Source organism: Streptomyces sp. NPDC036813, from assembly GCF_055609245.1.
The window spans coordinates 1-57,671 of record NZ_JBVJPV010000022.1; the positions used below are offsets into that span (position 1 = coordinate 1).

Below are 57,671 nucleotides of genomic sequence, written 5' to 3' on the forward strand. Positions count from 1 at the left end.
CGACGACAACACCAGGCCCGCACCAGCCACTACAAACGGCGCGGACACAGCCCCTGACCTGGCCATCAGTCACAGCAAGCACCGTTGCAGTACTAACAGTCCCGCATATGCGCAGCGTAAGCGCTCAGTCGCGCTGTGCGAGCGACGCCCGGAACGCCAGGCACTCCTCGTACACCGGCAGGATGCCCGCCTCGCGCGCCTGCTGAAGCGTCGGGCCCTGGGCGTCCTTCGCGGACAGCTCGGGCTCGCCGTCGACCGGCCACTCGATGCCGATCGCCGGGTCGAGCGGGTGGACGGTCCGCTCGCGCTGCGGGGCGTAGCCCTCGGAGCACAGGTAGGTGACGGTCGCGTCGTCGGTCAGGGCGCAGAAGCCGTGGCCGAGGCCCTCGGAGAGGTAGACGGCCTTGCGGTCGGTGTCGTCGAGGCGCACGGCCTCCCACTGCCCGAAGGTGGGCGAGCCGACCCGGACGTCGACGATGACGTCGAGCACCGCACCGCGCACACAGGTGACGTACTTGGCCTGGCCGGGCGGCACGTCGGCGAAGTGGATGCCTCGCACCACGCCGGCGGCGGAGACGGAGAGGTTGCCCTGCTTCAGGTCGAGCGGGTGGCCGACGGCCTCGGCCATGCGCTCGGCCTTGTACCACTCCAGGAACAGACCGCGGGCGTCACCGTGCTGCTGCGGGACGAACTCCCACGCGCCCTCGATACCAAGGGGGTTGACCTTCATGACTTAAAGTCCCCTTCCTCTCTCAGACGCGCCCGGACTCGTGGGCCAGCAGGTCCAGCAGGTAGTTGCCGTAGCCGCTCTTGGTCAGCGGTTCGGCGAGCTCGCGCAGCCGGGCGTCGTCGATGAACCCGGCGCGCCAGGCGGCCTCCTCCAGGCAGCCGATCTTCATGCCCTGCCGCTCCTCGACCACGCGCACGTACTCGGAGGCCTGGACGAGGGACTGGAAGGTGCCGGTGTCCAGCCAGACCGTGCCGCGGTCGAGCACCGACACCTGCAGCTCGCCGCGCTCCAGGTAGTAGCCGTTGACGTCGGTGATCTCCAGCTCGCCGCGGGCGCTGGGCTTGAGGCCCTTGGCGATCTCGACGACCCGGCTGTCGTAGAAGTACAGACCGGGCACGGCGTAGCGGGACTTCGGGTTCTGCGGCTTCTCCTCGATGGAGCGGGCGCGGCCGTCCTCGTCGAAGTCGACGACGCCGTAGGCGGTCGGGTCGGAGACGGCGTGCGCGAAGACGACGCCGCCCTCGGGCTCGCGGTACTTGGCGAGCTGCCGGCCGAGGCCGACGCCGTGGAAGATGTTGTCGCCGAGGATGAGCGCGACCGGCTCGTCACCGATGAAGTCCTCGCCGATGACGAAGGCCTCGGCGATGCCGTTGGGCTCGTCCTGCGTGGCGAACTCGATGTTCAGACCCCAGTCGGAGCCGTCGCCGAGCAGCCGCTCGAACTGGGGGCGCTCGTCGGGACCGGTGATGACCAGGATGTCCCGCAGCCCGGCCATGACCAGGGTGGACAGCGGGTAATAGATCATCGGCTTGTCGAAGACCGGCATCAGCTGCTTCGACACCGCACGGGTGATCGGCCACAGACGGGAGCCGGTACCACCGGCGAGCACAATTCCACGCATGGGCACGCAGCCTACGGCAGGCAGATGACCGCCCCGGACATCCACTGGGTGAGACGGGGGTGAGAACTGCCACGGAAACGGCGGCCGAACCGGGACCCAACCGGCACCGAACGGGGGCCCACGCGGCTGCGCCTAGGATAGTGGGCCTTATGAAGATTCTCGTCACCGGCGGCGCCGGATTCATCGGTTCACAGTTCGTGCGCGCCCTGCTTCTCGGAGAGCTGCCCTCCGGCGAGGGTGCCCAGGTCACCGTGCTGGACAACCTGACCTATTCCGGGAACGAGGCGAATCTCGCCCCGGTGGCCGACAAGTCCGGCTACACGTTCGTGCGCGGCGACATCCGCGACTTCGCGACGGTGGACGACGTGATGCGCGGCCAGGACGCGGTGGTGCACTTCGCCGCCGAGTCGCACGTGGACCGCTCGATCCTGGACTCCTCGCCGTTCGTCACCACGAACGTGCTGGGTACGCAGGTGCTGCTGGACGCCGCGAAGCGCCACGGCGTGGGCCGGTTCGTGCACGTCTCCACGGACGAGGTGTACGGCTCGATCACCGAGGGCTCGTGGACCGAGGACTGGCCGCTGGCGCCGAACTCCCCGTACTCGGCCTCCAAGGCCGGCTCGGACCTGCTGGCGCTGTCGTACCACCGCACGCACGGCATGGACGTGGTCGTCACCCGCTGCTCCAACAACTACGGGCAGTACCACTTCCCCGAGAAGATGATCCCGCTGTTCACCACGAACCTGCTGGACGGCAAGAAGGTCCCGCTGTACGGCGAGGGCCTGAACGTGCGCGACTGGCTGCACGTGTCCGACCACTGCCGGGGCATCGAGATGGTCCTGCGCGGCGGCCGCGCCGGTGAGGTCTACCACATCGGCGGCGGCACCGAGGTGACCAACAAGGAGCTGACCGGCATGCTGCTTCAGGCCTGCGGCGTCGGCTGGGACATGGTCGAGCACGTCGAGGACCGCAAGGGTCACGACCTGCGCTACTCCCTGTCGATCGCCAAGATCCAGGAGGAACTGGGCTACAAGCCGCTCGTCACCTTCGAGCAGGGCCTGGCCGACACCGTCCAGTGGTACCGCGACAACCGCGCCTGGTGGGAGCCGCTCAAGGCGAAGGCGGCGCTGTCGGCATGACCCGAGTGCTGATCACCGGCGCGGCCGGCATGCTGGGCCGCGATCTGACCCATGTCCTCGGCGGCCGCGGACTGCACGTGAACGCGGTGACCCGCCACGGGCTGGACATCACCGACACCGACGCGGTGCGCGCGGCCGTCGCCGGGCACGACGTGGTGGTGAACGCCGCCGCGTGGACCGACGTGGACGGCGCCGAGGCCGAGGAGGCCGCCGCCACCCGTGTCAACGGGGAGGGCCCGCGGGTGCTCGCCGAGGCGTGCGCCGACAGCGGTGCCGTGCTGATCCAGATCTCCACCGACTACGTCTTCCCCGGTGACGCGAGCGAGCCGTACCGGCACGACGCCCCCACCGCGCCCGTCAACGCCTACGGCCGCAGCAAGCTGGCCGGTGAGCGGGCGGTGACCGAGCTGCTGCCCGAGCGCGGCTATGTGGTGCGCACGGCGTGGCTGTACGGCGCGCACGGGCGCAACTTCGTCGCGACCATGCTGAACCTGGCCGCGCAGCGGGACACCGTGGACGTGGTCGACGACCAGCGCGGGCAGCCCACCTGGACCGTCGCGCTCGCCCGGCAGATCGCGGACCTGGCCGAGGCGGCCCTGGCCGGGCGGGCCCCGGCGGGCGTCTACCACGGCACCGCCTCCGGCACGGGCACCTGGTTCGACCTGGCCCGGGCCGCGTTCGAGCTGACCGGTCTGGACCCGGAGCGGGTGCGCCCGACGACGTCGGAGAAGTTCGTCCGGCCGGCCCGCCGCCCCTCCTACAGCGTGCTCGCGCACGAGCGGTGGGCCGAGGCTGGCGTGGAAGTGCAGCCGCACTGGCGTGAGCAGTTGGCCGAGGCGCTGAAGGTGATCGCCTCCGAGGAGCGGACGCGCGCGTGAGTCTCCTCGACCGCATCACCACGGCACTGCCGCAGGGCACCGCGTTCGTCGGCGCCGGCACCGCGGTGCTCGGTGTGGCCAGTTACGTCCATCTCGCGGCGGCGGGCCACACGCTCGCCGTCGACGACATGGCGAGCTTCTCGGTGCTGTGGACGGTGGTCTTCTCCATCGGCCTCGGGCTGTTCTTCCCGGTCGAGCAGGAGATCACCCGGATCGTCGCCGCCCGCGCGGTGCACGGCGACGGGGTGCTGCCGGTGCTGCGGCGCGGCGCGGTTCTCTCCGCGAGCCTGCTGGCGCTGGTGCTGGTGCCGCTCGTGGCGTTCGCCGGGTGGATCGCCGACCTGTTCTTCCACGGCGACACGAGCCTCGTGTACTCCCTGGCCGGTGCCTTCGCGGCGCTGGCCGTGGCGTATGTGACGCGTGGCATCCTCGCCGGTCTCGGCCGGTTCCAGGCCTACGGCATGCAGCTGGGCCTGGACGGTGTGCTGCGGATCGTGCTGTCGGGCGGGCTCGCGGTGGCCGGTGTGACGTCGCCGTTCGCGTTCGCGGCCGTGCTGACGGTGGCCCCGCTGCTGGCCGTACTGGCGACGATCAAGCCGGTGTTCCAGGGGGCGCGGCCGGGGTCGCAGGCGCACTGGCGGGAGCTGATCGAGCACCTCGGGCTGCTGGTCGGCTCGACGCTGCTGGCGCAGCTGCTCGTCAACATCGCGGTGATCAGCACCAAGTTGATCTCGACGAACGACGACGCGCTGGTCGCGGCGCTGCTGTCGGCGCTGGTGCTGGCCCGGGTGCCGCTGTTCGTGTTCGGCGCCTTCCAGGTGTCGCTGCTCGCGGGACTGTCCTCGGCGGCCGCCGAGGGGGACACGCAGGGTTACCGTCGGCTGCTGCTGCGGGCCGCGTCGGTCACGGCCGGCCTGGGCGTCGCGGGCGGACTGGGCGCGGTGGCGCTCGGACCTGCGATCCTGCCCACGGTGTTCGGCGCCCCGGACGTGCTCGGCGCGGCGGACTTCGCCTGGCTGTCGGCCGGTACGACCCTGTACATGCTGGCCATGGTGCTGGGTCAGGCTCTGCTGACCAGTAACGGTGCGCGACTTCAGCTGTTGTCCTGGGTGGTGGGCACGTTGGTGCTGATCGCGGTCACGCTGAGCCCGCTGGACCTGCGCACGAGGGTCGAAGTGGCGTACACCGCAGGGTCACTGACGGTGGCCACCTGCATGTCACTCGCCATTCGCGCTCGTGTAAGCTACCGCCCGGTGCGCTCATAGGGTGACCGCCATTCCATCACTCTTCGTAACCGGGCCCCCGCATGAGCCGGGGTCCGGTCGGGTGGGTCCCTCAGCAGCCGCTCCCCCTGGTACACACCCCTGGAAGAGTAGACAGGCCCTTTCCATGAGTCGTCCGATACACCGGAGTGCGGTATGCAGTTGTGGATGCTGACTTCGGTCACCGGAGTCGTCCTCGTCGCGTGCATCGTCGAGCTCCTGCGCCGTCGCAAGCTCAAGGAGAAGTACGCCTTCCTCTGGGTGATCACCGGTCTGGTGATCATCCCGCTCGGGTTCTTCCCCCGGGGTGTGGACGCGGTGTCCGAGGTCCTCGGAGTGCGTTCCGGGGTCAGCCTGGTGCTGTTCATGGGCGTCGCCTTCCTCTTCGTCGTCTCGCTCCAGCTCAGCTGGGAAGTCGGACATCTGGAGGAGGAGGGGCGCACCCTCTCCGAAGAGGTGGCGTTGCTCCGCATCGACGTGCAGGACCTGCGGGCCCGGCTGGCCGAGCTGGAGACCCCCGCCGCATCCGCAGAACAGGGGGACGGGAAGTGATCGACGGCAAGCGTGTGCTGATCATCATGCCGGCGTGGAACGAGGCGGACGGCGTCGCCGACGTCATCAAGGAGGTCCACGCCACCCTTCCGGGTGCGGACGTCCTCGTGGTCGACGACGGTTCCGCCGACGAGACCGCCGCGGTCGCCCGTGCCGCCGGCGCGACGGTGATGAAGCTGCCGTACAACCTCGGGGTGGGCGGCGCGATGCGCGCCGGGTACAAGTACGCCCACGACCGCGACTACGACATCGCCATCCAGGTCGACGCCGACGGTCAGCACGACCCGCGCAACGTGCCGGAGCTGCTCGCCCGGCTGGAGAGCGGCGCCGATCTCGTCATGGGCGCCCGGTTCGCCGGCACCGGCGAGTACGAGGCCCGCGGCCCGCGCCGGTGGGCGATGCTGGTGCTCGCGTTCTGGCTGTCGCGCATGGCGCGCACCAAGCTCACCGACGTCACCTCCGGCTTCCGGGCCTGCGACCGCGACCTGATCGACGTGTTCGCCCGCTGGTACCCCGTGGAGTACCTCGGTGACACCGTGGAGTCCACCATCGCCGTGATCCGGGCCGGGTACCGCGTCGAGCAGGTCCCCGTCGCGATGCGCCCGCGCACGACCGGCACCCCCAGCCAGTCGCCCCTGAAGGCCACCCTGTACCTCGGCCGCATCGGCATGATCCTGCTGCTCGCGTTCAGCCGCCGCTCGGTGCTGCGGCCCGCCCGGAACGGGAAGTGACGCGCGTGCAGACCCTCGACATCATGCTGCCGCACTACGGCGACACCGCCCTGATGCAGGCAGCGGTGCAGAGCGTGCTGGACCAGACCGACAAGGACTGGCGGCTCACGGTCGTCGACGACGGCCGCGAACCGGGCGTCCCGGAGTGGTTCGCCTCCCTCGGCGACGAGCGGGTGCGCTACATGCGCAACGAGCAGAACCTCGGCATCACCCGCAACTTCCGCAAGTGCGTGGAGCTCGTGGAGTCGACGCACTTCACCATGCTCGGCAGCGACGACCTGCTGCTCCCGACGTATGTCGAGACGCTGCGGGCCGCGATCGAGGCCGTGCCGGACGCGGCGATCTACCAGCCCGGCGTCGAGGTCATCGACGAGCACGGCAACCCCTCCACCTCGCTCGGCGACGAGGTCAAGCGGCGCCTGTACGCGCCGAAGCACAACGGCCGCCGCCTGGTGCTGTCGGGCGAGCCGCTGGCCGCCAACCTGCTCGGCGGGAACTGGCTCTACTTCCCGTCGATCTGCTGGCGTGCCGACGCCGTCAAGGCGGTCAACTTCCGCGAGGACCTCTCCGTCATCCAGGACCTGGCCCTGATCATCGAGCTGATCCGGCGCGGCGAGAAGCTGGTCGTGGAACCGGCACCCGCCTTCCGCTACCGGCGCCACTCCGGCAGCCTGTCCTCGGCGGAGGCCCTCACCGGCGCCCGGTTCGGGGAGGCCGTGCGGTTCTTCAACGAGGTGGCCGACGACCTGGAGCGTCACGGCTGGCCCAAGGCCGCCCGGTCCGCGCGCCGTCACCTGTCGATGCGGCTGCACGCGCTGACCCTGCTGCCGGGTGCCCTGCGTCACCGTCAGTCCGACGCCACGCGCCGTCTGCTCAGGTACGCCCTGACCCGGTCCGAGTGACACCCCGCAGGGGCGGGCGAGCTCGTATCCCCCACCCCCGCCCCGCGGAACCGCGCCCCGCCTCCCCCCTCCGAAAGCGCAAAGTCCACATGATTCCCACGCAAGCCCAAGAGAGCGCCACACCCCGGTTCAGCATCATCGTTCCGGCGTACGGGGTCGAGGCGTATCTGCGCGACTGTCTCGACTCGGTGCTCGGCCAGTCCTTCACGGACTTCGAGGTCATCGCGGTCAACGACGCCTCACCCGACGCGTGCGGCGAGATCATGGACGAGTACGCGGGGCTCGACCCTCGTGTGGTGGCGGTGCAGCTCGAGCAGAACGTGGGGCTCGGCCGGGCGCGCAACGTGGGCATGGCCCGCGCCCGGGGCACCTACCTGCTCTTCCTGGACAGCGACGACACGCTGCTGCCGGGCTCCCTTCAGGCCATCGCGCGGCGCCTGGAGGAGACCGGCGACCCCGAGCTGCTGGTCTTCGACTACGAGCGCACCTACTGGGACGGCCGGGTCTCCCCGAACGCCAAGCGGTCGCTGCTCTCCGACGGCCCTCGCGGCACGTTCCGGCTGGACGACCACCCCGACCTGCTGCTGCTGCTGCAGGTCGCCTGGAACAAGGCCTACCGCCGCGACTTCGTGGAGCGCTGGGGCTTCGAGTACCCGAAGGGCTACTACGAGGACACCCCGTGGACCTATCCGGTGATGGTGGCCGCCGAGACCATGGCCCTGCTGGACCGGGTCTGCGTGCACTACCGCCAGCGGCGCCAGGGCTCCATCCTGTCCTCCTCCAGCCGTAAGCACTTCGACGTCTTCGACCAGTACGACCTGGTCTTCTCCTTCCTCGACGCCCACCCGCAGTTCGACCACTGGCGCGGCCCGCTGTACGACCGCATGGCCTTCCACCTGGGCGTCATCGAGCGGATGCCGGGCCGGCTGCCCGCCGACGCGCGTGCCGAGTTCCGGGCCCGCCGGCTCGAAGCCGAGCAGGCCCGCCGCCCGGCCGGGTACCACGAGCCGAAGGCCACCTCCGGGAAGCCTGCCAGGCGCCGCGTCGCCGACCGGCTCCCGGCCAGGCTGCGCCCCGTCGCCCGCCGCGCCTACCGCGCCGCCCGCCGGGCGAAGAAGCCGGTGCGTTCGGTGGTGCTGCGCGCGTACTACCGCGGTCAGCGGATGCTGCCGGTGCGCAAGGACACGGCCGTCTTCGCCGCGTACTGGAACGCCGACTACGCCTGCAACCCGGCGGCCATCCACGAGAAGCTGCTGGAACTGGCCCCGCACGTGAAGACGACCTGGGTGCTCAAGCCGGACGCGCGCAACAAGCCGCCGGCCGGCACCACCGTGGTGCGTCCGGGCTCGTGGGGCTTCTGGAAGGCGATGGCCCGCAGCAAATATTTGGTCAACAACGTCAATTTTCCGACCCTGGTGGTCAAGCGTCCGGGTCAGGTCTTCGTGCAGACCCACCACGGCACGCCGCTCAAGCGGATGGGCGTCGACCTCGTCGAGTACCCGATCGGCCAGGCCGACCTCGACATGGAGACGCTGATCCAGCGGATAGACCGCTGGGACTACAGCATCTCCTCCAACAGCTTCACCACCGCGATCTGGAACCGGGCCTACCCGGCCGGGTACACCTCCCTCGACTACGGCTACCCGCGCAACGACGTGCTGGTCAACGCCACGGACGAGGACCGGGCCCGGGCCCGCGAGAAGCTCGGTCTCGCCCCGGACAAGAAGGTCGTGCTGTACGCGCCGACCCACCGTGACTACCAGGCGGCGCCCCGGCCGCTGCTCGACCTGGAGCACTTCGCCGAGCGGCTCGGTGACGGCTTCACGGTGCTCTCGCGCGTCCACTACTTCAACCTCGGCACGGGCCCCGGCGCCACGGACGGCTCCCCGGTCGTCGACGTGAGCGGGCACCCGTCGGTGGAGGAGCTGTACCTCGCGGCGGACTGTCTGCTCACCGACTACTCCTCGTTGATGTTCGACTACGCGCTGCTGGACCGGCCGATCGTCGTCTTTGCCAATGACTGGGAGGTGTACCGGGCCACCCGGGGCACCTACTTCGACATTCACGTAGAGTCGCCCGGCCACGTGGTGGAAACCGAAGGGGACCTCCTGGACGTCTTCCTCTCGGGGCGCTGGTGCGACGACACCTCTGCCAAGGCACGCACGGAGTTCCGCAGGCGGTTCTGCGAGTTCGACGACGGCCGGGCGGCGGAGCGTGTGGTACGCAGGGTCTTCATGAACCAGGAGGACGTACCGCCGGTGACACTTCCGGCGGAGCGTCCGAGCCGTCTCACGCGGGGCTAGAGCTACCGTGTCCGGCGGGTCCGGTCGCCGCCGGACACATACGTAACCTGAGAAAGGCGCAGTACCGCAGATGCCTCCCCGTCTGTCACTAGTCGTTCCCGTGTACAACGTGGAACTCTTCCTCGACGAGTGCCTGCAGTCGATCGCGGACCAGACGTTCACCGACTGGGAGGCAATCGTCGTGGACGACGGCTCCACGGACGGCAGCCTCGCGATCGCCAGGAAATGGGCGGCGAAGGACGACCGGATCCGGGTCGTCGCGCAGGAGAACCAGGGACTCGGCCCCGCACGCAACACCGGTGTGGCCCACCTCACCGAGGGCACCGAGTTCCTCGCGTTCGTGGACAGCGACGACATCGTGCTGCCCGACGCCTACGAGCGGTGCATCGCCAGCCTCGAGGCGTCCGGCTCGGACTTCGTCAGCGGCAACGTCAACCTGCTCAAGGCCGGCGAGATCCTGATCTCCCCGCTGCACGAGAAGCGGCTGCGCACCGACCGCACGCGGACCCACATCAGCCGCGACAAGAACCTCGTCTACGACCGCACCGCGTGGAACAAGGTCTTCCGCCGCTCGTTCTGGGACAAGCACGCCTTCGAGTTCCCCGGGATCCTCTACGAGGACGCCCCGGTCACGCTGCCCGCGCACTTCCTGGCCTCCGCCGTCGACGTACTGGGTGAGCCGATCTACCTGTGGCGCCAGCGCACCGGCGGCGCCCCGTCGATCACCCAGCGCCGCACCGAGCCGGTCAACGTCCGCGACCGCATCCGCTCCTGCGACCGGGTCAGCCGCTTCCTCGCCTCCCAGCCCGGCGAGGAGTACGTCACCCACAAGCGCTGGTACGACGAGATCTTCATCACCGACGAACTGCCGCTGTTCATGGGCGTGCTCGACGAGGCCGGCGACGAGTTCCGCGAGCTGTTCATGAGCGGCGCCGCCGACTTCCTCGGCCGCGTCGACGAGGCGGTCATGCCCCGCCTGCCGGTCGCGCTGCGGCTGAAGTGCCATCTGATCCGCGAGGGCCGCCTCGAGGAGCTGATGGAGCTGCTCGCCTACGAGCGGGAGACCGGCCGGGCCGTCCCCGTGGTCCGGCAGGGCCTGCGCCACCTCGCCGACTATCCCGTCCTCGACCAGGGCAAGCGGCCCGTGCCGCGCTCGGTGCTGCGCGTCGACAACGACTTCTCCGCCCGCGCCCGCGCCGAGGCGCTGATCTGGCGCGACGGCCGGCTGCACCTCGAGGGCCACGCCTACATCCGCAACCTCGCCGCCGAGCGGCCGCAGCGCACCACCCTGCGCGTGCTGATGCTGCGCGAGGTCGGCAGCCGCCGCACGGTGCTGGTCCGCCCGGACCAGGCGCGCGCGCTGCGCGCCACGCAGACCTCCGGCCAGTCGCTGCACAACTACGACTGGTCCGGCTTCACCGCGGACCTGAACCCGGCCAAGCTCAAGGCACGAGGCGGCTGGCGCGACGGCGTGTGGCGGCTCACCGTCACCACCGTCCAGCAGGGCATCGTGCGCCGGACCCGGCTGAAGGCCGGCGAGACCGGCAGCGCGCAGAGCCCGTCCCCGTTCTGGGTCGACAAGGACGTGCGGGTCGTGCCGTACGTCGCCGACGAGCACCTGTACCTGCGGGTGGAGCGGGTGCGGGCGCGGCTGACCGGTCACCGGGCCGAGGACGGGGTGCTGGTGCTGACCGGCACACTCGGCCACGACGCGGCCACCGGCGACGCGCCGCTCACCCTGCGCCTGACCCACGGGTCCACCGAGGCCACGCTCGACCTGCCGGTGGAGCGTGGCAGCGGCGGCACGTTCTCCGTGCGGGTGCCGCTCGCCGACCTGGACGTCGAGGGCCGGGACAGCGACAACCTGCACGTCTCCGACAAGTGGACGGCCGAGCTGGGCGTCGGCGGCAAGCGCCGCTTCCCCGTCGCCGTGGACGCCGCCGAGGGCGACCTCGGCCGGCAGACGTCCGTCGACGGCCGGCCCACCGCCGCCTGGGGCGGCCGCGTGATCGCCGTCACCAGCGACGGCTCCGGCCGTCTGGTGCTGCGCACCCAGCCCGTGCAGCCCATGGCCGGCGAGGTCTCCGTCACCGCCGAGGGCCGTATCGCCCTCACCGCCGCGCTGCCGGCACACGTCGACGAGCCGGTCGAGATCGTCGTACGGCACAGCCGGCACGCCGAGGAACACACCTACCCGGCGACCGTCGCCGACGGTGTGCTGAGCGCCGAGTTCCTGCCCGTGCCGGACAGCATCGCCCAGGTGCCGCTGCGCCAGGGCCGCTGGTACCTGTTCGCCCGCACCGCCGACTCCCGCGTGGAGGTACCGGTGCGTGCCGTGCCGTCCGCGCTGGACGCCCTGCCCGTCGACTTCACCGTGCGCGGCCGGGACTACACGCTCACCCACCGCTTCTTCGACCGGCTGCTGATCGAGGCCGCCTCCGACCTCGGCCCGGCCGAGGTCGGCTGGTACCGCCAGCGCGAGCTGCGCACCAAGGTGTACGCGCAGGCCCGTATCGCGCCGCTGAAGGACACCGTCCTGTACGCCTCGTTCTCCGGGCGCCAGTTCTCCGACTCGCCGCGCGCCGTCTACGAGCAGCTGGTGCGCCGGGGCGACGAGCTGGAGCACGTGTGGGTGGTCGAGGACCTCCGCGCCGAGATCCCCGAGGGCGTGAAGGTCATCCGCCGCTGGAGCCGCGAGTGGTACGAGGCTCTCGGCCGCAGCCGGTACATCGTCACCAACACGCACCTGCCGCACTGGATCCGCCGCCGCGAGGGCCAGGTCATCGTGCAGACCTGGCACGGCACGCCGCTCAAGCGGATCGGCCACGACATCGACAGCGTCCAGTTCGCCGACCGCAAGTACCTGCAGAAGGTCGCCGAGGAGGCGCCGAGCTGGTCCTTCCTGGTCTCCCCCAACCGTTTCTCCACGCCGATCATGCGGCGGGCGTTCCAGTTCGAGGGCGAGATCCTGGAGTCCGGCTACCCGCGCAACGACGTGCTGCTCTCCGAGGAGACCGAGGAGCTGGCCAAGAGCGTGCGCGAGCGGATCGGCCTGCCGGCCGACAAGAAGGTCGTGCTGTACGCGCCGACCTGGCGCGACGACCAGTTCTACCGGGCCGGCAACTACAAGTTCGACATGCGGCTGGACGTGAGGAAGGCCGCCGAGCGCCTGGGCGACGACCATGTCCTGCTCGTGCGCAAGCACTCGAACATCGTCGACGCCGTGCCCGGCGCCGGTGACGGCTTCGTCTTCGACGTCTCCAGCTACCCGGACATCGCCGAGCTGTTCCTGATCACCGACGTGCTGGTCACGGACTACTCGTCGCTCATGTTCGACTTCGCGAACACGGGCCGTCCGATGCTGTTCTTCACGTACGACCTCGAGTACTACCGCGACCAGCTGCGGGGCTTCTACTTCGATTTCGAGGACAAGGCCCCCGGTCCCCTGCTGCAGACGTCGGACGAACTGATCGACGCGCTCGCCGACATCGACCGGATCAGCGCTTCCTACACGGGGGCCTACCGGGAGTTCAAGGACGTCTTCTGCGACCTCGACGACGGCCACGCCGGCGAGCGGGTCATCCACCGGATGCTGGAACTCGCGCACCCCGAACCTTCGTCCACCGATTCCGCGGAGCGTTGAGCGTGCCCACGATCCCCAGAGCCGTCAGGCAGCGCCTGGAACGCATTCCGGCCCGGCGCCGGATGCCCCTGGCCGTCTACGCCGTCACCCAGGTCATCTTCCTGCTGTGGTGGGCGGCCTTCTACCCCGGCGGGATGAGCTACGACTCCATCGCCTACGTCTGGCACGTCACCACCGGGCACTGGATGTCCAACCACTCGGTGGCCTACGACGGACTGGTCTGGCTCTCCCTCCAGGTCACCGGTGACCTGGCCCTGCTGACGTTCGTGCAGAGCGTCGCCATGGCCGCGGCGCTGGCCTATGTGGCGATGACGCTGCGCCAGTTCGGCGTGCCCGGCAAGTGGAGCGCGACGGCGGCGATCGTGGTGGCGGCGCTGCCGTCGATCGGCTCGTTCACGATCTTCGTGTGGAAGGACGTGCCGTTCGTCATCGGTTCGGTGGTGGCCTTCGGCGCGGCCGGACGGCTCGTGGTGCGCCGGATGCGCGGCAGGCAGGCGGTGCGCGACAAGGCGTTCCGCAACGACGTCGCGATGCTGTTCGTCGGTTTCCTGGCGATGGGCCTGTTCCGCAACAACGGTCTGCTCGTCGCCGTCCTCGCCGCGCCGGTGCTGCTGTTCGTCCTGCCGAAGATGCGCCGGGCGATGCTGGTCGCCACGGTGATCCCGGCGGTGATCGCGGGCGTGCTGCAGGTGGCGATCTACCCCGCGCTGGGCGTGATCACCCCGACCAAGGACCAGGTGTACGCGATGAACTACGCGGACATCGCGGTCGTCTACGGCAAGGCGCCGTGGACCTTCTCCAAGTCGGACAAGGCGCTGATGGCCAAGGTGGCGCCGCTGTCCCACTGGGGCGGCAAGGCGGCCAACTGCTACAACGCCGACTGGGCGATGCAGAAGCCGATGAACCGCAAGAAGGCCGCCGAGTACAACGACCAGCTGATGGACCTGTGGATGCGGGTTCTTCAGCGCACCCCGGACCAGATGATCGGGGCGCGGCTGTGCCGCTCGCACATCGCCTGGTCTCCGTTCCCGGGGCCGGCCGACAAGATGGGCCAGACGCTGATCAGCCCGCCGTCGGTGCCGAAGAACCTGTTCGGCTGGGCCGACTGGAACCAGGACATCAAGCACAGCGAGTACCGGCCGATCCTGAAGATCCGCCCGCTCAGCGACACGCTGCACAAGCTGGCGTTCTTCTCGTGGAAGGCCAGCAAGACCCCGCAGTTGCAGTGGCTGCTGTGGCGGGGCGCGACCTGGTGCTACGTCGCCTACGCGATCTTCCTGACGTTCGCGCGCCGGCAGCGCTCCTGGGCGCCGCTGGCCATGATGTCGGTCCCGCTGGCGCTTCAGCTGACGGTGGTGGCGGCCAACCCGGCGCCGCTCGCCCGGTACATGTTCGCGCCGCTGTTCCTCGGCATCCTGACGCTGCCGCTGATCGCAGCGAAGCCGCGCTTCGGCCGGGTGGGCGGACAGAGCCCGCAGTCGTCCGGTCCGTCCGAGGAGGCGAAGGACCCGTCGCCGGCGGACCGTGATCCGGAGCCGGTGGCGTAAGACACCCGTTCATCGAGAAGGGCCCGCCCGCACCATCCCTCCGGGGAGGTGCGGGCGGGCCCTTCTCGATGTGCCGTACAACCGATCCCGCCGACCGCAGGTCTGACGGAGGTACGCCTGTGGTTGACGGAAGGACGAGAATGCCGGCTCTTCGCACGGTGCGGTGCGTGGTCGTCGCGGCCGCGCTGCTGCTGGGCGGCGCGGGCCCCGCGAGTGCTTCGCCGGACACCGACCAGCCCGCCTACGACGTGGTGGTGGCGCAGGAGGACTACGTCACCGCCGACGTGGGCGCGACCCTGACGATACGGCCCGAGGTCTACCCGGAGCGGCCGGACGGTTCCCGTGGCCACCTGGCGGAGGGAGACCCGGTCGGCCGGCGGATGACGCTCGACTACGCCCTGCCGCGCAGCGCCACGCCGATGACGGTCGGCAAGGGCTGCCGGAAGAAGGCCACCGCGTGGAGGACGTTCGTCAGCTGCCCGACGGTGCGCCCGGTGACCGTCCGGATCGGCGGTGCCCTCGTCGCCGAAGAGGTCGGCGTGAGCGTCAGCAAGGCGGGCAGGGAGACGCCGGTCGGCAGGACCCGTTTCCTCCTGACCGCTCCGGTCCCGCAGGAGGAGGGCGAGACCCGGGGCAGCCGGGATGGCCGGCAGAAGGCCGGGGCGGTCCTGCTCGGCGTCGCCGGCGGTTTCGTGCTGCTCGCGCTGGTCCTGGGCCGTACGGGCACGCGCCGGGCCCTGTGGGTGTCGTGCGCCGTGGTGGGCCTGCTGTGCGCCGGGCCGGGGCTCTGGAGCATGACGCGGGGGCCGCTGGCCGGCGCCAAGAGCTACGTGCGGTACGCGTCCGGCCCACCCGTCCTCAAGATCCCCGACACGCTGTGGGACGACGGCTGGATCCGCCGGGAGAGCCGTCCGGACGGCGTTCCGCATGTCGCCACGGCACCGGATCCCGGCCATGAACACGTGACGGAGGTCTCCGGTTTCTTCGCGCCGTACGACGACGGGCCGACGGGGACTCCGGGCCAGTGGCTCACCGTCGACGGCGCCTACGGCCGCATCGAGGACCCTCGGCGGGCCCGTGACCACATGCTGCGCACGGCCGCCGAGGCGCCCGGCGTGACGGTGGCCGGGAAGCCCCGGCTGTTCCTCCTGAAGCCGGAGGAGGGCGTGCGGCGGGAGCCGGTGCTGCTCAAGTGCCAGGTGCTGGTCGCCCGGGAACAGCATGTCCGGCAGTGCGCCTGGGCCGACAGGGGTGTCCGCGCTCTGCTGTCCACGTCCGGTGGTTCCGTGTTCCGCGACTCCCCCGACCCGCTGCTGGGAACCGCCTACGACGCCCTGAGCCTGCGGCAGTACGTGCAGCTGGGCGGCGGTTTCTGACCGCCGCCCGGGCCGCACCCACAGCGGTCTGCGGCCTAGAACGGGTCGAAGTCGTCGAACTCGCGCTCCGCCTCGTCCCGTTCGGCCTGGCGGTCGCGGCGGCGCTGCGCCGCGGGGCGCGGGGCCTCGAAGCGGTGGTCCTCGCCACGCCGGCCGAGCATCTCGGCGCCCGCCATCGCGGTCGGTTCCCAGTCGAAGACGACCGCGTTGTCCTCGGGGCCGATGGCGACGCCGTCGCCGGAGCGGGCGCCCGCCTTCATCAACTCCTCTTCCACACCGAGGCGGTTGAGCCGGTCGGCGAGGTAGCCGACGGCCTCGTCGTTGTTGAAGTCGGTCTGGCGCACCCAGCGTTCGGGCTTCTCGCCACGTACCCGGAACAGCGGCTCGCCGGCGGCGTCCTCACGGGTGACGGTGAACCCGGTGTCGTCGACGGCCTTGGGCCGGATGACGATACGGGTCGCCTCCTCCTTGGGCTTGGCGGCCCGCGCCTGCGCCACCAGGTCGGCCAGCGCGAACGACAGCTCCTTCAGGCCCATGTGAGCGACCGCGGACACCTCGAACACGCGGTAACCGCGGGCCTCCAGATCGGGGCGGACCATCTCGGCGAGGTCCTTGCCGTCGGGCACGTCGATCTTGTTCAGGACGACGATGCGGGGCCGGTTGTCGAGGCCGCCGTACTGGCGCAGCTCCTCCTCGATGATGTCGAGGTCGGAGACGGGGTCACGTTCGGACTCCAGGGTCGCCGTGTCCAGCACGTGCACGAGCACGCTGCACCGCTCGACGTGGCGCAGGAACTCCAGGCCCAGACCCTTGCCCTGGCTGGCGCCGGGGATGAGGCCGGGCACGTCGGCGATGGTGTAGACGGTCGAACCGGCGGTGACGACACCGAGGTTCGGCACGAGCGTGGTGAACGGGTAGTCCGCGATCTTCGGCTTGGCTGCGGACAGCACCGAGATCAGCGAGGACTTGCCTGCGCTCGGGTAACCGACCAGTGCCACGTCGGCGACGGTCTTCAGCTCCAGCACGATGTCGCGCAGGTCGCCGGGCTCGCCGAGCAGCGCGAAGCCGGGCGCCTTGCGGCGGGCGGAGGCCAGCGCCGCGTTGCCGAGGCCGCCGCGGCCTCCCTGGGCGGCGACGAAGGAGGTGCCGTGGCCGACGAGGTCGGCGAGGACGTTGCCGGCCTTGTCCAGCACGACGGTGCCGTCCGGGACCGGCAGGATCAGGTCCTGGCCGTCCTTGCCGGAGCGGTTGCCGCCCTCACCGGGCTTGCCGCTGGTGGCCTTGCGGTGCGGGGAGTGGTGGTAGTCCAGCAGCGTGGTCACGGACTGGTCGACGGTGAGGATGACGTCGCCGCCACGCCCGCCGTTGCCGCCGTCCGGACCGCCGAGCGGCTTGAACTTCTCGCGGTGGACGGAGGCACAGCCGTGACCTCCGCTACCCGCGGCGACATGCAGTTCGACGCGGTCCACGAAGGTGGTCATGGTGGGATGCCTCCAGAAACGTACGAGAGATTCTCGTGGTACGAGATGTCTTCGGTGTAACACGCGAAAGGCGGACCCGCCTTCCCGACCGGGAAGTGAGGTCCGCCTCGCGAAAGCTTCCGATCAGCCGTCTCAGGCGACCGGAACGATGTTCACGACCTTGCGGCCACGGAAGGTGCCGAACTGCACCGAGCCGGCCTGCAGCGCGAACAGCGTGTCGTCGCCGCCACGGCCGACGCCCGCACCCGGGTGGAAGTGGGTGCCGCGCTGGCGGACCAGGATCTCACCCGCGTTGACGACCTGACCGCCGAAGCGCTTCACGCCGAGCCGCTGGGCATTGGAGTCGCGACCGTTCCGGGTGGACGATGCGCCCTTCTTGTGTGCCATTTCTCCTCAGTCCCTTACTTCGCGGCCGTGGGGATCGACGTGACCTTGATCGCCGTGTACTGCTGGCGGTGGCCCTGACGACGGCGGTAGCCGGTCTTGTTCTTGTAGCGCAGAATGTCGATCTTCTGGCCCTTGTGGTGGTCCACGACCTCGGCCTGGACCTTGATGCCGGCCAGCACCCACGGGTCGCTGGTCACGGCGTCGCCGTCGACAACGAGCAGGGTCGAGAGCTCGACCGTGTCGCCAACCTTGGCAGTGGAAATCTTGTCAACCTCAACGATGTCGCCGACAGCAACCTTGTGCTGGCGACCACCGCTGCGCACGATGGCGTACACGCGGATCTCACTCTCTCGCTCGGGGAACGGCACCCCCGCAGGCCAGCCGCCCGACATGACGCGGACGACCTCTCCCGGCCAGCCGTGTGCCCGGGAGGAAGAGGTTTACGGGGATGTGGCATGTGCATTGGACACGCCGACGGTCTAGGTTACGGGGCCCGGCCCGCAAGGGTCAAACCGGGCCCCGTGTGACCTGATCGGTCAGGACTCGTCGGTGGAGGCCGAGACGGACGGGGCCGTCTGCTGCGCCGCCGACGTCTTCTTGGCGGTCGTCTTCTTGGCCGCCGCCTTCTTCGTCGTCGTCTTCTTGGCCGCCGTCTTCTTCGCGGCCGTCTTGGTGGCCGTCGTCTTCTTGGTGGCGGCCTTCTTCGCCGTGGCCTTCTTGGCCGCCTTGCGGGCGGTCTTCCTGGCCGGGGCGGCCTCGGACTCCTCGGCGGCCTGCGCCGCGTCGGCGGCCTCGGTCGCCTCGGCCGGGGCCTGCGCCTCGGCCGACGGCAGGACCACGACGGCCGTCTCCGCCGGTGCGGTCGGCGCGGTGGCCTTGCGCACGGCCCGGCGCCGCGGACGGGCCGGAGCGGCGGCCTCGGCGGGAGCCTCGGCAGCCTCGGCGACCGGGGCCTGCGCCTCGGCGGGAGCCTCGGCCTGCTGGGGCGCGGCGGGCGCGGTCTCCGGGACCGTCACCACGGCCGCCTCGGCCCCGGAGGGCGAACCGGCCGACGCGGACACCCGGCGGGTGGCCCGGCGGCGGGTACGGCCCTGGGGTGCGGCCGGCTCGGCGGCCGGAGCCTCGGGCGCCGCGACGACGGCGTCCTCGACGGCCGCGGGCTCGGCCAGCGCCTCGGCGGCCGGCTCCGGCTGCACGGGACGCTCGGCCTCCTGCTCGGCGGTCACCGTCTGCGCGGTCGGCTCCTGTGCCTCGACGGCCTCGGCCTGCGCGGCCTTGCGCCGCCGGCCCTTCGGCTCCGGCTTCGTGGCCTCGGCCTTCACCGGCTCAACCGCGGGGGCCTCCGCCTTCGCGGACTCCGCCTTCGGCGCGCCCGCCGGAGCGGACGCCCGCCGGCTCGCCCGGCGCCGGCCGCGGCCACCGCGGGACGCGGCCGCCTCGGCCTCGGCAATGCTGCTGTACAGCTCCTCGTCGGGGGCGAAGGCCGGCTCGGGCAGCGCGACCGGCTCGGCGGCCTCGGCGGCCACCTCGGCCTCGCTCTCGGCCTCCTCCTCGGCGGTCGGCGCGGTCTGCACCGCCGTCTCCATGACCTCGTGCTCGTGCTCGTGCGGCTGGTCGGCCGCACCGGCCCGCGCGCGCTTCTTGCGCTTGCCGCCGCCACCGGTGGTGCCGGGCTGGTCGAGGTGGACGATGACACCGCGGCCGTTGCAGTGGACGCAGGTCTCGGAGAAGGACTCCAGCAGACCCTGGCCGACCCGCTTGCGGGTCATCTGCACCAGGCCCAGCGAGGTCACCTCGGCGACCTGGTGCTTGGTGCGGTCACGGCCCAGGCACTCCAGCAGGCGGCGCAGCACCAGGTCCCGGTTGGACTCCAGCACCATGTCGATGAAGTCGATCACGATGATGCCGCCGAGGTCGCGCAGCCGCAGCTGGCGCACGATCTCCTCGGCCGCCTCCAGGTTGTTCCTGGTGACCGTCTCCTCGAGGTTGCCGCCCTGGCCGGTGAACTTGCCGGTGTTGACGTCGACGACGACCATCGCCTCGGTCCGGTCGATCACCAGCGAACCGCCGCTGGGCAGCCAGACCTTGCGGTCCAGGGCCTTGGCGAGCTGCTCGTCGATCCGGTACGTGGCGAAGACGTCGACCTCGCTGGTCCAGCGCTGCAGCCGGTCCGCCAGGTCCGGCGCGACGTGCGCGACGTACCCGTGGATGGTCTGCCACGCCTCGTCACCGCTGACGACGACCTTGGAGAAGTCCTCGTTGAAGATGTCCCGCACGACCCGGACGGTCATGTCCGGCTCGCCGTACAGCAGCGTCGGAGCGTTGCCGCCGTTCTTGGACTTCTTCTGGATGTCCTCCCACTGCGCCTGCAGCCGCTCGACGTCCCGGCGCAGCTCGTCCTCGCTCGCGCCCTCGGCGGCGGTGCGCACGATGACGCCCGCGTCCTCGGGGACGATCTTCTTGAGGATGGTCTTCAGCCGGGCCCGCTCGGTGTCGGGCAGCTTGCGGCTGATGCCGGTCATCGAGCCCTCGGGCACGTACACGAGGTAGCGGCCCGGCAGCGAGACCTGGCTGGTCAGGCGGGCGCCCTTGTGGCCGATCGGGTCCTTGGTGACCTGGACCAGGACCGACTGGCCGGACTTCAGCGCGGACTCGATACGGCGCGGCCCGTTGGCCATGCCGAGCGCCTCGAAGTTGACCTCACCGGCGTACAGCACGGCGTTGCGGCCCTTGCCGATGTCGATGAAGGCGGCCTCCATCGACGGCAGGACGTTCTGCACCTTGCCGAGGTAGACGTTGCCGACGTACGAGGTCGACTGCTCCTTGTTGACGTAGTGCTCGACGAGCACGCCGTCCTCGAGCACGCCGATCTGCGTGCGGTCGCCGTGCTGGCGGACGACCATGACACGCTCGACGGCCTCGCGGCGGGCCAGGAACTCCGCCTCGGTGATGATCGGCACGCGGCGGCGGCCCTGCTCGCGGCCCTCACGGCGGCGCTGCTTCTTGGCCTCCAGACGCGTGGAGCCCTTGATGGACTGCACCTCGTCGGACGGCTCGGAACCCTTCTCGCGCGCCGGCCGCGGCTCGCGCACCTTGACGACGGTGCGCTCCGGGTCGTCGGCGGACGGCTCGTTGTCCACCGCCGTCTCACCGGCGCGACGGCGACGGCGACGGCGGCGACGGCTGCCCGCGGTGGACCCGCCGGCCTGGTCGTCGGCGTCTTCCTCGGCCTCTTCGTCGTCTTCCTCGACCTGCTCGGCGGTGTCCTCGGCGTCCTGCGCGGCCTGCTCGGCGGCGAGCTCCTCGCCGTCGGCCTCGGCGCCCTCCGCGTCACCGGACTCACCGCGGCGACGACGACGGCCGCCACGACGGCGACGGCGACGGGACCCCGTCTCCTCGCTGTCCTCGCCCTCGGCGGCGTCCTCGGCCTGGTCGTCGGCCTCGTCCGCCTCCTCGTCGGCAGCGGGGGTCTCGGCCTCGACGGCGCTCTCGGCGGACCGCTCCGGCTCCTCGGCCGCGCCCCGGCGCCGGCGGCGGCGGCGCGAGGCGGCCGGCTCCTCCGCCGGCTCCTCGGCCTCCACGGCCTGGGCGGCCTGGGCGGGGCGGCCCTCGGCGGCCGCCTCGGCGGCGGCGCGCTCCGGGGTCTGGAACTTCGGCTCGGTGAACACAGGCGCCTGGAAGACGGCGACCGCGGGGCGCGCGGGCCGACGCGGCGAGTCGGACTCGTCGGCGGCGGACTGCGCGGGCGCGGCGAAGCCGGTCGCGGCACCGCGCTCCACGCGGCGGCGACCCCGGCGCGGGGCACCGTCCTCGGCCTGCTCGGAGACCTTGGCTGCGGGGGCCGTCTCGGCGGCGGCCTTCTCCTGCGCAGTGGCCTGGGCCCGCTCCTGCGCCTCGGCGGTGGGCTCGCCCACGCCGGCCACGGCGGCGGTCTCGGTGTCGACACCGGCGCCCACAGGGGTCTCGGCGGTCACGGGCGTCTCCGCGGCGGCCGGCGCTCCGGCGGGCGCGGAGGCCCGACGGGCGACCCGGCGGCGGCCACGGCCCTTGGGGGCGGCCTCCTCGGCGAGGGCCTCGGACGCGGGGGCCTCGGCGGCTTCGGCGACCTCGGCCTGGGCCTCGGCGGCACCAGCCGCCACGACCGTCTCGGCAGCCTCGGGAGCACCGGCGGGCGCGGACACCCGGCGGGTCACCCGACGCCGCGAGCGGCGGGCGGGTGCGGCCTCTTCCTCGGCGGCCTGTGCGGCGGGGGCCTCGGCGGTCTCGGTGACGGTCTCGGCACCGCCGGCGGCCGGTACCACGGTCTCGGCGGCCTCGGCGGACGCCGGAGCACCTGCGGGCGCGGAAGCACGGCGCGTGGCGCGACGGCGGCTCCGGCCCTGGGGCGCGGGCTCCTCGGCGGGGGCCTCCACCGCAGGGGTCTCGACCGCAGCGGCCTCCCCTTCGGTGACGGCGGCCTCACCGGCACCGGAAGCCACGACCGTCTCAGCGGCCTCGGCAGACGCCGGAGCACCGGCGGGCGCGGAGGCCCGGCGGGTCGCACGGCGCCGCGTACGGCGGGCCGGCGCGGCCTCCTCCTCGGCCTGCGGGGCCGGCGCCTCGGCGACGGCGGCCTCCTCCTCGGCCTCGGTGTTCACCACGGCGGCTGCGGCCTCGGCCGCCTCTTCGTCCGCCTCGGCGCTCGCGGCGGCCGGTATGGCCGGCTCGACCGTCTCGGCGGGGGCGTCGGAGGTGGTGTGGGCCGGCGGACCGGCCGGGCGGGAAGCGGCACGGCGCCGACGACGCGGCGGCAGGGTGTCGCTCGGAGTGTTGTTGTCTTCGGAACCCTGGGTGGGTTCGGTCGGCTCGAGCATGCGGGCGTATCTCCCGTCAGGCTCCCGGGCGCCGCGCCTGGTCCGGGGCCGATCGTGAAGATCGGCCACCGTTGACGTCCGCGGCTCGCGCGATGCGCGGTGCCGCCGTCCGGGGCGCGGGCGCCACACGGGAGCTTTCTGTGTCCTGTCTCGCCGGTTCCGTACACCTTGTCGCGTACGGCCTGGCGAAAGTCTTCTGGTCGGTGCGCTGCCCGACCCAGGTGGCTCCCGAGTACAAGGGCGGCGCTTACGACGTCCGTCCCTACGCGGAACCTTCCGGCGTCGGCGCCGTCGCGGCGGCAGCCGGAGCGGCCGTTTCGAGGGCCGCCGCTGCCTCGCGGTCGGGCGCGAGCGGGTCGGTCACCGTGCCGGTCTCTTCATCGAACAGCCCCTGCGCCAGCCTGGTCACCGCTGCGGGGACCGGCGGCGCCAGGTCGGCCACGGCGCGGAGACCGGACAGGACGTCGTCGGGTCGTACGGCAGGCGTCACGTGCCGAACAACCAGCCGCAGTATCGCACAGGGCTGGTCGCTCGGCCTATCAGCCGGCGCACTGTGCGTTTCAGTTGTCTCCAGGCTCACGACGGCCGGACGGGCGTCGAAGGTGCGCATGCCGTTCTTGGTCAGGCGCTGGACCTCCACCGCCCCGGCCGCGTTGAAGGCCTCCACCGCGCGCCGCGCGTCGGCCGGGTCGACGCCGCCCAGCCGCAGCTCCCAGACGGAAGCCGTGAGCCGGTCGGCGAGCCCGGACGTGTGCGCCTCGACCGCCTCGATCACGTCGAGCCCTGCGGGCAGCGACTCGTCGAGGAGGACGCGCAGCTGCTCCGGGTCACGCGGCGCTGTGAGCGCGATCTCCAGGTACTCCGCCTCGCTGCCCGTGCCGGTGGGTGCGGCATTGGCGTACGACACCTTCGGGTGCGGCGTGAACCCCGCCGAGTACGCCATGGGTACGTCGGCGCGGCGCAGCGCGCGCTCGAAGGCGCGCTGGAAGTCGCGGTGGCTGGTGAACCTCAGGCGGCCGCGCTTGGTGTAGCGCAGTCGGATGCGCTGCACCGCGGGTGCGGGCGGCGGGCCTTCGGGCTGTCGCTTGCCCAGTGTCCTAGTCCTTTGTGAGAGCGGTCGTACGTCTATCAAGAGTACGTGTCTCGGCGCCGTGAGGTTCCCGCCGGGCCACCGCCTCCCTCTCCCGGGGCTCACCGAACAGCATCCGCCGGAAGTCCGCCCGTGCCTGCCGCGCCGACTCCCGCGCCGAGGCGAGCGCCTCCCGTACGGCCCGCCCGACGCCACGTGCGGCCTTGGCGGCGGGCCCGAGGACGGCGTCGCGCACGACGTGGCCGACCGGGGTGAGCACGCCGCGGTAGACCCACCGCAGCGGCTCGACGACGGTCCACCGCAGAACGGTGCCGAGGAAGCGCCCCACCGCGAGGGAGATCCGCCCGGCGATCCGCCAGGCGTGCCCGAGCGCCGCTCCCACCTCGCGGGCGACGACGGCGAGGACCCGTCCCACGGGCACGAGGACCCACCGCCACAGGGCGAGCGCGGGCAGCACGAACAGCACCCGGGTGGCCCAGTACAGGGCGAGACCGATGCCGCTGACGGCCATCCCGAGCGCCCACGCTGCACCCCGGGCGCACCAGGCGACGGCCCGCCCCACCGGAGCGAGCACCCAGGTCCACAGCCACAGGGCCGGTACGACGACCAGGTGGCGCACGAGCCAGGCAAGCACCGCGTACGTCCCGGCGCCCAGTGCCCCGAGGACGAACCCGATGCCGCGCAGCACCCACAGCAGGCCGTGTCCGGCCGGCGTCAGCACGCGCGCGTACAGCCACGCGAGGCCCGCGCCGATGCCCAGCGCCAGCCAGGCGATCCCGCCGCCGACCGCTCGTGCCGCCCATGCCAGAGCGTGCCCGAGGGGGGTCAGCACCCGGCGGTACAGCCATACCGCCGGCACGACGAGCAGGATGCGCCCGAGCCGGGCGAGCGCCGTGCCGAAGGGGACGAGGACGTACCGCCACAGCGCCACGAGCGGCCACACGAACAGGGCCTTCCCGAGCCACAGCAGGGCCCGCCCGAGGGGCCGCAGCACCGTGTCCCGCAGCACCCGCCCGGCGACGGCCGCCGCGTCCCACAGCATCCGTACCGGCACGACGAGGACCAGTACGACGATCCGCACGGGCAGGCGAACGGCGACGACGAGACAGCCGTCCGGCTGCCGGGGCGGAGGCTTCTGCGGTTCCGGGAGCGGAGGCTTCTGCGGTTCCATGTACGACAGGACGCAGCGGCCGCCGCCCCCGGATTCACCGTACGGGTTGCGATGCCGTCACGACTGCCGGCGGCCCGCTCCGGCCGGCCGCTCCTGCTGGGTGCGGGGGCGGGGAGTGCGGCCCCGGGCGAGGAGGCACGCCGCCACCGCGACGCCGGCGCCGATGTACAGCAGCGCCCGGTAGTCCAGGGCGTGGACGACGAATCCGCCGACGGCGCCGGCCAGGGACAGGCCCACGAACAGGGCGCTGTTGTTCCACGACAGCACGGCGGTCGCCCGTTCGGGGAACAGGTCGACCAGATGGCGCTGCTGGGCGGGGAAGAAGGCGTAGGCGGCCAGGGCGAACAGGCCCAGCGCGCAGGCCAGCGTCCAGGTGACCGGGAACAGCAGAGCCACGGCGGCTTCCAGGACCGCCGTCAGCGCCAGCGCCGACCGGGTGATCCGTACCGCGTCGCCCCGGTCCGCCAGCCGGCCGCCCAGCTGGCCGCCGGCGACGGCGCCGATGCCGTAGACGACCAGCAGCCAGGTGACGGCGGTGGCCCTGCCGTCGGCGTGCAGCGCGATGGCCAGGAACGTGTACAGGGTGTACACGGCGAAGGCCCACAGGGCCGTCACCGCGACGGCGGACAGCGCGACGCCCGCACCGGACGGCCCGGCCCGCCGGGGCGCACCGGTCGCGGCGGCGGGCGCCGGAGCCGGGGCCGGCCGGGCGCGCCAGACGAACGCGTGCGGGAAGGCCAGCAGGAACGTGCCCGCCGCCAGGATCACGAAGGCGGCCTGCCAGCCCACGTACCGCCCCAGCAACGAGCCGGCCGGCGCGCCCACCCACAGCGCGGTCAGCAGGCCCGATCCGACCACGGCCAGCACCTGTGCTCGGGCCTGGGGCCGCGCACGGGTGCTGACCAGGGCGTACACGGTGGGACCGGTCGCGGCGGCCGCGATGCCGGCGACCACCCGGGCGACCAGCAGCACGCCGAAGTCCGGAGCCAGCGCGGTGGCGACGTTGGCCGCGGAGAACAGCACCAACGCCACCACCAGGACCGTGGCGCGGTCCCGGCGGTCGGAGATCCAGCCGGCGAAGGGCGACGCCACCACGTAGGCGACCGAGAAGGCCGTGACGAGCAGACCGGTGCTCGCCGCGGAGATGGCGAACGACGCGGCGATACGCGGCAGCAGCGGCGCCACCACGAAGAGATCCGTTCCGACCAGGAACTGCGTCAGCCAGGCGAGGACGACCGGCCCGGCGGACAGGCCGGGCACCGTGTCCGCCACCGGCTCGCCGCGGGGCGGGTGCATGATCCGACGCTAGATCCTGCGCCGGGGGCCGGCCAGCCGGGGCGCGGACGGCGAAGAGCCCCCTCTCCCGCGCGGGACAGGGGGCTCTTCGGGTGGTCCGTCAGTGCGTGTGACCGCTCGTCGCGGGCGCCGGGGCGGCGTTCTTGACCGTCAGCGGCAGCAGCTTCTTGCCCGTCGGGCCGATCTGGATCTGGGTGTCCATCGCCGGGCAGACGCCGCAGTCGAAGCACGGGGTCCAGCGGCAGTCCTCGACCTCGGTCTCGTCGAGGGCGTCCTGCCAGTCCTCCCACAGCCAGTCCTTGTCGAGGCCCGAGTCGAGGTGGTCCCAGGGCAGGACCTCCTCGTAGGTGCGCTCGCGGGTGGTGTACCAGTCGACGTCGACGCCGAAGGGAGCCAGCGCCTTGTCGGCGCAGCTCATCCAGCGGTCGTAGGAGAAGTGCTCACGCCAGCCGTCGAAGCGGCCGCCGTCCTCGTAGACCGCGCGGATGACGGCCCCGATGCGGCGGTCGCCGCGCGAGAGCAGGCCCTCGACGATGCCGGGCTTGCCGTCGTGGTAGCGGAAGCCGATGGAGCGGCCGTACTTCTTGTCGCCGCGGATCTTGTCCCGCAGCTTCTCCAGGCGCGCGTCGGTCTCCTCGGCGGAGAGCTGCGGCGCCCACTGGAAGGGGGTGTGGGGCTTGGGCACGAAGCCGCCGATGGACACCGTGCAGCGGATGTCGTTGGACCGCGACACCTCACGGCCCTTGGCGATGACGCGCGTCGCCATGTCGGCGATCTGCAGGACGTCCTCGTCGGTCTCCGTCGGCAGGCCGCACATGAAGTACAGCTTCACCTGACGCCAGCCGTTGCCGTAGGCGGTGGCGACCGTGCGGATCAGGTCCTCCTCCGAGACCATCTTGTTGATGACCTTGCGCATGCGCTCGGAGCCGCCCTCGGGAGCGAAGGTCAGACCGGAGCGACGGCCGTTGCGGGTCAGCTCGTTGGCCAGGTCGACGTTGAAGGCGTCGACGCGGGTTGAGGGGAGGGAGAGGCCGATCTTGTCGTCCTCGTAGCGGTCCGCGAGGCCCTTGGCGATGTCGCCGATCTCGCTGTGGTCGGCGGAGGACAGCGACAGCAGGCCGACCTCCTCGAAGCCGGTTGCCTTCAGGCCCTTCTCGACCATGTCGCCGATGCCCGTGATGGAACGCTCGCGCACCGGGCGGGTGATCATGCCGGCCTGGCAGAAGCGGCAGCCGCGGGTGCAGCCGCGGAAGATCTCCACCGACATCCGCTCGTGCACCGTCTCGGCCAGCGGGACCAGCGGCTGCTTGGGGTAGGGCCACTCGTCCAGGTCCATGACGGTGTGCTTGGACACCCGCCACGGCACGCCGGAGCGGTTCGGCACGACCCGGGCGATCCGGCCGTCCGGCAGGTACTCGACGTCGTAGAACTGCGGGATGTACACCCCGCCCGTCTTGGCCAGGCGCAGCAGCAGTTCCTCGCGGCCGCCGGGGCGGCCCTCGGCCTTCCACTCCTTGACGATCCGCGTGATGTCGAGGACGGCCTGCTCGCCGTCGCCGATGACGGCCGCGTCGATGAAGTCGGCGATCGGCTCCGGGTTGAACGCGGCGTGTCCGCCGGCCACGACGACCGGGTCGTCCAGACCGCGGTCCTTCGCCTCCAGCGGGATGCCGGCGAGGTCCAGCGCGGTGAGCATGTTCGTGTAGCCCAGCTCCGTGGAGAAGCTGAGCCCGAACACGTCGAACGCCTTCACCGGGCGGTGGCTGTCCACCGTGAACTGCGGGACGCCGCGCTCACGCATCAGCGCCTCCAGGTCCGGCCACACGCTGTAGGTGCGCTCGGCGAGGACGCCCTCCTGCTCGTTGAGGACCTCGTAGAGGATCATGACGCCCTGGTTGGGCAGGCCGACCTCGTACGCGTCCGGGTACATCAACGCCCAGCGGACATCGCAGCTGTCCCAGGGCTTGACGGTGGAGTTCAGTTCGCCGCCCACGTACTGGATCGGCTTCTGCACATGCGGGAGCAGGGCTTCGAGCTGCGGGAACACCGACTCGACGGACATCGGGGGAACCTTTGTGAGCTGACAGGGGTGACCATTCAGCGTAACCCGGTCGGCGGCCTCCTCCGTACGCTCACAGACTCGTCCCTCCTTCGATCTCCTTCCACAGGCCGGGCAGCTCCCGCTCCGCGGCCGCGGCGCGTGCCTCCTCCCTGCCGTACAGCAGCCCGTAGGTGAAGGCGCTCTCCCCCGCCGCGTGGGCGACCGCGGACAGTTCGCGCAGGGTGTGGCGGGCCATGACGCTGTCCTGGTGGTCGCCGAGCAGGCTGGTGAGGGACTTCATCGACTTGGCCAGCGACCGGGCGGGGCTGCCGAGGGCGGGTGTGGCGGCCTCGGCGGCGTACCGGGTGCGCTTGGCCTTCTTGCGGGCCTCGTGCAGGGCGACGTCGCGCTCGTGCCCCGGCGGCAGGTCGAGGGCCTGCGCGACCAGCCGGGAGACCTTGGCGAGGTCCTTGTGCACGGCGGCGGCGAGCACCGCGTCCGGCTTCTTGGCGGCCTTCTTGCGCAGCGGCGGGTCGGCGAGCACGGCGTCGAGGGTGTCGAGCAGGGCGAGCGCGCGGGCGGAGTCCAGTACGGCGACGAGGTGGCCGCGGGTGTGGCCGTGCCGCGCGCTCGCCCAGGCGGCGAGCCGCTCGTGGACCGGGCCGTGGACCAGGGCGGGCGGGACGTCGTCGAGGGCGGCCGTCAGGCGTGCGGCCAGCACCTCTTGGTCGCGGTCGGCGCCCAGCTCGCCGGCCAGCCACTTCAGTTCGGCGGCGACCGGATCGGTGACGGCGCGGTCGAGGACGCTGCCGAAGGTGCGGAAGGTGCTGCGCATGCGGCGGGTCGCCACCCGCGTCTTGTGCACGGAGTCCGGGACGTCCCGGCGGATGGCCGGGTCGCCCGCCACGATGGCGTCGCGCTGGGCGCGCAGGTAGGCGAGGAGGTGGTCGCCTGCGGTCACGGGCTCGGCCGGTGCGGCGGTCCGGGTGCGGGTGCCGCCGGTCTCCCCCAGGGCACGGGCCAGCTTGGAGGGGGATTCCGACGGGCGGACGCCCGCCTTGCGCAGGTGCTTGTCGACCTTGCGGAGGAAGGCGGGGTCGGCGCCGTCGGCCAGTTCCACCTCGATCTCGGTCCACCGGGCGGTTCCGCCCGCCCGGTTGAGCCGTTCGGCGCGCACCTCGTCCACGCTCGCCTCGGCCAGCAGTGCCCCGTCGGCGGCGACCAGGTGGCGCACGTCCCGGGCGCTGCGCAGCCGTACCACGGGCACCAGCTCGGCGTGCCGGATCCGGGAGCGGACCAGCGCGGCGATCTCGTCGGGCACCGTGTCGGACAGCGGCGCGCGGATCTCGTCGCGCACACCGGGCTCGACGGGGAGCTTGAGGTGCCAGCCGGCGTCCGAGCCGCCGGTGCGGCGGCGCAGGGTGACGGCGGCCGCGGCGAGGCGTTCGTCGGCGGTGTCGTAGTAGGTGGCGTCCAGTTCGGCCACGCCCTGGTCGAGGACGGCCGCGACCCCGGCGACACCGGTCAGGTCGGGCAGCCCACTGTCGTCGGATTCGTACTTGCGCTCGATCTCCCGTTTCGTCTCCGCCATGACCTGAATCTAATCGCAGTCGGGGCGGGACGGCAGGGTGCCTTTCCCCGCGACGGCGGCTGGCTCGCCTTCGATGCGGGCGCGCGTCTCACACCCGGCCACCGAAGAAGACCTGCACCTCCCGGATGAGCCCGTCCCGCACGGTGATCGCCTCCGTGTTGCGGTACCGCCCGCCGGTGGTCAGCTCGTATTCGTAGAGCACGAAGACGAGTTCCTCGTCGGCGGGCGTCACCCGCAACAGCCGCTGCTCCTTGAAGTGATCGGCGGTCGGGAAGCATCGCTCGAAGAAGGCGGCCTTGTCGATGTGGTCGTCCCGTGGGCTGGTGAAGGTGAAGTCGTCGGCGTAGAGCGCGACGGCCGCTTCCCGGTCCTGGGCCCGGTAGAGCCGGAACGCCGCCTCGACGATCTCGGTCGCCGTGCCGCTCATCGCGTCCTCCCGCTCACGCCGACAGTGGCCTTTGTACCTTTATCGACTGCAGCAGCCCGATCGCCATCCACACCGCGAACATCGACGATCCGCCGTAGGAGACGAACGGCAGGGGCAGGCCGGTGACCGGCATGATGCCGAGGGTCATGCCGATGTTCTCGAACGCCTGGAAGGCGAACCAGGCGACGATCCCGGCGGCGACGATCGTGCTGTACAGCTCCGTGGTCTCGCGGGCGATGCGGCAGGCCCGCCACAGCACCACACCGAGCAGGAGGATGATGAGCCCGGCGCCGACGAAGCCCAGTTCCTCACCGGCGACGGTGAAGACGAAGTCCGTCTGCTGCTCGGGCACGAACTGCCCGGTGGTCTGCGAACCGTGGAACAGCCCGGCGCCGGTCAGGCCGCCGGAGCCGATCGCGATGCGGGCCTGGTTGGTGTTGTAACCGACGCCCGCGGGGTCCAGGTCGGGGTTGGCGAACGCGGCGAAGCGGTTGATCTGGTACTCGTCGAGGATGTGCAGCTGCCAGATGGCGACGCAGCCGATCGCTCCGGCGATGAGCAGGCCGAAGACCCAGCGGTTGGAGGCGCCGGAGGCGAGCAGCACGCCGAGGATGATGGCCACCATGGCCAGCACCGAGCCGAGGTCGGGCATCAGCAGCAGGATCAGGCACGGCACCGCCGCCAGCCCCAGGGCCTGGGCGACGGTCCGGTGGTCGGGGTAGAGCTTGTCGCCCGCGTCGACCCGCGCGGCCAGCAGCATCGCCATGCCCAGGATGATCGTGACCTTGAGGAACTCGGCGGGCTGGACCGAGAAGCCGCCGATGACGAGCCAGTTGCGCTGGCCGTTGATCGTCGCGCCGAGCGGGGTGAGGACCACCAGGGCCAGCAGCACGGACAGGCCGTAGAGGACCGGCACGGCATTGCGCAGGGCGCGGTGACCGAGCCAGAGCGTGGCGATCATCAGGGCGAGCCCGATGCCGAGGTTCATCAGGTGCCGCAGCAGGAAGAAGTACGGGTCGCCCTGGTTCAGCTCGGTGCGGTTGCGGGTCGCCGAGTACACCAGCAGCGAGCCCAGCAGGGACAGCGCCAGCGCGGCGAGCAGGATCGGCCAGTCGAGCCGTCGGGTGAGCGAGTCGCGGGCGAAGATCCTGGTCCAGCCGGCCCGCTCCGGGCCGTAGCCGGAGACGGAGAAGCTGTTCACGCCGGTCATCGGGGCATCCTCCGGCTTCCCCGCCTGCGCGGCCGTCTGCGGGTGTTGCGGTTGCCGCCGGTGGTCGGTGAGGCCGTGGCGGCGGGCTGCTGGTCGTCACCGTTGGTCGGGTTGTTCTTCTGGGCGTTCTCGGCGTCCCTGGCGGGGTCGCCGCTGATCTTCGGGGCGGCGATGGTGCCGTCCGTGCGGACCTTGGGCAGGCCCTTCTGCGGCTGGGGCAGCAGCGCCTTCCTGTTGTCGATGGAGCCGTCGCCCTGGACGCCGTAGAGCGCGCTGTAGATGTTGCGCACCGCCTCACCGGAGGCGCCCGAACCCGTACCGGCCTGGGCGATCGTCATGATCACCGTGTAGTCCTTGGAGTAGGTGGCGAGCCAGGACGTGGTCTGCTTGCCGTAGACCTCCGCGGTACCGGTCTTGCCGTGCAGCGCGATCTTGTCCTGCGGCCAGCCGCCGAACTTCCAGGCGGCCGTACCGCGGGTGATGACGCCCGCGAAGGCGTCGTCCATGCCCTTGAGGGTGGCCTGGCTGACCGGCAGCCGGCCGCGCACCGTCGGTTTGATCTCCCGCACGCTCTTGCCGTCCGGGCTGATGATCGCCTTGCCGATGGTCGGCTGGTACATGGTGCCGCCGTTGGCGACGGCGCCGTAGATCACGGCCTCCTGGATCGGCGTGACGAGCGTGTCGCCCTGGCCGATGGAGTAGTTGATCTCGTCGCCCTCGCGCATCTTGTTGCCTTCGAGGCAGTTCTCGTAGGCGATCTTCTCGACGTAGGTGCCGTCCTTCTTGCCGCTCTTGCACCAGGCGTCCTTGTTCGCCTGCCAGTAGGCGAGCTTCCACTGGCGGTCGGGGACGCGGCCGGTGACCTCGTTGGGAAGGTCGACACCGGTCTCCTTGCCGAGGCCGAACTGGTGGGCGGTCTTGAAGAACCAGTCCTTCGGCTGCCCCTTCTTGGGGTTGATGCCGCCGTCCTTCTTCCACTCCCGGTCCGCGAGGCCGTAGAAGACGGTGTCGCAGGAGACCTCGAGGGCGCGTCCGAGAGAGATGGGGCCGAAGCTCTCCCCCTCGAAGTTCTTGAAGACCTGGCCGCCCACCGAGTACGCGCTGGTGCAGGGGTAGCCGCCGTCCCACTCGTAACCGGCCTGCACGGCGGCCGCGGTGGAGACCACCTTGAACGTCGAGCCGGGCGCCGCCTGACCCTGTATGGCGCGGTTGAGCAGCGGGTAGTCGGAGTTCTTGCCGGTGAGGGCCTTGTAGTCCTTGCCGGAGATGCCGCCCACCCACACGTTGGGGTCGTAGGTCGGCGCGGAGGCCATGGCGACGATCCGGCCGGTCTTGGCCTCCATCACCACGACGGCACCGGAGTCGGCCTTGTAGTTCTCACCGGTGATCTTGTCGAACTGCTGGCGGGCGGTCTTCATCGCCTTGTCCAGTTCGTACTCGGCGACGCGCTGCACCCGGGAGTCGATGCTGGTGACGAGATTGGCGCCGGGCTCGGCGGCGTCGGACTGGGCCTTGCCGATGACCCGGCCGAGGTTGTCCACCTCGTAGCGGGTGACGCCGGCCTTGCCGCGCAGCGCCTTGTCGTACTGCCGCTCCAGGCCGGAGCGGCCGACCTGGTCGGAGCGCAGGAAGGGCGAGTCGGTGTCCTTGGCCTTCTGGATCTCGTCGTCGGTGACCGGGGAGAGGTAGCCGAGGACCTGCGCGGTGTTGGCCTTGCCGGGGGCCGGGTAGCGGCGCATGGCCTCGGGTTCGGCGCTGATGCCGGGGAAGTCCTCGGCGCGCTCGCGGATCTGCAGCGCCTGCTTGGGGGTGGCCTCGTCGGTGATCGGGATCGGCTGGTACGGCGAGCCGTTCCAGCACGGCTGGGGCGTCTTGGCGTCGCACAGCCGGACCTTCAGCATGACCTCCTGGGGGTCCATGCCGAGGACACCGGCGAGCTTGGTGAGCACCGCCTTGCCGTCGTCCTTCTGCTTCAGCAGGTCCGTGCGGGACGCGGAGACGACCAGCCGGGTCTCGTTGTCGGCGAGGGGCACGCCGCGGGCGTCCAGGATCGAGCCGCGCACGGCGGGCTCGACGACCTGCTGGACGTGGTTGCCGGACGCCTCCTTCTGGTACTCCGCGCCCTCGCGGATCTGGAGGTACCACAGGCGGCCGCCGAGCGTGCCGAGGAGGGAGAGGACGAGGATCTGGATGACGACGAGCCGGATCTGGACGCGGGGCGTCCGGCCGGTCTCCGGGATGTTGGTCACTGCGGCCGTCTCCCCCTTTCAGGACGCGTGCGGCTGGGCGTGTACGAGCGGTGTCCGGTTGCGTACGCCTGGTGAACGAACGGCTCCCGAACGCCGGTTCCGCGGACGTTCACCCATACCGGTGAACTTGAACTCCCCGTCGCTCACAGCCGCTTGACCCCCTTGATGCGTCCCGCGCGGGCCACCCGCGCCCGCGCCGCCTTCACCCGCAGCCCGCCCCGTTGACCGCCGATCTTCAGTCCGGTGCCGCCCGCGACCCAGCCGGAGGAGATGTCGGCGGCCTTCGCCGAGGAGCCGGACTCGGCGAGCGGGTCGTTGTCCGCGCGGCGGGCCAGCGCCATGACCCCGGGGACCACGAACGGCGCCAGCAGCAGGTCGTACAGGGCCGCCGTGAACAGCAGGCTGGGCAGGCCCACATGCCGGGCCGCGGTGTCGCCGACGAGGGCGCCCACCCCTGCGTACAGCAGGGTCGAGCCGATCGCGGCCGCGACCACCGTGACCATCGGGCCGGTCGCCGACTTCAGCCGGCCGTTGTCCGGCTTCATCAGCCCGGCGGCGTACCCGGTCACGCACAGCACCAGGGCGTAGCGGCCGGCGGCGTGGTCGGCGGGCGGGGCGAGGTCGGCGAGCAGGCCGGCGCCGAAACCGATGAGGGCGCCGCCGACATGGCCGTAGACCAGGGCGAGGCCGAGGACGGTCAGCAGCAGCAGGTCGGGGACGGCTCCCGGCAGGTGCAGTCGGGCGAGGACGCTCACCTGGACGACCAGGGCGACGACGATCAGCGCCGTGGAGAGCAGGATCCGGTTGACGCGCATGGAATGTCAGCTCCTACTGCAGCTCTTGCTGGCCGTCTTGGGTCTGCCCGCCGCCTGACGGTGGTCCGGTCTGGAGGTCGGTGGCCGGCTGCTCGCTCAGCTGGGGCTGCGGCTGCTGCCCGTTCTGCTGCTGCCCGTCACTCGGCGCGGTCGCGCCCGGGGTGACCGTGACGGTGACCGTCGGCGTGGGCACCGGCTTCGGCTTGGCCGGCAGCACGGTGTCGCGCGGGTCCGTCTTCGGCGCCTCGACCACCACGCCGACGATGTCGAGCTTGGTGAAGCCGACGAACGGCGTCACGTACAGCGTCCGGGTCAGCCCGCCGCCGGAGGGGTCGACGCGGGAGACGACACCGACCGGCACGCCGGGCACGAACGGCTTGTCGGCCTGCGAGCCGAAGGTGACCAGCCGGTCGCCCTTCTTCACCTCGGCCTTGCCGTTGAGCAGCTCCACGCGCAGCGGCCGGTCGCCCTGACCGGAGGCGAAGCCCAGTTCGTCGCTGCCCTCCATCCGGGTGCCGACGGTGAAGTCGGGGTCGTTGGCGAGCAGCACGGTGGAGGTGTTCGGGCCCACGGTGGTGACCCGGCCGACCAGGCCCTCACCGTTGAGCACGGTCATGTCGCGCCGGATGCCGTCGTTGGCACCGACGTCGATGGTGATGGTCCAGGAGAAGCCCTGTGCCGCCCCTATGGCGATGACCTCGGCGCCCTTGATGCCGTACTGCCCGGCGCCGGCCACCTTCAGCATCTTGTCCAGCTGCCTGAGCCGGCTGCGGTTGCGGTCGTCGCTGCCCAGCTTGGCCTTGAGGGCCGCGTTCTCCTTCTCCAGCGCGGCGAGCCGGTCGTGCCGCTCCCCGGAGTCGCGGACCGCCTCGACCGCGTTGCCGACCGGGTTCACCGCCGACGCCACGCCGTTCTCGATCGGACCGAAGGCCGCGGCCGCGGCCTGCCGGGCACCGTCGACCGGGGAGTCCTCACCGCCGCGGATGTCCACCGTGATCAGCGCGAACGCGATGGCGATCAGCAGCACCAGGAGAAGCCGGCTCTCTCGTGTGTCCCTCACGTGCGGCGGCCGTGCCCTTCCTCATTGGAATGTGTGCAGGGGTCGGATGCGAGTGTTCACCTGTGCGGAGGCGTATGGCGGAGCTTATGCCTCCATATCAACGATCCGCCGTACGAGAGGAGATCATCTCGTACGGCGGAATCGAAGCGTTACGTCATCGGCGCGGCGCGGCGTCCAGAACCTGCTGGAGCGCCTCGAACTCCTCGACGCACTTGCCGGAGCCCAGCGCCACGCTGTCCAGCGGGTCCTCGGCGATGTGGATCGGCATGCCGGTCTCACGGCGCAGCCGCTCGTCCAGGCCGCGCAGCAGCGCGCCGCCACCGGTCAGGACGATGCCGCGGTCCATGATGTCACCGCTCAGCTCCGGCGGGCACTTGTCGAGGGTCGTCTTGACCGCGTCGACGATCGCGTTGACGGGCTCCTCGATCGCCTTGCGCACTTCGGCGGCGGAGATGACGACGGTCTTGGGCAGCCCGGAGACGAGGTCCCGGCCGCGGATTTCGGTGTGCTCGTCGGTGTCGAGGTCGTACGCCGAGCCGATCGTGATCTTGATCTGCTCGGCCGTCCGCTCACCCAGCAGAAGGCTGTACTCCTTCTTCACGTGCTGGATGATCGCGTTGTCCAGCTCGTCGCCCGCGACGCGGATGGACTGCGCGGTGACGATGCCGCCGAGCGAGATGACCGCGACCTCCGTGGTGCCGCCGCCGATGTCCACCACCATGTTGCCCGTGGCCTCGTGGACCGGCAGGCCGGAACCGATGGCCGCGGCCATGGGCTCCTCGATGATGTGCACCTGGCGGGCGCCGGCCTGGGTCGACGCCTCGATGACCGCGCGGCGCTCGACGCCGGTGATGCCCGAGGGCACACAGACGACGACCCGCGGCCGAGCCAGATAACGCCGCTTGTGGATCTTCAGGATGAAGTAGCGGAGCATCCGCTCGGTGATCTCGAAGTCGGCGATCACGCCGTCCTTGAGGGGACGGACGGCAACGATGTTGCCGGGCGTGCGCCCGATCATCTTCTTCGCTTCGGCGCCGACCGCGAGGATGCCACCGGTGTTGGTGTTGATCGCGACGACGGACGGCTCGTTGAGTACGATCCCACGACCCCTGACGTACACCAGCGTGTTGGCGGTCCCGAGGTCGACAGCCATGTCACGGCCGATGAACGACATTGAGTTCCCCATGAGGATTCGTCTGGCCTTCCCACGAGCTTTTGAGGGCTTTTCAGGTAGGCGAGGTGGGTGCTGTGACGTGAAGGCTTCCATCGTAAACGCGCCTGCACGAACACGGCGTGAGGGTCTTCGCCATTGTCATCAGATGCGACGGCGCCCCGCTTGGTGAGACGTGCCATCGGGGGCATCCGTTCCCCCGATCGGCCCGGCATATGCCAAAGGACGGCCGAAATCGTACGGCCGTCCCAGGTCAGCTACGGGGAGTGAACTGACGGTGTATCAGAAAAATCCCCGGAACATCCTCGCGGGCGTCTCAGGCACGGCCCGGGAAGAAGATCTTCACCTCGCGCTCGGCGGACTCCTCGGAGTCGGACGCGTGGATCAGGTTCTCCCGCACGATCACACCGAAGTCACCCCGGATGGAGCCGGGCGCCGCGGCGATCGGGTCCGTCGGACCCGCCAGCCGGCGCAGCCCCTCGATCACCCGCTCACCCTCGACGATCATCGCCACGACCGGACCGGACGCCATGAACTCGACCAGCGGCTCGTAGAACGGCTTGCCCTTGTGCTCGCCGTAGTGCTGCTCCAGCGTCTCGCTGTCCAGCGTGCGCAGCTCCAGCGCGGTGATCTGCCAGCCGGCCTTGCGCTCGATACGGCTGATGATCTCGCCGGTCAGGCCGCGACGGACGGCGTCGGGCTTGAGGAGGACGAGGGTGCGCTGGGTCACGGGGGGACTCCTTCTTCCTGCCAGGTGTGCGGTGGGACGAGATTACAGGGCGTGTCGTGGCGCCCGTCACGCAGCGTCAGCCGTGGAGGAGCCTCCCTGCGCGCCCTGCGCCGCGAATCTCGCCTTCGCCTCGTCCACCTTGCGCCCGAAGTGGACCGACGCCCACCACAGCGCCGCGAACACCGCACCCATGAAGAACATCAGCGGCACCACGAAACCGGCCGCGACCAGCGCGATCTGCAGCGCCCACCCGAGGGCGACGCCCCCGGGCCGGGTCACCATGCCGCACAGCAGCACGCAGAGCAGCATCGCGATGCCGCACACCGTCCACACCGTGCCTGTGGTGAGGTCCGGGTCCTTCATCGCGACCAGACCGGCGAAGCCGATGATGAAGAACTCACCGATCAGCGTCGAGGAACACAGCGTCCGCATGACTCACGCACTCTTCCCGAGAAGCAGCCGGGCCTCGCCGACCGTGATGACGGAACCGGTCACGAGCACGCCACCGCCCGCGAACTCACCCTCCTCCTCGGCGAGCGTGATCGCGGCCTCCAGCGCGTCCGGCAGGCGCGGCTCGACCTGCACCCGCTCCTCGCCGAACACCTCCACCGCGATGCCCGCCAGCTCGTCGGCGTCCATCGCCCGGTGGCTGGAGTTCTGCGTGACCACGACCTCCGCGAAGACCGGCTCGAACGCCTCCAGCAGCCCGCGCACGTTCTTGTCACCGCTCGCGCCGACGACCCCGATCAGCCGGCTGAACTGGAACGCCTCCCCGATCGCCTCCGCCGTCACCCGCGCGCCCGCCGGGTTGTGCGCGGCGTCCAGCACCACGGTCGGCGAGCGGCGTACGACCTCCAGGCGGCCCGGCGAGGCCACCGCCGCGAACGCCTTGCGCACCGTGTCCGCGTCCAGCTGCTCCTGGCGCTGCGCGCCCACGCCGAAGAACGCCTCCACGGCGGCCAGCGCCACCGCAGCGTTGTGCGCCTGGTGCGCGCCGTGCAGCGGGAGGTAGATGTCGGTGTACTCGCCGCCCAGGCCGCGCAGTGTGAGCAGCTGCCCGCCGACGGCGACCTGCCGGGCGACGACGCCGAACTCCAGGCCCTCACGGGCCACGGTCGCGTCCACCTCCACGGCCTTCTTCAGCAGCACCTGCGCCGCGTCCACCGGCTGCTGCGCCAGGATCACGGTCGCGCCCTGCTTGATGATCCCGGACTTCTCGCCCGCGATCTCGCCCGGCGTCTCGCCGAGCCGGTCGGTGTGGTCCAGGTCGATCGGGGTGACGACGGCGACGTCACCGTCGATCACGTTCGTCGCGTCCCAGGAGCCGCCCATGCCGACCTCGACGACCGCCACGTCCACGGGCGCGTCGGCGAAGGCGGCGTACGCCATGCCGGTGAGCACCTCGAAGAAGGACAGCCGGTACTCCTGCTGTCTGTCGACCATCTCGACGTACGGCTTGATGTCCTGGTACGTCTCGACGAACCGCTCGGCGGAGATCGGCGCGCCGTCCAGGCTGATCCGCTCGGTGATCGACTGCACGTGCGGACTGGTGTAGCGGCCGGTGCGCAGCTCGAAGGCGCCGAGCAGCGCCTCGATCATCCGGGCGGTGGAGGTCTTGCCGTTGGTCCCCGTGATGTGGATCGAGGGGTACGAGCGCTGGGGCTCGCCCAGGACGTCCATCAGGGCGGAGATGCGGGCGACCGACGGCTCCAGCTTGGTCTCGCCCCAGCGGGTGGCCAGCTCGGCCTCGACCTCGCGCAGCGCCTTGTCGACCTCGGGGTCCTCGGGGCGGGCCGGGACGTCTGCCTCCGGCGGGCCTCCCTGGGTGCGCAGGGTGCGGCTGCCGGCCTCGATGACCGCGAGGTCGGGGTCGCGGGTGGTCTCGGCTTCGATGATCTCGTCGAAGTCGTCGAGGGGGTCGGGCTGGTCGTTGCCGGGGATATCGCTCACGGGGTCAGTTTACGGAGCGGCGGTGACAAAGCGTGCGGTGGCTTGGTGTGCGGCCCGCCTACGGAGTGGGCCGGCCGGTGACCTCATGCGGCTGCGGGTCGTCCGTGGCTGGTCGCGCAGTTCCCCGCGCCCCTGAAGTTGGCGAAGGCCCCCGGCGCCGACATGCACCGGGGGCCTTCGCCTGCGTCCGAACACCTACGCCTGCGGCAGCTTCTCCAGCTGAGCCTGGATGCGGGTGATGTCCTCCTCCGCCTTGGCCAGGCGGCCGCGGATCTTGTCCACCACGTTGTCCGGGGCCTTGGCCAGGAACGCCTCGTTGCCGAGCTTGGCCGTGGCCTGGGCCTTCTCCTTCTCGGCCGCCGCCAGGTCCTTCGCCAGGCGCTTGCGCTCCGCCGCCACGTCGATCGCGCCGGACAGGTCGAGCGCGACCTCCACGCCCGCGACCGGCAGGGTCGCCGTGGCGGTGAAGTTCTCGCCCTCCGGCTGCAGGCGCAGCAGCTGGCGGATGGCCGCCTCGTGCGCCCCGAGCGGCGAGCCGTCGAGGCCGAGGCGGGCCGGGACGCGCTGGCCGGGCTGCAGGCCCTGGTCGGCGCGGAAGCGGCGGACCTCGGTGATGACCTGCTGGAGGGTCTCGATCTCCCGCTCCGCGTCGGCGTCGCGGAAGCCGCTGTCGGCCGGCCAGTCGGCGATGACCACGGACTCGCCGCCGGTCAGCGTCGTCCACAGGGTCTCCGTGACGAACGGGACCACCGGGTGCAGCAGCTTCAGGGTGACGTCGAGGACCTCGCCCAGGACGCGCTTGCTGACCTCGGCCGCCTCGCCGCCGGCCATGAACGTCGTCTTGGACAGCTCGACGTACCAGTCGAAGACCTCGTCCCACGCGAAGTGGAACAGCGTGTCGGACAGCTTCGCGAACTGGTAGTCGTCGTAGTAGGCGTCCACCTCGGCGACGACCGAGTTCAGGCGGGAGAGGATCCACCGGTCGGTCGGGGACATCTTCGACGCGTCCGGCAGGGGGCCGTCCACGGTCGCGCCGTTCATCAGCGCGAAGCGGGTGGCGTTCCAGATCTTGTTGGCGAAGTTGCGCGAGCCCTGGACCCAGTCCTCGCCGATCGGCACGTCGACGCCCGGGTTGGCGCCGCGCGCGAGGGTGAAGCGCAGGGCGTCGGAGCCGTACTTGTCCATCCAGTCCAGCGGGTTGACCGCGTTGCCGAAGGACTTCGACATCTTCTTGCCGAACTGGTCGCGGACCATGCCGTGCAGGGCGATGGTGTGGAACGGCGGGGTGCCGTCCATCGCGTACAGACCGAACATCATCATCCGGGCGACCCAGAAGAAGAGGATGTCGTAGCCGGTGACCAGGACGGAGTTCGGGTAGAACTTCGCGAGCGACTCGGTCTGCTCGGGCCAGCCGAGCGTGGAGAACGGCCACAGGCCGGAGGAGAACCAGGTGTCGAGGACGTCGGTCTCCTGGTGCCAGCCCTCGCCGGCGGGCGGCTGCTCGTCGGGTCCGACGCAGACGACCTCGCCGTCGGGGCCGTACCAGACCGGGATGCGGTGGCCCCACCACAGCTGGCGCGAGATGCACCAGTCGTGGAGGTTGTCGACCCAGTCGAAGTACCGCTTCTCCATCTCCTGCGGGTGGATCTTGACCTTGCCCTCGCGGACCGCGTCACCGGCGGCCTTGGCGAGCGGGCCGACCTTGACCCACCACTGCATGGACAGGCGCGGCTCGATGGTGGTCTTGCAGCGCGAGCAGTGGCCGACGGAGTGGACGTAGGGGCGCTTCTCGGCGACGATCCGGCCGTCGGCGCGCAGCGCGGCGACGATGGCGGAGCGTGCCTCCAGGCGGTCCAGGCCCTGGAAGGGGCCGTGGGCGGTGATCACGGCGTGCTCGTCCATGATCGCGATCGCCGGGAGGTCGTGGCGCTGGCCGATCTCGAAGTCGTTCGGGTCGTGCGCGGGGGTGACCTTGACGGCGCCGGTGCCGAACTCGGGGTCGACGTGCTCGTCGGCGACGACGGGGATACGGCGGCCGGTGAGCGGCAGCTCGATCTCGCGCCCGACGAGGTGCTTGTACCGCTCGTCATCGGGGTGGACGGCGACGGCGGTGTCGCCGAGCATGGTCTCCGCGCGGGTCGTGGCGACGACGATCGCGTCGTCACCGTCGCCGTACTTGATGGAGACGAGCTCGCCGTCGTCGTCCTGGTACTCGACCTCGATGTCGGAGATCGCGGTCAGGCAGCGCGGGCACCAGTTGATGATGCGCTCGGCGCGGTAGATCAGCTCGTCGTCGTAGAGCTTCTTGAAGATCGTCTGGACGGCCTGGGAGAGGCCCTCGTCCATGGTGAAGCGCTCGCGGGACCAGGCGACGCCGTCGCCGAGGCGGCGCATCTGGCCGCTGATCTGGCCGCCGGACTCGCCCTTCCACTGCCAGACGCGCTCGACGAAGGCCTCGCGGCCGAGGTCGTGGCGGGACTTGCCCTCCTTGCCCAGCTCGCGCTCGACGACGTTCTGCGTGGCGATGCCGGCGTGGTCCATGCCGGGCTGCCACAGCGTCTCGTAGCCCTGCATCCGCTTGCGGCGGGTGAGGGCGTCGATGAGCGTGTGCTCGAAGGCGTGGCCCAGGTGCAGGCTGCCGGTGACGTTCGGCGGCGGGATGACGATCGTGTACGGCGGCTTGTCGCTCGCCGCGTCCGCCTCGAAGTAACCGCGCTCTACCCAGCGCTCGTACAGCGGCCCCTCTACATCGGCCGGCGCGTACTGGGTCGGCAGTTCGGTGGTGGGCGCTGGTGGCTGCTGCTGAGCGTTGTCGGTCACGGCGCTCAGTTTAGAGGCGTCACGGCCCTGTCCCGAAACGCGATTCTTCTGTAACGGTCCGTACCCCGGTGGGGTGCCGTGCGGGGGGCTCGGCCAGGATGTCGGATACGCATAAGCATCTGGAGGGGAACCCCGTCATGAGCTACAACCAGCCGGGCCCGTACGGCGGGCAGCCGCAGCAGCCCGGGCCGTACGGTCAGCCGGGTCCCTACGGCCAGCCCGGCCCGTACGGCCAGCAGCCGCAGGCTCCGCAGCCCGGCTACGGCTACCCCCAGCAGCCGCCCGCCCCACAGCCGGGCTACGGCTACCCCCAGCAGGGAGTGCCGCCCCAGCCGGCCCCGTACGGCCAGCCCGCCCCCTACGGCCAGCAGGCGCCGTACGGCCAGCAGCCGTACGGCACCATGCCGCAGCCCCCGGCGGCCGGCGGCGGCAAGAAGAAGACGGGCCTGATCATCGGCACGGTCGCGGTCGTCGCGGCCCTCGCGGTGGGCGGCTACTTCGTCCTGGCGGGGGGCGGCGGAGGCGGCCTGAGCGACGACGGCCCGCACAAACTGACGACGCCGGCGACGGTGCTCGGCAACTACAAGCGCGTGGGCGAGAACAGGGAGCCCGAGGACGCGTCGTCGAGCGACGCCAAGGATCTGGCCAAGGGTGGTGTCACCAACGCCAAGGGCGTCAGCGCCATGTTCTCCACGGTCGACATCACCAACCCCGACGTCCTCAAGGACCCGACTGCCATTGCCACGTCCAAGGCCGTGACGTTCGCGGGTCTCTACGGCAAGGTGCAGGATCCGGAGAAGGCGATCGACACGGCCTTCGCCAGCATGAAGAGCGACCCGGACAGCAAACTGACGTTCGTCGGCAGCACGGAGTCCGTGACACCGGACGGGCTTGATGGTGCCGTGATGAAGTGCCAGCAGGCCCAGGGCAAGAACGAGGCCACCGGCGCCACCGACACCCAGTACATCTGCATGTGGGCCGATTACAGCACGATCGGTATGGCCGTGCCCGCCGCCGGCGGCAAGGGCGTCGACCTCACCACCTCGGCCCAGGTGACCGCCGACCTGCGCAAGGATGTCCGCGTGAAGGTCTGATCGACCGCCATTACTGCAGCATCGGGGGCAGCCGCATGGCTGCCCCCCCATACCGGCAAGCGGCCTGAATTGGCTGCTTTATGGCGTAAATTCACGCCATAGTGCATGTGCTTTGATTTATAGCATGAACACACTAATCGATCAGGAAGGTGTGTTCCGTGCGTAAACTGCACTCCCTGCTCATCGCAGGTTCCGTTGCAGCTCTCGCAATACCGCTCGCGGCAAGCCCGGCGGCCGCATATGAGGCAGCAAGCAGCTGCTACGTGCAAGCGGGAAGCATCGGGACCAATCCAAACGCCGGACGGGCCCTCGGCAGCTGGAACTGGTCTTCCGGCAACTCATTGACCGGAGTTCACCTCGAGGCCTCGGATCTCCGAGCAGACGGCTACACACCGGGGGTCCGGCTCGTCACCAAGCAGCGCGACGGCGATGTCCACTACTGGGCTCTGCACAAGGCCACGGGTGGTGCGGGAACAACTCTGTCCTGGAATACATCGGCAACGGATTCCCAGGGCATCGTGTCCGCCTGGGTCCAAGGAGAACTCCTCAGCGGGAACTCTCTGGTCGGGCTCTGCTACGGGGCAACGAAGGTGAATCCCGACTGAGATCCTGAGGCGACCGCAGACGCGGAGGGGGCCGACGATTCCTCGTCGGCCCCCTCCGCGTCTGGGTTCCTGCCCACCTCTTCTGCCGGCTGAGCGGAACCGGAAGAGAGCTACGCCGACTTCTGTTCGCCCGGGCCGCGGCCGCGGGCTTCCCTGGGGATCAGGGTGGGGTTGACGTTGGAGTGGACGACGTCGGCGGTGATGACGACGCGGGCCACGTCCTTGCGGGACGGGACCTCGTACATCACCGACATCAGGACCTCCTCCATGATGGCGCGCAGGCCGCGGGCGCCGGTCTGGCGGAGGATGGCCTGGTCGGCGATGGCCTCCAGCGCCTCGCGCTCGAAGTCCAGCTCCACGCCGTCGAGTTCGAAGAGGCGCTGGTACTGCTTCACCAGCGCGTTGCGCGGCTCGACGAGGATCTTCAGGAGCGCTTCGCGGTCGAGGTTGTGGACCGAGGTGATCACCGGCAGTCGGCCGATGAACTCCGGGATCATGCCGAACTTGACCAGGTCCTCCGGCATGACGTCCTCGAACTGGTCCTTGGACTCCAGCTCCCGCTTGGAGCGGATCGTCGCGCCGAAGCCGATGCCCTTGGCGCCGGCCCGGGACTCGATGATCTTCTCCAGGCCCGCGAAGGCGCCGCCCACGATGAACAGGACGTTCGTCGTGTCGATCTGGATGAACTCCTGGTGCGGGTGCTTGCGGCCGCCCTGCGGCGGGACCGAGGCCGTGGTGCCCTCGAGGATCTTCAGCAGGGCCTGCTGGACCCCCTCGCCGCTCACGTCACGCGTGATCGACGGGTTTTCGCTCTTCCGGGCGACCTTGTCGATCTCGTCGATGTAGATGATCCCGGTCTCGGCCTTCTTGACGTCGTAGTCGGCCGCCTGGATCAGCTTGAGCAGGATGTTCTCGACGTCCTCGCCGACATAGCCCGCCTCCGTCAGCGCGGTCGCGTCGGCGATCGCGAACGGGACGTTCAGCATGCGGGCCAGCGTCTGCGCGAGCAGCGTCTTGCCGGAGCCGGTGGGGCCCAGCAGCAGGATGTTGGACTTGGCCAGTTCGATGGCGTCCTCGCGGCTCCCGCCGTTCTCGCCGGCCTGGACCCGCTTGTAGTGGTTGTACACCGCGACGGAGAGGGCCTTCTTCGCCGCCTCCTGGCCGACCACGTACCCCTCGAGGAACTCGTAGATCTCGCGGGGCTTGGGGAGCTCCTCCCAGCGCACCTCGCTGGTCTCGGCGAGCTCCTCCTCGATGATCTCGTTGCAGAGATCGATGCACTCGTCGCAGATGTACACACCGGGGCCTGCGATGAGCTTCTTGACCTGCTTCTGGCTCTTGCCGCAGAACGAGCACTTGAGCAGATCGCCGCCGTCACCGATGCGTGCCACGGTGTGCTTCCCCTTCGCCTGGGAGTCGCCTGGACGTCAACGTCCAGTGGCTCCTGGTGCTGCCTTATGTCCGACGGTACCTTGCCGGGACCCCCGTTCGGGCCCCCCTTGGCACGGTTCGCTTCCACGGGAACCGTGCGCGTGCCATGCCAAGGGGCGGCAGACGATACAGGTCCGGTGACCGGTACGGGTCAGCGGACCGCCGCGTTGTTCATCTTCCGGGTGGAGATGATCTGGTCGATCAGGCCGTACTGGAGCGCGTCCTCGGCCGTGAGGATCTTGTCGCGCTCGATGTCCTCGCGGATCTTCTCGATCGGCGTGGTGGAGTGCTTGGCCAGCATCTCCTCCAGCTGCGAGCGCATCCGCAGGATCTCGTTCGCGGCGATCTCCAGGTCGGAGACCTGGCCGCGGCCGGTCTCACTGTAGGGCTGGTGGATCAGCACACGCGCGTTCGGCAGGGCCATGCGCTTGCCCGGCGTACCGGCGGCCAGCAGGATGGCCGCGGCGGAGGCCGCCTGGCCCATGCAGACCGTCTGGATGTCGGGCTTCACGAACTGCATCGTGTCGTAGATCGCGGTGAGCGCCGTGAAGGAGCCGCCGGGGCTGTTGATGTAGACCGAGATGTCCCGGTCGGGGTCCATCGACTCCAGGCACAGCAGCTGCGCCATGACGTCGTTGGCGGAGGCGTCGTCGATCTGGACGCCCAGGAAGATCACGCGCTCCTCGAAGAGCTTCGCGTACGGGTCGTACTCGCGGATGCCCTGGGAGGTGCGCTCGACGAAGCGCGGGATGACGTAGCGGGACTCGGCCGTGGGGCCGGTGTACTCGGCGCGCGTACGGTCGTAGATGCCGCTGCCGGGGAAGTCGTTCACGGTGTCTCCTGAAAGGGGCTGGGGCGGTGGCTGGGGCGGGCGTGGGGGCCGGTGGGCCCTGGGGGACCCTCGGCGCCGTACGGGCGTTGTACGGGCCTGTGGGGCCCGTTTACGAGTTCGTCGCCCCGGTACCGCCGCCGCCCGGCATGCCGGCGGCATGCGTCATGACGTCATCGATGAGGCCGTACTCCTTGGCCTCATGAGCGTCGAACCAGCGGTCGCGGTCCGAGTCACGGGTGATCTGCTCGACCGACTGGCCGGTGTGCAGCGCCGTGAGCTCGGCCATGCGCTTCTTGGTGTGCAGCAGCCGCTCCGCGTGGATCTTGATGTCGGAGGCCGAGCCGGCCAGACCGGCGGACGGCTGGTGGATCAGGATCTCGGCGTTCGGCAGCGCGAAGCGCTTGCCGGGGGTGCCGGCGCTGAGCAGGAACTGGCCCATCGAGGCCGCGAGGCCCATGGCGATGGTCACCACGTCGTTCTTGATGTACTGCATGGTGTCGTAGATCGCCATGCCGGCCGTGATCGAGCCGCCGGGGCTGTTGATGTACAGGTAGATGTCCTTGTCCGGGTCGGCGGCAAGGAGCAGCAGCTGTGCGGTGATCTTGTTGGCGATGTCGTCGTCGACCGGCTGGCCGAGGAAGATGATCCGCTCGTTGAGCAGCCGGTTGTAGACCTGGTCGCCGAGGCCACCACCGATGGAAGGCTCGCCGGCGGCTGAGGGCATCAGATTCGTCACGTATCCACCTGCTCGTCTTACGACGGCGCCGGGCCGTCTCACGTTTCCCTGCGGGGCTTGGAGCCGTTCGGGGACTCCACTGCCCTCGTATTCATGGACCCTAACGCGCGGGTCCCTTCGGGGAATCCCGGGAATGGGGGTGTTCGCCGGGGGCGTAGCGCGACGGCCTCCGGCGGATGGGCCGGATCGGTTCGTGGGGGTGGGCGAGGGCCGTCGTCGGGGTGCGGGTCGTATGTGGCTGGTCGCGCGGTTCCCCGCGCACCTGGGTAGGCGAACGGGCCCCGGGTCACGAGTGACCCGGGGCCCGTCCTGGGACCTACGAGGAGCCGTGGGCTCAGCCCTCGGTCTTCTCCTCGGCGGACTCGGTGGTCTCGGCGGCGGCCTCCGTGGCCTCCTCCTCGTCCTCCTCGTCGTCCAGGTCGATGACCTCGCCGTTGGTGTCCTTCACCGTGGCGGCCTCGACGACCAGGGCCAGGGCCTTGCCGCGGGCGACCTCGCCGACCAGCAGCGGAACCTGGCCGCCCTCGACGACGGCCTGGGCGAACTGGTCGGGCGACATGCCGGAGGAGGCGGCACGGCGCATGAGGTGCTCGGTGAGCTCCTCCTGGTTGACGTTGAGCTTCTCCCGCTTGGTGAGCTCGTCGAGCACGAACTGGGTCTTGATGCCCTTGATCGCGGCCTCGCGGGTCTCGGCGTCGAACTCCTCGGCGGTCTTGCCCTGGATCTCCAGGTACTTGTCGAGGGTCAGGCCCATCTGGCCGAGCTGGTGGTGCTCGAGGTTGTGCTTACGGGTGTTGACCTCGTCCTCGAGGAGCTTCTCGGGGACCGGCACCTCGACGAGCTCCAGCAGCTTGTCCAGGACGCGCTCCTGGGCCTGCGTGGCCTGGTCGAACTGCTTCATGTCGGCGAGGCGCTTGCGGCTGTCCGCCTTCAGCTCCTCCAGCGTGTCGAACTCGGAGGCGAGCTGCGCGAAGTCGTCGTCCAGCTCGGGCAGTTCGCGCTTGGCGACCTGGGTGACCTTGACGGTGACCTCGGCCTCCTTGCCGGCCGCGGAGCCGCCCTTCAGCTCGGAGGTGAAGGTGGCCTCCTCGCCCGCGGACAGGCCCTTGACGGCGTCGTCGATGCCGTCGAGCAGCTCGCCGGAGCCGATGGTGTAGGAGACGCCGTTGGCGACGCCGTCCTCGAGGACCTCGCCTTCGACCTTGGCCTCCAGGTCGACGGTCACGACGTCGCCGTCCTCGGCGGCGCGCTCCACCGGGGTGGTGGAGGCGAAGCGCTCACGCAGCTGCTCCACGGACTTCTCGACGTCCTCGTCGGTCACCTCGACGGCGTCGACCTCGACCTCGATGGACGAGAAGTCCTCGGGGAGCTCCAGGGCGGGACGGATGTCGACCTCGGCGGTGAAGTTCAGCGTCTCGCCGTCCTTCAGCTCGGTGATGTCGACCTCGGGCTGGCCCAGCACGGAGAGCTCGGCCTCGTTGACCGCCTCCGTGTAGAACTTCGGAAGCGCGTCGTTGACGGCCTCCTCGAGCACGGCGCCGCGACCGAACCGCTGGTCGATGACCCGGGCCGGGATCTTGCCCTTACGGAAGCCCTTCACCGTGACCTGCTGGTTGATCTTCTTGTACGCCGCGTCGAGGCTGTCCTTGAGCTCCTCGAAGGGCACCTCGACAGTGAGCCGAACCCGGGTCGGGTTCAGGGTCTCCACGGCGCTCTTCACGGTTCGGTCTCCTTGTGGCTGACTTCTCGGTTTCTACCGGGGCCAGAACGACTCCGGCGGATTTCGCCGCCCGGGAGAACTTCGGTGTGAGGCACACGGGCGCGCAGCTTGCATAGTAACCGCAGGCGCTGAACGGCCCAAAAGGCGATCACCCGCGTCGTCCCCCGGGTGATCGGCAGATTCCCGGGCGGCCGGTCGGAACAGGTGATCGTCCCAGGTTTCTGCTGGTGGTCGGGGTGGCGGGATTTGAACCCACGGCCTTCCGCTCCCAAAGCGGACGCGCTACCAAGCTGCGCCACACCCCGTCTGGTGCGACACGTAGGGTACATGCCCGCAGGCAGTACGGCCGCCGCATTGGCGGGGGCGTGCGGGGGCACCGGGTGCGCCGCGCCGCGCCGGAGGACGGCACACGTCACAGGGGGTGTGCGGCGAGGGGGGCCGACCCGCTACGATGCCTTGCAGTGCCGCGGCCCACTGGCCTGCGGCGCACTGTGTGCGGGCGTAGCTCAATGGTAGAGCCCCAGTCTTCCAAACTGGCTACGCGGGTTCGATTCCCGTCGCCCGCTCTGTACGACTCAGGCCCAGGTGAGGCGGGGTTTCCCCGCTCACCTGGGCCTGAGTCGTCCCCGGGGCCGGTCAGTCCTCGTAGCCGTGCTCGGCGAGGATCTTGTCGATGCGGGCGCGGTGGGACTCCTGCCAGGCGTCCAGGGACTGCCCGGCCTCCTCGGCCAGCCGGGCGCGGGCGGCCCGCAGCACCTCGTCCCGGCGTGCGCCGGGGACGACCACGACGCCCTCCTCGTCGGCTACGACGATGTCACCGGGGTGCACCTGGACGCCGCCGCAGCGCACCGGCACGTTCAGCGGCTCGACGGCCTTCTTGGTGCCGGGGATCGGGATGACGCCGCGGGCGAAGACGGGGAAGGCGAGCTGCCGCGCCTCGGCGACGTCGCGGATGACGCCGTCGAGGACGAAACCTGCGATGCCCCGGAGCCGGGCGACCGCGCAGACGTTGCCGCCGGCCAGGGCGTGGTCGACGTCGCCGGACTCCACCACGACGACCGAGCCGGGCGCGGCGCGGTGGATCGCGGCGTGCAGCATGAGGTTGTCGCCGGGGCGGCACCGCACGGTGAAGGCCGGACCGGCAAGGCGCGGCATCGGCGACCACAGGGGCCGTACGCCGATGTCCATGACCTGTTCCCGGCCGACGAGGTCGGCGAGGGTGGTCGGGGGGATGTCCGGGAAGCCGGTGGCGATGTCGGTCATCCGGTCAGCCTGCCCAGGACGTATCTCGACGTCAAGACACTTTCCCGGCGGCCCGGGCAGGCGCCCCCTCAGAAGTTGATCGAGTTGATCGTTTCCGCTATCGAGTTCAGGAAGCGGTTGATCGAGGGGGCCATTCCCGTGGAGGCGAGGAAGAAGCCGAAGAGGATGGCGACGATGGCGGGCCCGGCCTTGATCGAGCCTCCGCGGACCAGCACCACCAGGATCACCGCCAACAACAGCACCACAGACAGTGAAATGGCCACAACAGATCACACCCTCGGTCGGTCCGCTCTCCCGGCCCGGGGGTGTTACCCCGCACACCCCCGTCGGGAACCATCGTGCCACCAACCGCGCTACCCGGTGCGGTGCGTGACACACCGTCGGCCGGACCGGGGAGCGCGCGAACAGTCGTGCGCTGCCTGCCCATATGGGTTGTTTTGATGGCCATTATCCAGGACATATCGGACCGTTGGTGTGGCGCGGCAACCGCGTTAGGGTGCCTCGAATGGTCAAGCAGCGCGACGCCTTCTTCGACAACGCCAAATACCTGGCCATCGTGCTCGTCGCGATCGGGCACACCTGGGCGCAGATGATGGACGACAGCCGCGCGATGGAGAGCGCGTACCGAGTCGTGTACACGTTCCACATGCCGGCGTTCGTCGTCATCTCCGGCTACTTCTCGCGGAGTTTCGACCTGCGCCCGGAGCGGGTGAGGCGTCTGGTCGCCGGTGTCCTCGTGCCGTACGTCGTCTTCGAGACCGCGTACGAGCTGTTCAAGGACGTCGCCGACCGCCCGGACCCGGAGATCAGTCTGCTCGACCCCAGCTATCTGATGTGGTTCCTCGCCGCCCTGTTCATCTGGCGGCTCACCACGCCACTGTGGAAGGTGCTGCGCCGGCCGCTGCTGCCGGCCGTCGCCGTCGCCATGCTGGCGAGCGTGAGCCCCAGCATCGGCACGGACTTCGACCTCCAGCGCGTGCTGCAGTTCCTGCCGTACTTCGTGCTCGGGCTGTGTCTGAGGCCCGAGCACTTCCAGCTGGTGCGGCGCCGCTCGGTGCGGATCGCTGCGGTGCCGGTCGGCGCGGTGGCGCTCGCGGTCGCCTGGTGGTCGGTGCCGCGGATGAACGGCGGCTGGTTCTACCGCCAGTCGGCCGCGCAGGACCTCGGGGCGCCCTGGTGGTGCGGGCCGGTGATGACGCTTGCGTCGATCGGCTGCGCGCTCGTGCTGACGGCCTGCTTCTTCGCCTGGGTGCCGGGCCGCCGCCTGTGGTGCACGGCGCTCGGCGCGGGCACCATCACGGGCTATCTGCTGCACGGCTTCCTGGTGAAGTTCGCCGAGTACCGCGGCTGGTTCGACGCGCCCTGGGCGCACCGTCCGCTCGGTGCCGTCGCGGTGACCGTGCTCGCGGCCGCCGCCGTCACCCTGCTGTGCACCCCGCCGGTGCGGCGGGCCCTGCGGTCCGTGACGGAGCCGAGGATGGCGTGGGCGTTCCGGCCGGACCCCGCCGCCGAGGCCCGCGCCCGCGAGCACACGACGCCCCCGGCGCGCGAGCCGGTGAACGCCTAGCCCGGCTCGGGCAGTTCGGTCGACTCGGGCAGTCCGGGCAGTCCGGGCAGTCCGGGCACGGTGGTCGCCTGGACCGGCTCCGGCAGTCCCAGCAGGGCACGCATGCGGGCGTACTTGGCGGTCAGGCGGGCGCGGGTCGCCGGGTCCAGGGCGGCGAGGCGGGACGGGTCGGCGTTGTGCGCCAGGTCGGCCTCCTTGACCAGCAGCGCGCCGTCGGTGGCGAGGATGCGCCCGGCGTACTCCTGCGGGGACTCCCCCGCCCGCTTGGTCATGGCGCGCACGATGTCCTTCGTACGACCGCTCAGCGCGGCCTCGGACAGCCACTGCTCGCTCAGCGCGTCGTCCTCGACGGCGTCGTGCAGCCAGGCGGCCGCGATCTGCTCGCCGTCGCCGCCACGCGCGCGTACGCCCTCGGCGACCGCGTGCAGGTGCTCGGCGTAGGGCCGGCCCGCCTTGTCGGTCTGACCGGCGTGGGCGGCGCGGGCGAGGGCCTCGACTTCCGTCAGGGTGAGCATCGGACCTCCCGAGCGGTCAGTGGACGAAGGACGCGGTCGGGCCCTCGCGGCAGATCAGCAGCAGGGCCCGGTCGTCGTTGACGTCCTTGGCGACCGCCTCGATCAGGTGCCAGGCGGCGCCCTGGAAGCCGGCGGCGACATAGCGGTCGGCCTCACCCGTGAGCCGGTCGATGCCCTCGACGATGTCCCGGTCGGAGGTCTCCACCAGGCCGTCGGTGAACAGCATCAGGACGTCACCGGGGCGCAGGGAGCCCTTCACCGGGTCGAACTGGGCGCCGTCGTACACGCCCAGCAGGGGGCCGTCGGCGGCCTTCTCCTCCCAGCGGCCGCTGCCCGCGCTGAGCTGGAGGCCCGGCGGGTGGCCCGCGGAGTACAGCTCGTAGTCGCCGGAGTCCAGGTCGAGGACGAGGTGGATGGAGGTGGCGAAGCCCTCGTCCCAGTCCTGGCGCAGCAGATAGCCGTTGGCGGCCGGCAGGAAGGCGTGCGGGGGCAGGGAGCCCAGCAGCCCGCCGAACGCGCCGGACAGCAGCAGGGCGCGCGAGCCGGCGTCCATGCCCTTGCCGGAGACGTCGGTGAGGACGACCTCCAGGGTGCGGCCCCCGTTGGTGCGGGCCGCGACCACGAAGTCGCCGGAGAAGGACTGCCCGCCGGCGGGGCGCAGCGCCATCTCCTGGTGCCAGCCGCGCGGCAGCGGGGGCAGCTTGCTCTGCACCCGGATGCGTTCACGCAGGTCGAACAGCATGGTGCCGCCGCGCCGCCAGGGCACGCCGACCCGGCTGCGGAACTGGGCGATCAGCAGTCCGACGAAGCCGCAGGCGGCGACCACCAGCACCACCCCGGGCGTGACCCGGCTCGGGCCCTCGGTGTACGGGCCGAGCCACACCGACTCCACGATCAGGGCGGTCGCCGCCGCCGCGTACAGGCCGAGCAGGCTCGCCGGGCGCAGCACCAGGCCGCCGACGACGATCGGCAGGACCAGCGCGGCCGGCGAGAACCACACGGAGTTGGCGAGGGTGAGTGCGGCGATGAGCGGGATGGTGAGGAAGAGGCCGGCCAGCGCGATCCAGTCCGAGCCGTCCCCGCGGAAGTAGTCGACGGCGGCCCGGCGCACGCCGACGCGGGCCCGGTGCCACTGCATCTTCCACCGGGCCGTGAACGTCTCGGCCGCCGTGCGCCGTCCTCGTCGTACTGCCATTGGTCGGTGACCCTATCCATCGGGCCGGGCGCTTGGCACGGGAGGTCCTGCTTGTCCCCCGTCCGAGGCCCCTTTTCTCAGGGGGTTCTCAGTGAACGGCACGCGGGCCGGGCGTGCGGGCGGGAGGGAGAAATTCCCTCGCTGGTCCCGGTGTGGCCCTGATAGGCATGATTCATGGCGACTGAGGCGAACGACGCGACGGGCACCGGGGTCGAGCTGCGGGTGCTGCGGCACGAGGACTTCGAGCAGTGGTACGGCACCCTGCTGCGCGCCTTCGGCGGGGTGACGGAGTCGGAGGAGGAGCGCGCGCTGTGGCGGGACCTCACCGAGTACGACCGCTCCCTGGCCGCGTGGGACGGGGACGCGGTGGTGGGGACGGCGGGGGCGTTCTCCTTCCGGCTGACCGTGCCGGGCGGGGCGGCGGTGCCCGCGGCGGGCGTCACCATGGTGGGCGTGGCCGCCACGCACCGGCGGCGCGGGGTGCTGACGACGATGATGCGGCGCCAGCTGGACGACGTACGGCTGCGGGGTGAGCCGCTGGCGGTGCTCACCGCGTCCGAGCCCTCGATCTACGGCCGCTTCGGGTACGGCGCCGCGAGCCGGCAGCTCGGCGGCGAGATCGACACCGCGCGGGTGTCGCTGTCCGTGCCGGAGGGCACGGACGGCGTACGGCTGCGGTACGCCGAGCCGGGCGACGTCGTGCGCGAGTGTGAGGCGGTGTACGCCCGGCTGGTGCCCGAGCGGCCTGGGATGCTGGCGCGGCACCGGCCTGGCTGGGAGCGGGTCGGACTGCTGGACCCGGAGAGCGAGCGGGACGGGGCGTCACCACTGCAGTGCGTGCTCGCCGAACGCGGCGGTGAGGTCGTGGGGTTCGCCCGGTTCCGGGTCAAGCCGGGCTGGGGGCCGGGCGGGCACGACGGCACGGTGGTCCTGACGGAGCTGTACGGACTGGATCCGGCGGCGCAGGGAGCGCTGTGGCGGTTCCTGTACGACATCGACCTGACGTCGACGCTGGTGGTGCGGGGGCGGCCGGTGGACGAGGCCTGGCAGTACCAGGTGTCGGACATCCGGCGCTGTCTGCTGCGCATGCGGGACCAGTACTACGTGCGGCTCGTGGACGTCGGGGCGGCGCTGGCCGCGCGGACCTATCAGGTGCCGGTGGATGTCGTGCTGGAGGTGTCGGACACCTTCTGTCCGTGGAACGCGGGGCGTTGGCGGTTGAGCGGCGACGCCAAGGGCGCGTCCTGCGAGCGGACCGGTGACGCGGCCGATCTCGCCCTGTCCGTGCGCGAGTTGGGGGCGGCGTATCTCGGGGACGTGCCCCTCACGGCGCTGGCGGCGGCCGGGCGGGTGCGGGAGCTGCGGGGCGGGGCGCTGACGGAGGCGTCGGTGGCGTTCGGCTCGTCGGTGGCCCCGTGGCTGCCGCACGGGTTCTAGGGGGTGTCTCACCGGCCGGGCCGGATCAGTGGGTCCTCGGCGCCGGCGTCAGGGTTTCTGGCAGGTGGGGCACCAGAAGAGGTTGCGGGCGGCGAGGTCGGCGGTGCGGATCTCGGTGCCGCACAGGTGGCAGGGCTGCGGTGCGCGGCGGTACACGTAGACCTCGCCGCCGTGGTCGTCCACGCGGGGCGGGCGGCCCATCGCCTCGGGCGTGTGCTCGGGGCGGACCGTGTCGATGCGGTTGTGGCGGACGCCCTCGCGCATCAGCGCGACGAGGTCCGTCCAGATCGCCTGCCACTCGGCGGGGGTGATGTCCCGGCCCTGACGGTAGGGGTCGATGCCGTGCCGGAAGAGGACCTCGGCGCGGTAGACGTTGCCGACGCCGGCGATGACCTTCTGGTCCATGAGCAGCGCGGCCACGGTGGTGCGGCTGCGGCAGATCCTCCGGTACGCCGCGTCGGGGTCCGCGTCGTCGCGCAGCGGGTCGGGGCCGAGGCGGGCGTGTACGGCCTGCTTCTCGGTGTCCGTGATCAGCGCGCAGGTCGTGGGGCCGCGCAGGTCGACGTACGCGGTGTCGTTCGCGAGGCGCAGGCGGACGGTGTCGGTGGGCGGGGGCGCGGGGGCGTCCCCGAAGGTCACCTTGCCGAAGAGACCGAGGTGGATGTGCACGTGCTCGCTGTCGCGGAAGCGCAGGAAGAGGTGCTTGCCGTGGGCCTCGGTGGCGGTCAGGACGGAGCCGGTGAGGAGGTCGGCGGCGTCGGAGAACTTGCCCTGGGGGCTGGTGACGCGCGGCGCCGTGCCCAGGAAGCGGGCGGCGTAGTCCTGCGCCAGCCGGTGGATCGTGTGCCCCTCTGGCACGGTTGCCGTCTCCTCTCGTGACCGTCCGCGGGGCGTGCGCCCAGGCCCCGGCCGGGTCCTGGGCGCAAGCCCCTGCGTTCGACTACTGCTGCGGGTGGTGCGCCGGGATCGGCGGCAGGTCACCCGTCGTCTCGTAGGACGACAGCATGTCGATACGGCGGATGTGGCGCTCGTCGCCGGAGAACGGGGTGTTCAGGAAGGTCTCGACGAACTTCGTCGCCTCCTCCTGCGTGTGCATGCGGGCGCCGACCGCGACCACGTTGGCGTTGTTGTGCTGGCGGCCGAGCGCCGCCGTCTCCTCGCTCCAGGCGAGGGCCGCACGCACGCCCTTGACCTTGTTGGCGGCGATCTGCTCGCCGTTGCCGGAGCCGCCGATCACGATGCCGAGGGAGCCCTCGTCCGCCGCGGTGCGCTCGGCGGCGCGCAGGCAGAAGGGCGGGTAGTCGTCCTGGGCGTCGTAGATGTGCGGCCCGCAGTCGACGGGGTCGTGACCCGCCGCCTTCAGCCATTCGACGAGGTGGTTCTTGAGTTCGAAGCCGGCATGGTCCGAGCCGAGATACACGCGCATGGGACGAGTGTGACATGCGCGGGCGCGGGCAGCAGGGCGGGGTGGAGGCCGGGGAAGGGTGCACCGAGCGTAGGGGTGAGGCTACAGAACCTCAGGAAAACCTCAAGTAACGATCCGGATTCAAAGGTTCCCGAATTCCGTTACCTCGGATTCACTGGTCCGGCTCGTACACCGCTCCGTACGGGAGATGGATCACAACAAGATCACGCGGCGCAAAGGAATTCCGTCCCAATGACCTCGCAGCCGTCCATGACGCAGGCCGGACACGGCCAGAAAAGCCCCGGTGCCCCCGGCGACCCCGGATCCGGGCTCCAGGCAGGACTCAAGAACCGTCATCTTTCGATGATCGCCATCGGCGGTGTCATCGGCGCCGGGCTCTTCGTGGGCTCCAGCACCGGTATCGCCACCGCCGGACCCGGCATCCTCCTCTCCTACGCGCTCGTCGGCACGCTCGTGGTGCTGGTGATGCGCATGCTGGGTGAGATGTCGGCCGCCAATCCGACCTCCGGGTCGTTCTCCGCCCACGCCGACCGCGCGCTCGGCCCCTGGGCCGGGTTCTCCATCGGCTGGCTCTACTGGTTCTTCTGGGTGGTGGTGCTCGCGGTCGAGGCGACCGCCGGTGCCAAGATCCTCGAAGGCTGGATCCCGGCCGTGCCCCAGTGGGGCTGGGCCCTGATCGTGATGGTGGTGCTCACCGCCACCAACCTCGTCTCCGTCGGCTCCTACGGCGAGTTCGAGTTCTGGTTCGCCGGCATCAAGGTCGTCGCGATCGGCGCGTTCATCGTCATCGGCGGTCTCGCCGTGTTCGGTGTGCTGCCGGGCGCGCACAGCGACCAGGCGGGCGTGTCCAACCTGACCGCGCACGGCGGCTTCCTGCCCAACGGGCCCGGCGCGATCCTCACCGGTGTGCTGCTCGTCGTCTTCTCCTTCATGGGCAGCGAGATCGCCACCCTCGCGGCCGGTGAGTCGGAGGACCCGCAGCGGGCCGTCACCAAGTCGACCAACAGCATCATCTGGCGCATCGGCGTCTTCTACCTCGGGTCGATCCTCGTCGTCGTCTGCCTGCTGCCCTGGGACAGCAAGGCGATCGCCGAGAAGGGCTCGTACGTCGCCGCGCTGGACTCGCTCGGCATCCCGCACGCCGGTCAGATCATGAACTTCATCGTGCTGACCTCGGTGCTGTCCTGTCTCAACTCCGGCCTGTACACGGCCTCCCGCATGGCGTTCTCGCTCGGTCAGCGCGGCGACGCGCCGAAGGGGTTCGCCCGGACCACCCCGCGGGGCGTGCCGCAGACCGCGATCCTCGTGTCGGTGGCGTTCGGGTTCGTCGCGGTGTTCTTCAACTACAAGTTCCCGGACACCGTCTTCCTCTTCCTGCTGAACTCCTCCGGTGCGGTCGCGCTGTTCGTGTGGCTCGCCATCTGCTTCTCGCAGTTGCGCATGCGGAAGATCATCCAGGCGGAGGCGCCGGAGAAGCTCGTTGTGAAGATGTGGCTGTACCCGTATCTGACCTGGGCGTCGGCCGCACTGATCGTCTTCGTGCT

46 protein-coding genes and 2 tRNA genes (1 of these 48 running past the window's edge) are annotated in these 57,671 nt (G+C 70.8%); 16 read left to right on the forward strand and 32 right to left on the reverse strand.

Translation table 11 applies throughout. The features are described from left to right. Window positions 1–124: 124 nt before the first annotated feature. Both rfbC and rfbA read right to left on the reverse strand, forming a co-directional pair. Window positions 125–730, reverse strand: coding sequence for a dTDP-4-dehydrorhamnose 3,5-epimerase (rfbC, locus tag ACZ67Q_RS34370; protein ID WP_471190217.1), 606 nt, complete (start codon window positions 728–730; stop codon window positions 125–127). 22 nt (window positions 731–752) lie between these two features. After that, the gene (gene rfbA / locus ACZ67Q_RS34375) at window positions 753–1,631 is read right to left on the reverse strand and encodes a glucose-1-phosphate thymidylyltransferase RfbA (protein ID WP_471190219.1); all 879 of its coding nucleotides are present in this window, start codon (window positions 1,629–1,631) and stop codon (window positions 753–755) included. A gap of 149 nt (window positions 1,632–1,780) precedes the next feature. On the opposite strand from rfbA, the gene rfbB reads away from it, so the two are divergent. The 10 genes from rfbB to ACZ67Q_RS34425 all read left to right on the forward strand — a co-directional run bounded on the left by rfbB (window position 1,781) and on the right by ACZ67Q_RS34425 (window position 15,964). Beyond that, window positions 1,781–2,770 (forward strand): dTDP-glucose 4,6-dehydratase, encoded by a 990-nt coding sequence (gene rfbB / locus ACZ67Q_RS34380; protein WP_471190221.1) that lies wholly within the window; start codon window positions 1,781–1,783, stop codon window positions 2,768–2,770. Then, a complete protein-coding gene (rfbD, locus tag ACZ67Q_RS34385; protein WP_471190223.1) occupies window positions 2,767–3,648 on the forward strand; it encodes a dTDP-4-dehydrorhamnose reductase in 882 nt (293 codons plus the stop codon). The genes rfbB and rfbD overlap by 4 nt, the downstream gene beginning before the upstream one ends. Next, a complete protein-coding gene (locus tag ACZ67Q_RS34390) occupies window positions 3,645–4,913 on the forward strand; it encodes a polysaccharide biosynthesis protein (protein ID WP_471190225.1) in 1,269 nt (422 codons plus the stop codon). Before rfbD ends, ACZ67Q_RS34390 begins: the two co-directional genes overlap by 4 nt. Before the next feature lie 165 nt (window positions 4,914–5,078). Then, entirely contained in the window at window positions 5,079–5,462 is a 384-nt protein-coding gene (locus ACZ67Q_RS34395) for a DUF2304 domain-containing protein (protein ID WP_471190227.1), read from the forward strand. Next, a complete protein-coding gene (locus tag ACZ67Q_RS34400; RefSeq protein ID WP_471190229.1) occupies window positions 5,459–6,193 on the forward strand; it encodes a glycosyltransferase family 2 protein in 735 nt (244 codons plus the stop codon). Before ACZ67Q_RS34395 ends, ACZ67Q_RS34400 begins: the two co-directional genes overlap by 4 nt. Further along, window positions 6,190–7,095 (forward strand): glycosyltransferase family 2 protein, encoded by a 906-nt coding sequence (locus ACZ67Q_RS34405; protein ID WP_471190232.1) that lies wholly within the window; start codon window positions 6,190–6,192, stop codon window positions 7,093–7,095. Before ACZ67Q_RS34400 ends, ACZ67Q_RS34405 begins: the two co-directional genes overlap by 4 nt. Window positions 7,096–7,184: 89 nt before the next feature. After that, window positions 7,185–9,398, forward strand: coding sequence for a bifunctional glycosyltransferase/CDP-glycerol:glycerophosphate glycerophosphotransferase (locus tag ACZ67Q_RS34410; protein ID WP_471190234.1), 2,214 nt, complete (start codon window positions 7,185–7,187; stop codon window positions 9,396–9,398). Window positions 9,399–9,468: 70 nt separating this feature from the next. Then, entirely contained in the window at window positions 9,469–13,041 is a 3,573-nt protein-coding gene (locus ACZ67Q_RS34415; protein ID WP_471190237.1) for a bifunctional glycosyltransferase/CDP-glycerol:glycerophosphate glycerophosphotransferase, read from the forward strand. Window positions 13,042–13,043: 2 nt separating this feature from the next. Further along, a complete protein-coding gene (locus ACZ67Q_RS34420) occupies window positions 13,044–14,588 on the forward strand; it encodes a DUF6020 family protein (protein WP_471190239.1) in 1,545 nt (514 codons plus the stop codon). Window positions 14,589–14,728: 140 nt separating this feature from the next. After that, complete coding sequence (locus ACZ67Q_RS34425; RefSeq protein ID WP_471190241.1) at window positions 14,729–15,964, forward strand: hypothetical protein; 1,236 nt, start codon at window positions 14,729–14,731, stop codon at window positions 15,962–15,964. A 35-nt stretch (window positions 15,965–15,999) separates the two neighbouring features. Here the strand turns inward: ACZ67Q_RS34425 and obgE are convergent, their stop codons facing one another. The 19 genes from obgE to ACZ67Q_RS34520 form a co-directional block, all read right to left on the reverse strand. After that, complete coding sequence (gene obgE / locus ACZ67Q_RS34430) at window positions 16,000–17,445, reverse strand: GTPase ObgE (protein WP_471190243.1); 1,446 nt, start codon at window positions 17,443–17,445, stop codon at window positions 16,000–16,002. Window positions 17,446–17,577: 132 nt separating this feature from the next. Then, window positions 17,578–17,832: a 50S ribosomal protein L27 gene (gene rpmA / locus ACZ67Q_RS34435; protein ID WP_010476314.1), complete on the reverse strand. Its 255-nt coding sequence runs from the start codon at window positions 17,830–17,832 to the stop codon at window positions 17,578–17,580. 14 nt (window positions 17,833–17,846) lie between these two features. Beyond that, entirely contained in the window at window positions 17,847–18,167 is a 321-nt protein-coding gene (rplU, locus tag ACZ67Q_RS34440) for a 50S ribosomal protein L21 (protein WP_009188585.1), read from the reverse strand. 201 nt (window positions 18,168–18,368) lie between these two features. Next, window positions 18,369–22,685, reverse strand: coding sequence for an Rne/Rng family ribonuclease (locus ACZ67Q_RS34445; RefSeq protein WP_471190246.1), 4,317 nt, complete (start codon window positions 22,683–22,685; stop codon window positions 18,369–18,371). 262 nt (window positions 22,686–22,947) lie between these two features. After that, the gene (locus ACZ67Q_RS34450; RefSeq protein ID WP_471190248.1) at window positions 22,948–23,736 is read right to left on the reverse strand and encodes a TIGR03936 family radical SAM-associated protein; all 789 of its coding nucleotides are present in this window, start codon (window positions 23,734–23,736) and stop codon (window positions 22,948–22,950) included. 46 nt (window positions 23,737–23,782) lie between these two features. Continuing rightward, complete coding sequence (locus ACZ67Q_RS34455) at window positions 23,783–24,946, reverse strand: hypothetical protein (protein ID WP_471190250.1); 1,164 nt, start codon at window positions 24,944–24,946, stop codon at window positions 23,783–23,785. A 57-nt stretch (window positions 24,947–25,003) separates the two neighbouring features. Further along, complete coding sequence (locus tag ACZ67Q_RS34460) at window positions 25,004–26,242, reverse strand: MFS transporter (protein WP_471190252.1); 1,239 nt, start codon at window positions 26,240–26,242, stop codon at window positions 25,004–25,006. Window positions 26,243–26,342: 100 nt separating this feature from the next. Next, entirely contained in the window at window positions 26,343–28,304 is a 1,962-nt protein-coding gene (locus ACZ67Q_RS34465) for a TIGR03960 family B12-binding radical SAM protein (RefSeq protein ID WP_471190254.1), read from the reverse strand. 70 nt (window positions 28,305–28,374) lie between these two features. Further along, the gene (locus tag ACZ67Q_RS34470; protein WP_471190256.1) at window positions 28,375–29,874 is read right to left on the reverse strand and encodes a CYTH and CHAD domain-containing protein; all 1,500 of its coding nucleotides are present in this window, start codon (window positions 29,872–29,874) and stop codon (window positions 28,375–28,377) included. An 88-nt stretch (window positions 29,875–29,962) separates the two neighbouring features. Beyond that, window positions 29,963–30,301, reverse strand: coding sequence for a nuclear transport factor 2 family protein (locus ACZ67Q_RS34475; protein WP_471190258.1), 339 nt, complete (start codon window positions 30,299–30,301; stop codon window positions 29,963–29,965). Between the two features lie 13 nt (window positions 30,302–30,314). Further along, window positions 30,315–31,511 (reverse strand): rod shape-determining protein RodA, encoded by a 1,197-nt coding sequence (rodA, locus tag ACZ67Q_RS34480; protein WP_471190260.1) that lies wholly within the window; start codon window positions 31,509–31,511, stop codon window positions 30,315–30,317. Next, the gene (mrdA, locus tag ACZ67Q_RS34485) at window positions 31,508–33,760 is read right to left on the reverse strand and encodes a penicillin-binding protein 2 (RefSeq protein ID WP_471190262.1); all 2,253 of its coding nucleotides are present in this window, start codon (window positions 33,758–33,760) and stop codon (window positions 31,508–31,510) included. Before mrdA ends, rodA begins: the two co-directional genes overlap by 4 nt. 143 nt (window positions 33,761–33,903) lie before the next feature. Beyond that, complete coding sequence (gene mreD / locus ACZ67Q_RS34490; protein ID WP_471190264.1) at window positions 33,904–34,575, reverse strand: rod shape-determining protein MreD; 672 nt, start codon at window positions 34,573–34,575, stop codon at window positions 33,904–33,906. Window positions 34,576–34,588: 13 nt separating this feature from the next. Beyond that, window positions 34,589–35,635, reverse strand: coding sequence for a rod shape-determining protein MreC (gene mreC / locus ACZ67Q_RS34495; RefSeq protein WP_471190266.1), 1,047 nt, complete (start codon window positions 35,633–35,635; stop codon window positions 34,589–34,591). A gap of 154 nt (window positions 35,636–35,789) precedes the next feature. Beyond that, window positions 35,790–36,809 (reverse strand): rod shape-determining protein, encoded by a 1,020-nt coding sequence (locus ACZ67Q_RS34500; protein WP_103782377.1) that lies wholly within the window; start codon window positions 36,807–36,809, stop codon window positions 35,790–35,792. A gap of 313 nt (window positions 36,810–37,122) precedes the next feature. Next, a complete protein-coding gene (ndk, locus tag ACZ67Q_RS34505; protein WP_471190269.1) occupies window positions 37,123–37,536 on the reverse strand; it encodes a nucleoside-diphosphate kinase in 414 nt (137 codons plus the stop codon). A gap of 66 nt (window positions 37,537–37,602) precedes the next feature. Further along, the gene (locus ACZ67Q_RS34510) at window positions 37,603–37,968 is read right to left on the reverse strand and encodes a DUF4233 domain-containing protein (protein ID WP_391676915.1); all 366 of its coding nucleotides are present in this window, start codon (window positions 37,966–37,968) and stop codon (window positions 37,603–37,605) included. A 3-nt stretch (window positions 37,969–37,971) separates the two neighbouring features. Then, window positions 37,972–39,486, reverse strand: coding sequence for a bifunctional tetrahydrofolate synthase/dihydrofolate synthase (gene folC, locus ACZ67Q_RS34515; protein ID WP_471190272.1), 1,515 nt, complete (start codon window positions 39,484–39,486; stop codon window positions 37,972–37,974). 195 nt (window positions 39,487–39,681) lie between these two features. Then, on the reverse strand, window positions 39,682–42,306 hold the full coding sequence (locus ACZ67Q_RS34520) for a valine--tRNA ligase (RefSeq protein ID WP_471190274.1): 2,625 nt from the start codon (window positions 42,304–42,306) through the stop codon (window positions 39,682–39,684). 137 nt (window positions 42,307–42,443) lie between these two features. Here ACZ67Q_RS34520 and ACZ67Q_RS34525 point away from each other — a divergent pair, with 137 nt between their 5' ends. Next, window positions 42,444–43,400 (forward strand): hypothetical protein, encoded by a 957-nt coding sequence (locus tag ACZ67Q_RS34525; protein WP_471190276.1) that lies wholly within the window; start codon window positions 42,444–42,446, stop codon window positions 43,398–43,400. Between the two features lie 158 nt (window positions 43,401–43,558). Then, window positions 43,559–44,005, forward strand: coding sequence for a hypothetical protein (locus ACZ67Q_RS34530; RefSeq protein WP_471190278.1), 447 nt, complete (start codon window positions 43,559–43,561; stop codon window positions 44,003–44,005). 110 nt (window positions 44,006–44,115) lie between these two features. Here ACZ67Q_RS34530 and clpX read toward each other — a convergent pair whose 3' ends face one another. The 5 genes from clpX to ACZ67Q_RS34555 form a co-directional block, all read right to left on the reverse strand. Beyond that, the gene (clpX, locus tag ACZ67Q_RS34535; RefSeq protein ID WP_471190280.1) at window positions 44,116–45,396 is read right to left on the reverse strand and encodes an ATP-dependent Clp protease ATP-binding subunit ClpX; all 1,281 of its coding nucleotides are present in this window, start codon (window positions 45,394–45,396) and stop codon (window positions 44,116–44,118) included. Between the two features lie 191 nt (window positions 45,397–45,587). Then, complete coding sequence (locus ACZ67Q_RS34540; RefSeq protein WP_471190282.1) at window positions 45,588–46,268, reverse strand: ATP-dependent Clp protease proteolytic subunit; 681 nt, start codon at window positions 46,266–46,268, stop codon at window positions 45,588–45,590. 109 nt (window positions 46,269–46,377) lie between these two features. After that, window positions 46,378–46,992 (reverse strand): ATP-dependent Clp protease proteolytic subunit, encoded by a 615-nt coding sequence (locus ACZ67Q_RS34545; protein ID WP_471190427.1) that lies wholly within the window; start codon window positions 46,990–46,992, stop codon window positions 46,378–46,380. A 346-nt stretch (window positions 46,993–47,338) separates the two neighbouring features. Continuing rightward, complete coding sequence (tig, locus tag ACZ67Q_RS34550) at window positions 47,339–48,724, reverse strand: trigger factor (RefSeq protein ID WP_471190284.1); 1,386 nt, start codon at window positions 48,722–48,724, stop codon at window positions 47,339–47,341. A 228-nt stretch (window positions 48,725–48,952) separates the two neighbouring features. Beyond that, window positions 48,953–49,029: transfer RNA gene (locus tag ACZ67Q_RS34555), tRNA-Pro, on the reverse strand. Between the two features lie 190 nt (window positions 49,030–49,219). Between ACZ67Q_RS34555 and ACZ67Q_RS34560 the strand changes: the two genes are divergently transcribed. After that, window positions 49,220–49,290 (forward strand) — tRNA-Gly (locus tag ACZ67Q_RS34560). A gap of 70 nt (window positions 49,291–49,360) precedes the next feature. Here ACZ67Q_RS34560 and ACZ67Q_RS34565 read toward each other — a convergent pair. Further along, window positions 49,361–49,987 carry an RraA family protein gene (locus tag ACZ67Q_RS34565; RefSeq protein WP_471190286.1) on the reverse strand — a complete coding sequence of 209 codons (627 nt, stop codon included), beginning with the start codon at window positions 49,985–49,987 and terminating at the stop codon, window positions 49,361–49,363. 68 nt (window positions 49,988–50,055) lie between these two features. Then, a complete protein-coding gene (locus tag ACZ67Q_RS34570) occupies window positions 50,056–50,250 on the reverse strand; it encodes a hypothetical protein (RefSeq protein WP_471190288.1) in 195 nt (64 codons plus the stop codon). 242 nt (window positions 50,251–50,492) lie between these two features. Between ACZ67Q_RS34570 and ACZ67Q_RS34575 the strand changes: the two genes are divergently transcribed. Beyond that, entirely contained in the window at window positions 50,493–51,554 is a 1,062-nt protein-coding gene (locus ACZ67Q_RS34575) for an acyltransferase family protein (protein WP_471190290.1), read from the forward strand. On the opposite strand, the gene ACZ67Q_RS34580 is transcribed toward ACZ67Q_RS34575, so the two are convergent. Both ACZ67Q_RS34580 and ACZ67Q_RS34585 read right to left on the reverse strand, forming a co-directional pair. Then, window positions 51,551–52,069, reverse strand: coding sequence for an HD domain-containing protein (locus ACZ67Q_RS34580; protein ID WP_471190292.1), 519 nt, complete (start codon window positions 52,067–52,069; stop codon window positions 51,551–51,553). The genes ACZ67Q_RS34575 and ACZ67Q_RS34580 overlap by 4 nt on opposite strands. Window positions 52,070–52,085: 16 nt before the next feature. Then, window positions 52,086–53,264, reverse strand: a complete 1,179-nt coding sequence (locus ACZ67Q_RS34585; RefSeq protein ID WP_471190294.1) for a SpoIIE family protein phosphatase — start codon at window positions 53,262–53,264, stop codon at window positions 52,086–52,088. Window positions 53,265–53,438: 174 nt separating this feature from the next. Here ACZ67Q_RS34585 and ACZ67Q_RS34590 point away from each other — a divergent pair, with 174 nt between their 5' ends. Next, complete coding sequence (locus ACZ67Q_RS34590; RefSeq protein ID WP_471190296.1) at window positions 53,439–54,701, forward strand: GNAT family N-acetyltransferase; 1,263 nt, start codon at window positions 53,439–53,441, stop codon at window positions 54,699–54,701. A 48-nt stretch (window positions 54,702–54,749) separates the two neighbouring features. On the opposite strand, the gene ACZ67Q_RS34595 is transcribed toward ACZ67Q_RS34590, so the two are convergent. Continuing rightward, window positions 54,750–55,559, reverse strand: coding sequence for an Fpg/Nei family DNA glycosylase (locus ACZ67Q_RS34595; protein ID WP_471190298.1), 810 nt, complete (start codon window positions 55,557–55,559; stop codon window positions 54,750–54,752). An 82-nt stretch (window positions 55,560–55,641) separates the two neighbouring features. Continuing rightward, window positions 55,642–56,127 carry a ribose-5-phosphate isomerase gene (locus tag ACZ67Q_RS34600; protein ID WP_471190300.1) on the reverse strand — a complete coding sequence of 162 codons (486 nt, stop codon included), beginning with the start codon at window positions 56,125–56,127 and terminating at the stop codon, window positions 55,642–55,644. Window positions 56,128–56,358: 231 nt separating this feature from the next. On the opposite strand from ACZ67Q_RS34600, the gene ACZ67Q_RS34605 reads away from it, so the two are divergent. Continuing rightward, a protein-coding gene (locus ACZ67Q_RS34605) for an amino acid permease (RefSeq protein WP_471190302.1) crosses the window boundary here: on the forward strand, window positions 56,359–57,671 show its 5' portion. Its footprint extends 187 nt past the window's final position; 1,313 of the gene's 1,500 nt are visible here — the first part of the coding sequence; the start codon lies at window positions 56,359–56,361; its stop codon lies off the right edge, out of view.

What these genes read in the sequence shown, in the direction of transcription:
- rfbC (WP_471190217.1), bottom strand. Translation starts at nt 730, where the DNA reads ATGAAGGTCAACCCCCTTGGTATCGAGGGCGCGTGGGAGTTCGTCCCG.
- rfbA (WP_471190219.1), bottom strand. Translation starts at nt 1,631, where the DNA reads ATGCGTGGAATTGTGCTCGCCGGTGGTACCGGCTCCCGTCTGTGGCCG.
- rfbB (WP_471190221.1), top strand. Translation starts at nt 1,781, where the DNA reads ATGAAGATTCTCGTCACCGGCGGCGCCGGATTCATCGGTTCACAGTTC.
- rfbD (WP_471190223.1), top strand. Translation starts at nt 2,767, where the DNA reads ATGACCCGAGTGCTGATCACCGGCGCGGCCGGCATGCTGGGCCGCGAT.
- ACZ67Q_RS34395 (WP_471190227.1), top strand. Translation starts at nt 5,079, where the DNA reads ATGCTGACTTCGGTCACCGGAGTCGTCCTCGTCGCGTGCATCGTCGAG.
- ACZ67Q_RS34410 (WP_471190234.1), top strand. Translation starts at nt 7,185, where the DNA reads ATGATTCCCACGCAAGCCCAAGAGAGCGCCACACCCCGGTTCAGCATC.
- ACZ67Q_RS34415 (WP_471190237.1), top strand. Translation starts at nt 9,469, where the DNA reads ATGCCTCCCCGTCTGTCACTAGTCGTTCCCGTGTACAACGTGGAACTC.
- ACZ67Q_RS34425 (WP_471190241.1), top strand. Translation starts at nt 14,729, where the DNA reads ATGCCGGCTCTTCGCACGGTGCGGTGCGTGGTCGTCGCGGCCGCGCTG.
- obgE (WP_471190243.1), bottom strand. Translation starts at nt 17,445, where the DNA reads ATGACCACCTTCGTGGACCGCGTCGAACTGCATGTCGCCGCGGGTAGC.
- rpmA (WP_010476314.1), bottom strand. Translation starts at nt 17,832, where the DNA reads ATGGCACACAAGAAGGGCGCATCGTCCACCCGGAACGGTCGCGACTCC.
- ACZ67Q_RS34445 (WP_471190246.1), bottom strand. Translation starts at nt 22,685, where the DNA reads ATGCTCGAGCCGACCGAACCCACCCAGGGTTCCGAAGACAACAACACT.
- ACZ67Q_RS34455 (WP_471190250.1), bottom strand. Translation starts at nt 24,946, where the DNA reads ATGGAACCGCAGAAGCCTCCGCTCCCGGAACCGCAGAAGCCTCCGCCC.
- ACZ67Q_RS34460 (WP_471190252.1), bottom strand. Translation starts at nt 26,242, where the DNA reads ATGCACCCGCCCCGCGGCGAGCCGGTGGCGGACACGGTGCCCGGCCTG.
- ACZ67Q_RS34465 (WP_471190254.1), bottom strand. Translation starts at nt 28,304, where the DNA reads ATGTCCGTCGAGTCGGTGTTCCCGCAGCTCGAAGCCCTGCTCCCGCAT.
- ACZ67Q_RS34470 (WP_471190256.1), bottom strand. Translation starts at nt 29,874, where the DNA reads ATGGCGGAGACGAAACGGGAGATCGAGCGCAAGTACGAATCCGACGAC.
- ACZ67Q_RS34475 (WP_471190258.1), bottom strand. Translation starts at nt 30,301, where the DNA reads ATGAGCGGCACGGCGACCGAGATCGTCGAGGCGGCGTTCCGGCTCTAC.
- rodA (WP_471190260.1), bottom strand. Translation starts at nt 31,511, where the DNA reads ATGACCGGCGTGAACAGCTTCTCCGTCTCCGGCTACGGCCCGGAGCGG.
- mreD (WP_471190264.1), bottom strand. Translation starts at nt 34,575, where the DNA reads ATGCGCGTCAACCGGATCCTGCTCTCCACGGCGCTGATCGTCGTCGCC.
- ACZ67Q_RS34500 (WP_103782377.1), bottom strand. Translation starts at nt 36,809, where the DNA reads ATGTCGTTCATCGGCCGTGACATGGCTGTCGACCTCGGGACCGCCAAC.
- ACZ67Q_RS34510 (WP_391676915.1), bottom strand. Translation starts at nt 37,968, where the DNA reads ATGCGGACGCTGTGTTCCTCGACGCTGATCGGTGAGTTCTTCATCATC.
- ACZ67Q_RS34525 (WP_471190276.1), top strand. Translation starts at nt 42,444, where the DNA reads ATGAGCTACAACCAGCCGGGCCCGTACGGCGGGCAGCCGCAGCAGCCC.
- ACZ67Q_RS34545 (WP_471190427.1), bottom strand. Translation starts at nt 46,992, where the DNA reads ATGCCCTCAGCCGCCGGCGAGCCTTCCATCGGTGGTGGCCTCGGCGAC.
- ACZ67Q_RS34565 (WP_471190286.1), bottom strand. Translation starts at nt 49,987, where the DNA reads ATGACCGACATCGCCACCGGCTTCCCGGACATCCCCCCGACCACCCTC.
- ACZ67Q_RS34575 (WP_471190290.1), top strand. Translation starts at nt 50,493, where the DNA reads ATGGTCAAGCAGCGCGACGCCTTCTTCGACAACGCCAAATACCTGGCC.
- ACZ67Q_RS34580 (WP_471190292.1), bottom strand. Translation starts at nt 52,069, where the DNA reads ATGCTCACCCTGACGGAAGTCGAGGCCCTCGCCCGCGCCGCCCACGCC.
- ACZ67Q_RS34585 (WP_471190294.1), bottom strand. Translation starts at nt 53,264, where the DNA reads ATGGCAGTACGACGAGGACGGCGCACGGCGGCCGAGACGTTCACGGCC.
- ACZ67Q_RS34590 (WP_471190296.1), top strand. Translation starts at nt 53,439, where the DNA reads ATGGCGACTGAGGCGAACGACGCGACGGGCACCGGGGTCGAGCTGCGG.
- ACZ67Q_RS34600 (WP_471190300.1), bottom strand. Translation starts at nt 56,127, where the DNA reads ATGCGCGTGTATCTCGGCTCGGACCATGCCGGCTTCGAACTCAAGAAC.